This window comes from Pantoea sp. RG18 (assembly GCF_025910075.1).
In the GTDB taxonomy this organism is placed as follows: domain Bacteria; phylum Pseudomonadota; class Gammaproteobacteria; order Enterobacterales; family Enterobacteriaceae; genus Pantoea; species Pantoea agglomerans.
Map to the genome: position 1 here is coordinate 745,791 of NZ_JAPCIL010000002.1, position 57,671 is coordinate 803,461.

Consider the following 57,671-nt stretch of genomic DNA (forward strand, 5'->3'; position numbering starts at 1 on the left):
GCAATCGGGGCAAAGCGCTGAGTCAGCGCATCCGGGGTATAATCAAGACTGAGGGTTTCAACAATCATCGGGCAGAGAAATCAGAGAGCAAAGAGGCGGTCAGACTGCCATATTTTTTCCTGACTGGCACCTGTTAGTTCCGCGTGGGATACTGTCTGCCCCAACGCAGGAGTGAAACATGTTTATAGGAATACCGGCTCTCTCTCATGAGCAGCAGCAGCAGGCCGTCGAACGTATTCAGGAATTGATGGCGGGAGGTTTGTCGAGCGGTGAAGCGATCACCCAGGTGGCGCAGGAGATCCGACAAAATTTCAAGGGCGAACGGATTCGGGCGCTATTCGAAGACGAAGATGAAGAAAACGAAGAGGAATAACGCCCGGCGTTTTTAACGTGCAGCGATAATTTTAATTTCGATTTTGTACTTCGGATTCAACAGCCCGGCCTGTACCGTGCAGCGCACCGGCGCATTACCTGGAGAGACCCATGCGTCCCATGCGCGGTTCATCGCAGGGAAATCGGCCTTATCCACCAGAAACAGCGTCGCATCAAGGATTTTGCTTTTATCGCTACCGAGCCGTGTCAGAATCGCATCAATTACTGCCAGCGCATTGGCTGTCTGCGCTTCTGCGTCGGCATCCAGATTCTCAGGCACACTGGTGTAATAGATCGTGTCGTTGTGGATCACGGCTTCGGACATACGGTGTTCCGGGTCAATGCGGGTAATACTCATCGGTTTCTCCCTGGTTAATTGCGCATTAGCCTGGCACACTCCCGACATCGCTGTCACCCCTTACGCCTTACAGGCAGCGCTCAACAATCGCCTGTCTGTCCGCCATCACCTGAGGTGCCATCCGGAAAGTCGTGAAATATTTCACCTCAGCCCCTTTTCGGCGGGGCGACACATCCGCAAAAATCGAATCTTCCCAGGTAAAAACGCTGATCTCGCTGCCGTTGGGCTGGGTGTGGGTGGTGTTATCTCTGGCAATGACGCTGGTGGTGGACCAGCCGCGGTAAATACAGTCACTAAGCTGAGGGACGGTGCGGGTGCTTTGACCCTGAAAAACAGGCTGCTGCAGACGAGCCTGATCAGGCGTGGGTGCCTGGCAGCCGCAGAGCAGCAGCACGCCAGCCAGAGAGCCGATGCGGAAACAGTTCATACATTCCTCCGCCTGAGTCAGGCAGTCGGGTTAAGGCCATCTGTTTAACACCGCCTGAACGGCAATGTTAAACCAGTCTCAGCACGTCAGCCTACGGGTGCCACATCCCAACGGTAAGCTGATTTAATCATTATAATCCGCGCGTTTGTTTACTCGCTGCGTTCCTCTGCATTTGCTAACTGCATCACACTGTCTGCATCATGATAATTGGCCGCGGACGTTGTCACTGTTGCAGCCCTGCTGCGCTAAAGCAGCATGAAGCGTCGAAAGAGCGGGAGAAGTGAGGGCACGCGCGGCATAAAAATGTTATAAAACAGCAGATAAATCGCGCTACGGATGAGGATTCAGGCATGGCGAATACGCAGTATCTTTTTTGGGTGATGGTCGGCGCACTGACGCTGCTGTTTATTGTGGTTTCGGCGTTTGTTGGATTGTCCCGTGGCACTAAGCAGGGCTTTATTACCTTCGCTATTCTGTTCATCGTTATGCTGGCGGGCGCGTTGTACGTCCGCTTATAAGCAGGTCGCAAGAGCAGCGTCGCCAATAATCGTGATATCAGGTCACCAGCCAGAAACAGATAAACGCCCTGTACCAGAATAAGCCGTATCTGGCTGAGCGGCCTGCTTTATTTGCCGCTTTTTATCGGCCAGTGTTGAATCAACCCTGCTATTGCTGCTCAAAAAACTCACCATGCAAGGGTAGCGCTTACTGCGAAAATCCACCGTGATATTGATGGTGAGATCCTGCGGCGTCCCATCTGAACGTCGTCTGCGTTATGTTCTTCTCTGGATTACCCGCTAACGGCTCGATATGTCTCCCCGCCAGCACGCCCATCTGTCCAGGCGGCGCATATCTGATAAAAAGTATTCGTCCAGCAGGCATAAATAACGTTATTTTTTGCTAGCCGCTGGCCTCTGAAGTGAAAATGTAATAAGCGACATCAGCGGGTACGATTCCTTCAATACGTTTTTGTGCAATACCCTGTTTTACAGATTCTGGAAAACGCAGGTAAATACGGTTGTCTTCACTGAATAGGGCTTTATCTATCTCTTTCCCGTCATCTTTGAAACAGGATGCATAGGTGTCCCTGAATAGTTTACTGACATTATCGATATCTCTGCTGAGTAAAATGACTTCATTTTTTTTCAGATAGTTGCTCTGAATGTTTTGACTCGCTGCAGGATGGATTAAAAATGTCGCGCTGGGTAATGTTTCCCTTTGCGCCCCTGAGCAATAAATCAGGGTAGCCGCCGAACCTGTCATTGCGACATTGATGGTTTTTATCGGAATCCTTGACCCCCTGACGGCCTGGCCGCCCATATAGCCAGCTTCCATGTCGCCGCCAAAGCTGTTTATATAAAGCGATATTTCTTTTACAGCAGGGTAACTTGCATTAATATCATCGATGCCTGCCATCAGTTCTGCCACTTTAGTGCCATTAACCTCGCCAATGTAAACAATTTTTGCCGATTTTATCTCTTGCGCTTTCAGGGTGTTATTTATCACCACTGACGTTTTTGCTATGCAGCAAGCGGAAGTGACGCCCAATAATAGAAAAGTGAAATAACGCACCATAAAAACTCCATTTAAGGGTGTGACGCTGTCAGTTTAAGGATCAGTAATGTTTAAAAAGAAAATAGCCCGTTGTAACTTCCAGGGTGATGATATAGAAGATAAGTACGATGAATATCAATAATAAACTCGCCCTGGCGTAGTTTTTCTTTGAACGTTTAGTCCTTCGGTTTAAGGACCAGTAAAGCAGCATGAAAAGATTTAATACGGGTATGCCGGTTAAAATTAATGTGACAATCCAATCCCATAGGGAGACATCATCTATGATTTGATTACTCTTTTCCAAAATATTTTCACGTTATGTTGTGTGGTGGAGTAACGACGTTAGCCGTTACGACGTGCAGATCATTTCCTGACTGCTGACGAGTTTTTATAGATTCGCTGAGGATAAACGTCAGACCAGTCTGGTTGTTCGCCGGACATAATCGCGCGCCGCTGTGTAGGGCTGATCCCCTGGTTTATATGCGGCATGACAGGTTCACTATGTTGACCAACTGGGTTAAGTTTGACCTCATCGTTGGTAACGCAACCGCTCAGCGTCAGAATCACTAAGCTATACCGGGGTAATTTTGGGAACAATGATATTTCTCCTTATTGATGTAATGGTGTCCTGACTGACAGATGGATGCAACAGGGCAGCAACAGCCAGATTACATCCCACTTAACTTATAATATAAAACCCCACTTCATTTACATTAACGGATATCTTTAGCGAGATAGTCTTAAACGGCCTTTTAAAGAGGACGGATGCCGTGAGGCATGGTTTCTATTGTGATGTGACTCATCCGGCGACAAGTTTTTATTGCCTGTGAGAGATAACAGAATTCCTGAATTTTAATTACCTCTCTACCATCTGTTAAGTCAGCGTGGCTGCATCAGAGGAAATATTCAATCCGCTAATGCTCACAGATTACGTTTAAATTCTGTCTCTTTTATATCAGGGATTTTCTCTTATAACAACAGAACGATGTTTAATGCTATTCCTGTTGAGTTTTTATTTAATGTTACCTTTCTTTGTGCATGATTGTGCTTTGAATCGCATCATTAACTTTTCGTGTCCCTATATTATAGGTAGTTAAGTTCCGGCCTTTTATTCATTAAACGAGTAAGAGGTTTTTTTGAAAGCACAGTTTTTTCAGCGGCGAATTATTAAACCCGCTATCAGACTGACGTCAATGATAACGCGGCTGGGGGAGGCGAATGGGCATCCGATTAACCGGTACGCTATCAGCACCGGCTGTGACGCAAGGCTGTTTCACACAGTGGCGAAGCAGAGTCTGCGGCAGCGCCCGCATTTCTGATCTCTTTTGCGAGCCTTGCAAAACAGATGGCAGGAGTAAGCTACACTCAAAGGGCATAGCAAAATTGCTATCTGACACCGGAGGAAATTATGTCTGAACGCCCTGATTACGATGAGCCGCTGCCCGATGACGCTGAGATTTATCCTGAAGATGAGGAAGAAGATGAAGAAGAGGAACCATTAGAAAAGGATGTCTAGCGTCACCTGCATAATCTTTTATGACGCGTTATCGCGTTGCACCGCAAAACCGCCTGCGTGCAGTTTTGCGGTTTCTTACGTCGCCTTAATTTAGTGCAAAATTTCCCTCCCGGCTCGTTTCGACGATCAAAATGATAAATATAGAAAAATGAAACTCTTTTATTCAGAGAGATTGATATCAACCCTTTCCTGAAGTGCTTAAAAACGTAACATCGTGATGTTTGTTAATTAAATTAACATTGATTGTAATTATAAACTCTTTATTCGTTCTAATTTTGATTTAACGCATTTTGTCACCTTGCTGATTCAGTAGTCAGCGGAATAGTATCCCTGCCGCAAATAAGCTTATAAAGCAGGGATAAAAATGAAATTACCAAAAATGTTAAGTCTGGTTGTGGCGCTTTCTACCCTCAACGTAGCCGGTGCGGCGGAACCGCACTGGACGTACGAAGGCAAAGCTGGCCCGGAACACTGGAGCGAACTGACCAGCGACTTCCACATCTGTCACGAAGGTAAGTCCCAGTCGCCAATCAATATTAAAGATCCGATTGAGGGGCATTTACAGGCACTCGATCTGGCCTACCATACGTCGGCTGAGAAGGTGATCAACAATGGCCACACGATTCAGGTGACCGTTGATGAAGAAGATGATTTTGTACTGGATCGGGAAAAGTTCACGCTGCGTCAGTATCACTTCCATACGCCGAGTGAGAACCAGATCAATGGGCACACCTTTCCCCTTGAAGCCCACTTTGTACACAGCAAAGAGGATGGCGATCTGGCCGTGGTCGCGGTGATGTTTAAGGTCGGTGAAGAGAATCCGGCGCTGGCACCGTTGATCGACGCTATGCCGAAACAGGAAAACCAGCAGGTAACCATTAATCGCCAGGTAAATTTACGCGATCTCTTCCCGGAAGATCTGCACTATTATCGTTTCAGCGGCTCCCTGACGACGCCACCCTGCAGCGAAGGGATTCGCTGGCTGGTGCTGAAACAGCCGGTTTCGCTCTCTCAGGCGCAGCTCGACGCCTTTAAACAGGCGCTGAAAACCACCAATAATCGTCCGTTGCAGCATCTCAATGGGCGCATGATTGTAGAGTAGTCACAGCGATTTCTGCTGCCTTTCGCGGTGCAACTTTTCCATCAGGCATCCCGGTGCTGCGAGCGCTTCTCTTCAGGCGGCCACCTGCCGCCTTTTTCCCATCTTTCAGACGCGATCCTGAGCCACTGGTTGCCACACTCCCAACGGCTAAAAATAGATAAGCTATTGATAATTATCAATTTTGCTTTGTTGATCCAATACTGACATAATTACAGTGTTTTTGCCGTTCTTAGTGAGGGTATGTGGCAGACGATTTTGCAGTGGATGGCGCGCTGGCGCTGGCGATCGCAGGCTTTAAGCCGCGTGAAGCACAGCGTGAGATGGCGCAGGCGGTATCTGAAGCCGTAAAACAGCAGGGTGAACTGGTGGTCGAGGCCGGTACCGGCACCGGAAAAACCTATGCCTACCTGGCTCCCGCTCTGCGGGCCGGTAAAAAAGTCATTGTCTCCACCGGATCCAAGGCGCTGCAGGATCAGCTCTATGGCCGCGATCTGCCTACGATGATCAAGGCGCTGGATTTTAAAGGTAAAACGGCCTTGCTGAAAGGACGCTCCAACTACCTTTGCCTGGAACGCATGGAACAGCAATCGATGGCGGGCGGCGATCTCACCGCGCAGGGGCTGACCGATCTGGTGACGCTGCGCAGCTGGTCATCGCAGACGGAAGATGGCGACATCAGCAGCTGTGCGGGCGTGACCGAAGACAGCCCGGTCTGGCCGCTGGTCACCAGCACCAACGATAACTGCCTCGGCACTGACTGCCCGCGCTATAAAGAGTGCTTTGTGGTCAAAGCGCGTAAGCGCGCGATGGACGCCGATGTGGTGGTCGTGAACCACCATCTCTTTCTTGCCGATCTGGTGGTGAAAGAGGGCGGCTTTGGCGAACTTATTCCCGAAGCTGATGTGATGATCTTCGATGAAGCCCATCAGCTGCCCGATATCGCCAGTCAGTATTTTGGTCAGCAGCTCTCCAGCCGCCAGTTACTCGATCTCGCCAAAGATATTATTACCGCCTACCGCACCGAGGTGCGTGATGCTCAGCAGCTGCAGAAATCCGCTGATCGCCTGGCGCAGTGCGCGCAGGATTTTCGCCTGTCATTAGGCGATCCCGGCTATCGCGGTAACCTGCGTGAACTGCTGAGCGATAACAACATCCTGCGGATGTTTACGCTGCTGGATGATGCGCTTGAGCTCTGTTACGACGTTATCAAACTCTCACTGGGCCGTTCAGCCCTGCTGGATGCCGCCTTCGAGCGAGCCGCGCTCTACCGTGGCCGGTTAAAACGGCTGCGGGCGATTAACGAGCCGGGCTACAGCTACTGGTATGAATGTACCTCACGTCACTTTATCCTGGCGCTGACGCCGCTCTCGGTGGCAGAACGCTTCCGTGAAGTAATGGATAATCGTAAGGCTGCCTGGATCTTCACCTCAGCCACCCTGGCGGTGGATGAGAAAATGGCACACTTCGCCGAACGGCTGGGTGTGAATGCAGCAAAAAGCCTGATTCTGAACAGCCCGTTCGATTTTGCGAAGCAGGCGCTGCTCTGCGTTCCGCGCAATCTGCCTGAGCCTAACCGTCCCGGCGGTGCACGCCAGCTGGCCGCAATGATGAAGCCGCTGATTGATGCCAATAAAGGCCGCTGTTTCTTTCTCTGCACGTCGCATCTGATGATGCGTGAGCTGGCCGCAGAATTTCGCGCCTCAATGACGCTGCCCGTGCTGGTGCAGGGTGAAACCAGCAAGGGTCAGTTGCTGAAACAGTTCATCGATAAGGGCAATGCCCTGCTGGTGGCGACCAGTAGTTTCTGGGAAGGCGTGGATGTGCGGGGTGATGCGCTGTCGCTGGTGATCATCGATAAACTGCCGTTCACCTCACCGGAAGATCCGCTGTTGAAAGCCAGAATGGAAGATTGCCGGATTCGTGGCGGCGATCCCTTTACGGATGTGCAGCTGCCGGATGCGGTGATCACCCTGAAGCAGGGCGTGGGACGTTTAATCCGCGATACCGACGATCGTGGCGTACTGGTCATTTGCGATCAGCGTCTGGTTTCACGTCCTTATGGCGCGCTGTTTCTCAATAGCCTGCCGCCGACGCCGCGCACCCGGGACATTGCCCGCGCCATCGCCTTTATCCGCCAGCAACCCGAACCAGACGCGTAATTTTATGCTAAGATGCGCGCCGTTTTCTTTCTTCTGAGGTAGTCATGTCAGCCCGAATTTTAGCGCTGGATACGGCGACAGAAGCCTGTTCAGCCGCCTTGCTGAATCAGCAACAGATTGATGCCCGATTCGAAATTGCCCCGCGCGATCACACCCAGCGTATTTTACCGCTGATCGAGGAGCTACTGCTGGCACAGCAGCTGGAACTGACCGACCTGGACGCGCTCGCCTTTGGTCGCGGCCCTGGCAGTTTTACCGGCGTGCGGATTGGCATTGGTATTGCGCAGGGACTGGCACTGGGCGCTTCACTGCCGATGATCGCGGTTTCCACGCTGGCCACGCTGGCGGAAGGCGCGTGGCGTCTGCACGGTGCTACCCGCGTATTAACCGCTATTGATGCGCGGATGGGCGAGGTCTACTGGGCCGCATATCAGCGTGATGAACAGGGTGCCTGGCAGGGTGAGGCCAGCGAAAGCGTGCTGTCGCCCGAAGCGGCACTGGCCCGGATGCAGGCGCTCTCTGGCGAATGGATGACCGCGGGCACCGGCTGGCAGGCTTATCCTGCCCTGCAGCAGGGACACGAGCTAACCCTGAACGCCAGTGACGTTACGCTGCCCGCTGCAGAAGATATGCTGCCGCTGGCGACCCTTGCGCTGGCGCAGGGGAAGACGCTGCTGCCGGAAACGGCGGAGCCCACTTATCTGCGTAATGAAGTCGCCTGGAAAAAATTACCTGGCCGGTAAAATGCACGCAACTTATTGTTATGCGTCCAGTCTAACTCTTTACCTAACGGGAGAACGTCTATGTCGTCAATGTGTGGTAAAGGGCTTTCAGGTCTGTTGCTGACCTGTGTACTGGCGTTAACCGGTTGTGTCTCAATTCCTGACACGCTGCAGGGCAGCTCACCTCAGCCGCAGCAGGATCTGTTGCGGGTCATGAGCAATCCTTCGCTCTTTGTCGGGCAGGAATCTCGCTTTGGCGGCAAGGTAGTGAATGTCACTAACCTGAACGGCAAAACCCGGCTTGAGATTGCTGCGCAGCCGCTGGATGATAGCGCCAGACCGCGTCTGGGTGCGGCCTCGGTCGGTCGGATTTATGCCGATATCCGCGGTTTTGTTGATCCGGTGGATGTGAGAAACCAGTATGTGACGGTGCTGGGTACCCTTAAGGGGACAGAGCAGGGCAAAATTGGTGAAGCGGATTATAAATTTGCGGTCATCGATGTGCGCGGTTATCAGCGCTGGCGACTTACCCAGCAGGTGACAGCACCACCCCAGCCGATGGATCCCTGGATCTGGTATGGTCCGACCCGCCATCGCGGCGGATACTGGGGTCCGAATCCCTACTGGGGAATGATGAACAGTGGGCCGGCAGAGGTGCAGACCATTCTGACCGAGTAAGTGCAAAAAACATTTAAGTATCAGCCCGGTCGCGGTGCTCGCTGCCGGGCTTTTTATTTGCCTGTTTTATCAGCACGAAATTTAGTGATGCACTTCGCAACCTCAACATGCCAAAACAGGCAAACTGGTACAATCAGTTAAAATATTGTTAACAAACCAGATTGGCTGAGGCAGCGATGGAAATACAACATAATTATCGGGGTGGATCCTTGAATAAGGTTTGGCTGAAACGCTACCCGGCAGATGTGCCTGCCGAAATAAGTGCAGATCGTTATACCTCGCTGGTGGATCTGTTTGAGCAGGCCGCAAAACGCTACGCCGATCAACCCGCGTTCCTGAACATGGGTCAGAAGATGAGTTATCGTCAGCTGGAAGAGAAGAGCCGCGCTTTTGCCGCCTATCTTCAGCAACAGCTGGGCCTGAAAGCGGGTGACCGTGTGGCGCTGATGATGCCGAATTTACTGCAGTATCCGGTGGCCCTGTTTGGTGTGCTGCGTGCGGGTATGGTGGTGGTCAATGTGAATCCGCTCTATACGCCGCGCGAACTGCAGCATCAGCTCAATGACAGTGGGGCCAGTGCGATTGTCATTGTCTCGAATTTTGCGCACACGCTGGAAAAAGTGGTGGCGAAAACCGCTGTGCGGCACGTCATCCTGACCCGGATGGGCGATCAGCTGGCGCCAATAAAAGCGACGCTGGTTAACTTTGTCGTTAAGTATGTGAAGAAGCTGGTGCCCAAATACCATCTGCCGGGGGCAATCTCATTTCGCCACGTACTGGAAGTCGGCGAAACGCTCAATTATCAACGCCCGACGGTCTCCAATGACGATCTCGCCTTCCTGCAATACACCGGTGGCACCACTGGCGTGGCCAAAGGGGCGATGCTGACCCATCGCAACATGCAGGCGAATCTTGAGCAGACCCGCGCGACCTACGGCAAGGTGCTGCGTGACGGTAAAGAGTGTGTCGTCACCGCGCTGCCGCTTTATCACATCTTCGCCTTAACGGTGAATGGCCTGCTGTTCCTGGAGCTGGGCGGTCAGAATCTGTTGATCACCAATCCGCGCGATATTCCCGGCTTTGTTAAAGAGCTGGGGAAATTTCCGTTTACCGCCATTACCGGCGTGAATACGCTGTTTAACGCGCTACTCAACGATGAGCAATTCAATAAACTCGATTTTTCAACGCTGCGTCTTTCCGCCGGTGGCGGAATGGCGGTGCAGAAAGTGGTGGCCGAGCGCTGGGAAAAACTGACCGGACACTATCTGCTGGAAGGCTATGGCCTGACAGAGTGTTCTCCGCTGGTGTCGGTCAATCCCTATGACATCAGCTGTCATACCGGCAGTATCGGTCTGCCGGTGCCCTCGACCGATGTGCTGATTCTGGATGATGACGGCAATGAAGTTCCTCCGGGTGAGCCGGGCGAACTTTGCATCAGCGGCCCGCAGGTGATGCTGGGCTACTGGCAGCATCCGGAAGCGACAGCGGAAGTGCTGAAAAATGGCTGGCTCCACAGCGGTGATATTGTTACCGTTGACCAGGAAGGCTTTATTCGCATCGTTGACCGCAAAAAAGATATGATTCTGGTATCAGGTTTTAATGTCTATCCGAATGAAATCGAAGACGTGCTGATGCAGCATCCTAAAGTGCGTGAAGCCGCGGCTATCGGTGTGCCCAGCGATCTTTCTGGCGAAGCGGTAAAAGTCTGCATCGTGAAAAAAGATGCATCGCTCACCAAAGAAGAGGTGCTCGATCACTGTCGCCGTCAGCTGACCGGTTACAAAGTGCCGAAAATCATTGAGTTTCGTGATGAGTTGCCTAAAACCAACGTCGGCAAGATCCTGCGGCGTGAGCTGCGCGACGAGGCGAAACCCGGCGCGAGCTGAATCCGGGCAGAAATTGAGGTTGAACGCCGGCATGTCCGGCGTTTTTATTGTTTTTAACATGGAGCGCCGCGCGTTGTTGGCTGCGGTGGAAATCAGACGTGAACTATTCCCTTATCGACCAGGATGATCAACTGGCAGACGTGTGTCAGAAAGCGCGCCAGCACGCGGCGGTGGCCCTGGATACCGAATTTGTCCGCACCCGCACTTACTACCCTCAGCTTGGCCTGATCCAGCTGTTCGACGATCAGCAACTGGTGCTGATTGACCCGCTGAATATCCGTGACTGGTCACCCTTTATTGCCTTGCTGACCGACACCAGCGTCACCAAATTCCTGCATGCCGGGGGTGAAGATCTGGAAGTCTTCCTGCACCGTTTCGGCGTGCTGCCGACACCCATGATCGATACCCAGATTCTGGCGGCATTCTCTGGCCAGCCGCTCTCCTGGGGTTTTGCCTCAATGGTGGCACATTTCACTCAGGTCGAACTCGATAAAAGTGAATCACGCACGGACTGGCTGGCGCGCCCTCTGACCCAGCGTCAGTGCGAGTATGCGGCGGCGGATGTTCACTATCTGCTGCCGATTGCCCGTCAGCTGATGATCAATACGGAAGCGGCCGGCAATATGTCGGCGGCCCTCAGTGAGTGCGATAACCTGTGTCAGCGTCGTCTGGATAGCCTGTCGCCGGATGAAGCCTGGCGGGATATTACCAATGCCTGGCAGTTGCGACCGCGTCAGCTGGCGGCGTTGCAGCGACTGGCGGCCTGGCGTCTGAAGCTGGCGCGTGAAAAAGATATGGCCGTTAACTTTGTGGTGCGCGAAGAGCACCTGTGGAAAGTAGCGCGCTTTATGCCCGGCTCACTGGGCGAGCTGGATCATCTGGGGCTGTCAGGCCACGAAATTCGTTTCCACGGCAAAGCGCTGGTGGCGCTGGTGGCAGAAGCTGAGGCGCTGGATGAGAGCGAACTGCCGGCTCCGCTGGGCAATCTGATTGACCATCCTCACTACAAGCCGGTGTTTAAAGCGATGAAAGCGCTGGTGCAGCAGGTGAGCGAGCAGAGTGGATTCAGTCAGGAGCTACTGGCGTCACGACGTCAGATTAATCAGGTATTAAGTCAGCACTGGGGCCTGAAGCCACAGGGACGTCAGCCGGAGTTACTCACCGGATGGCGGGGCGAACTGCTGAAACCCGGCATTGAGGAGATTCTGGCGGGTTGTTAACCGGTTAAATTTCCCCTGCCAGAGCGCAGGGGAAATTCAGCAAACGGTCAGCGTCATTTAGTCACTTCATCCGTTTCCGGCAGCGTCACGTTCAGCTCCAGAATCGAGATATCATCACCTTTCTGGTCGAGCTGAACCGTTACCATTTCTGGATCGATCTTCACATATCTGCAAATCACTTCCAGAATGTCGCGCTTAAGTTGCGGAAGATAGTGGGGCTCACTGTCGCCCCTTCTCCGTTCTGCCACGATAATCTGCAGCCTTTCCTTGGCTATGTTGGCAGTGTTCTTCTTCCGGGATAAAAAGAAATCAAGTAATGCCATGGTTTATCCCCCGAACAGGCGTTTCAGGAAACCCTTCTTCTCTTCTTCGATAAAGCGGAAGGGGCGTACTTCACCGAGCAACCGTTCAACGGTATCGGCATAGGCTTTGCCAGCATCAGATTCGCCGTCAAGAATCACCGGTTCGCCCTGGTTAGAGGCACGTAACACCGATTGATCTTCAGGGATCACGCCGACCAGAGGAATGCGCAGGATCTCCAGCACATCTTCCATGCTCAGCATATCGCCACGGTTCACCCGGCCAGGGTTATAGCGGGTCAGCAGCAGATGCTCCTTCACCGGGTCCTGACTGTTTTCAGCGCGACGGGATTTGGATGAGATGATGCCGAGGATGCGGTCGGAGTCGCGGACAGAAGAGACTTCCGGGTTGGTGGTAATAATGGCTTCATCGGCAAAGTAGAGCGCCATCAGTGCGCCCGTTTCAATCCCTGCCGGTGAGTCACAGACGATGAAATCGAACTCCATCTTAGCCAAATCGTTCAGAACTTTTTCAACACCCTCACGGGTCAGCGCATCTTTATCACGGGTCTGCGACGCAGGCAGAATGTAGAGCTGCTCCGTGCGTTTGTCGCGAATCAGCGCCTGGTTCAGTGTGGCATCGCCCTGGATTACATTAACAAAGTCGTAGACCACACGGCGCTCACAGCCCATGATCAAATCCAGGTTACGCAGACCGATATCAAAATCGATCACAACTGTCTTTTTGCCTTTCTGCGCTAAACCGGTGGCGATGGCCGCGCTTGACGTGGTCTTACCAACGCCCCCTTTACCGGATGTAACTACAATAATGCGTGCCATAAATGTTGATTTCCTTAACAAAAGAAAAGGGGCCTAATTAAGTGTCTGGATAGTCAGCGCGCCATCCTGCAGGCACAGGCGCGCAGCTTTACCAAAAAATTCTTGCGGGATCTGATCCATGATCCAGTACTCTCCGGCAATCGAGACCAGCTCGGCAGCCAGGTTGGTACAAAAAATCTGGCAGTTGCGGTCACCGCTGGCACCCGCCAGGGCGCGACCGCGCATCATGCCGTAAATGTGAATATTGCCATCGGCGACCAGTTCAGCGCCGGCGCTGACGCTGCTGGTGATGATCAAATCGGCATCACGCGCATAAATCTGCTGGCCCGAGCGCACCGGGGTGTTCACGATGCGGGTTTTCGTTGCTACCGTTTCGGTTACAGCCGGCAGAGGTTCAGGTATCGGCTGCGGCGCGGCGGCTTGCGGTCTGGCCTCTTTACCTTCTGCCAGCACGGGCAGGCCGGCACGGGCGATCATACGTTTCAGCGCTTCGTCTTTGCAGCCGCTTACGCCGACAATGCGTAAACCGGTGGCGAGAACCGCCTGTTGCAACAGTTTCCAGTTAACATCGGCACTTAATGTCGAGACGTTAAGTACCACCGGCGCGTTTTTCAGGAAATCTGGAGCCTGGTCAATCTTGTCCTGGAGTGCCTTGCGAATCACCGCAGGGTCATGGTGATGCAAATGGACGACAGACAGGGTGAAACTGCTACCTTTGAATTCGATTGGCGTTTGCGACATCTGTCCCGACTCAGTCCTGTTTTCACTACCGAAAGCCTGGCGATGATAAAATCATCGTTGAAGCGCTAACGGTGAATATTCGAAGTTCTGCAAGCATGTTATAGTTACAGCTATATTCAGACAAGCCTCAACGCCGGTTAATTCGAGTAAAAAATATGTTTTGTGTGATCTACAGAAGCCCGTTACGTGACCAGACTTATCTCTATGTTGAAAAAAAGGACGATTTCTCGCGCGTTCCGGAAGAATTGCTGAAAGGCTTTGGCAAGCCGCAGCTGGCGATGGTGCTTAAGCTGGCGGGGCGGGACAGGCTGGCTAATGCGGATATCAATAAAGTTAAGCAGGGATTGAGCGAGCAGGGCTATTATTTACAGCTCCCTCCGCCGATTGAAAGTCTCCTCAACATTCATTTACAGACCGATAAAAAACTTTAACTCGGATTCTTCTGTAAATATAAATCCTGTCGGTGCGATCCTGGCAGGATAATATTGCCCTGATACTGCGCAAAATTAACGGCGCAGCTTATCTGTTTCACCCCTTTTTAAATTCCCTGCTCAATTTTTTCTCCTGATTTGTACGATTATTCAGCACTTCAACGCCTGCATTTACGCTTTCTGACAAATTACGCACCCCGGACCGTTAAAAGGATCTTATTATCACGCTATGAGGTTGGCATTTCGATCAACGCATGAGCAAACATCAACCCGCCAGCAGCGCTGGCATCACACCTAACCTGAACAGGGGATGAGCATGTATCAGCATCGTAACTGGCAAGGCGCTCTGTTAGATTTTCCGGTCAGCAAAGTGGTTTGCGTCGGGAGTAATTATGCAAAGCACATTAAAGAGATGGGCAGCGCAACCCCAACCGAACCGGTGATCTTTATTAAGCCGGAAACGGCGCTGTGTGATTTGCGTCAGCCGCTCTCTATTCCCGACGCGTTTGGCGAGGTCCATCATGAAGTTGAACTGGCGGTGCTAATCGGCGCGACACTGAAGCAGGCGACCGATGCGCATGTGGCTAAGGCGATTGCAGGTTATGGCGTGGCGCTGGATCTGACACTGCGTGACCTGCAGGCCGGGCTGAAAAAAGCGGGCCAGCCGTGGGAAAAATCCAAAGGCTTTGATAACGCCTGTCCTGTCTCCGGTTTTATCCCGGTGACGGAATTCAGTGGCGATCCGCAGAACGTCGAGCTTAAATTGCTGGTGAACGGTGAAGTGCGTCAGCACGGCAACACCGAAGACATGATTCATAAAATCCTGCCGCTGATTGCCCATATGAGCCACTACTTTACCCTGCGTGCAGGCGATGTGATTCTGACCGGTACGCCAGAAGGGGTAGGCCCGATGCGCTCGGGTGATCAGCTGGAAGTTTCACTGGCGGGTCACGGCATCAGCACGCGCGTACTCTAAAAACTTGCATCACCGCCGCATAGGCTTTATAAGGTGCGGTTTAGGCACAATCCGGACAAATCATCATGACTGACACCCCTTTCTGGCAACAAAAACGCCTGGCACAAATGAGCGATGAGGAATGGGAATCCTTGTGTGATGGTTGTGGACAGTGTTGCCTGAACAAATTGCAGGACGCCGACACCGATGAGATCTACTTCACCAATGTCGCCTGTGATCAGCTCAATATTAAAACCTGCCAGTGCCGCAACTATGAGCGCCGCTTCGAGCTTGAAGAGGATTGCATCAAGTTAACGCGCGAAAATCTGACGACCTTCAACTGGCTGCCGCGCACCTGCGCCTACCGGCTGCTGGGTGAGGGCAAAGATTTACCCGTATGGCATCCGCTGCGGGCCGGTTCGAAAACAGCGATGCATGCGCAGCGTATTTCGGTGCGGTATATTGCGGTGCGTGAGAGTGAAGTGCGGGACTGGGAAGATCACATCATTGATCGCCCCGATCGCAACGGCTGAGTGCCGCGCTATCAATCGGAACAGAAAAAAGGCTGCCAGTGGCATAATACCAGTCAGTTAAGCGACAGGTGATAACGCAGTCTGGTGCCGGGCAGGGGCTGGCGGTCCTCGCGCCGCTGGGCGGTTCCTTCACTCCATTCCTCTGCCTGACGGACCGCCGGGGATGGCACATCCTGTGCCGCCCCGCCTTTCGCCCGCGTCCTGCGGGCTCTCCTGGCAGACTCATTCTGTTCAGCGCTGCGGATTACCTGCCCCTGCCCGGCCCCAGCCTGCTCTGAAACTTCAGTGTGTATTGTTAAAAAGGGCACGAGAGTGGAGGCCTGAGCGCCTCTGCTGCTGAAAGGGCTATCCGCAGCGCTGAGGCGTGACGGTGGGCCAGAAGTCCACGCCGGGAAGCGTGGACAGTTCGGGGCCGGCCAGGGAGGGCCGATCCCCGAGCGGTTCGTCGGCGCGCCGTCAAAGCCGAAGGTACCGCGTGAGCGGCGCGAGGACGGCCCGGCAGCAGCAGAGGTGCGCTGGCCCGCACTGCGGCTCGCTCGCACAGAAAAAAAGCTGCCACGTCTGACCGTGACAGCCTTTACAACTCTAATCTTAACTGACCAGCATTATGCCAGTGGCAGCCTTTTTTGATCTCAGCGACCAAAGAGATCGCGGCGTTTAGGTTTCAGCGGCTGGGCTATCAGCACCAGCGCCGCGACCAGCAGATAACCGGCGAACACCACAATCATCCACTGCGGCATGCTGAGCGTCAGGAAAGTCCAGCTGCGTTCTGCACAGTCACCGCTGGCAAGAAACACCGACGGCAGCCACTTATCCAGCGGTAAGCCGCTGGGGAAGCGGGCAGCAAAATCACAGGTGGTGAAGGGGTTAGGGTGCAGCTGAATCATGGTATGTTCATAAGAGAGACGAAGACCTTCCCAGGCACTGTAGATCCACAACGCCAGCGCCGCCAGACGCAACGGCGATTTCGGCGCAATCGCACCAACCAGACCCGCGCCCAGCACACCAAACAGCGCATTGCGCTCATAAATACACATCACGCAGGGCTTCAGGCCCATTACGTGCTGAAAAAAGAGTGCTGTTAATTCCAGTGCAAGTGCAGTCAGTGCCAGTAGTAACCAGGCTCCGCGACCACGTGAGCATTGATTCAGATATCGCAACATATTGCATTCCCTGTAAACGTTAATGCCACGCAGTGTAAACCAAAAGCGTTTGCAAACCAGCCAGGGACAGGGAAAAATCGTGTGCAAACATGACCTGATTCTGATCCAGAGCAGGTTAAATGAGGATAAGCCAGACCTTATCTGCAGAACGCCGATCAGTGAAGAGCGGGGAGATCCGCAGCGGCGACAGAGGCGATCGCATGCGGCAGGAGGCGAAACGGCAGGCGCGGGTTATATGCTGTCAAAGTCCTGCGCTTTCAGGGTGGCTGAACGCTGACACTCAGCGGTGCTGTGGCACGCGCCATTTCAGCGCAGAAAGCCATTCAGCCCGCCCGTGATCCCGAAGCCGCTGATACTGCGGTCAGCCATGCTGAAATATGCGCCTGCGCCCGGTTTTAATGGTTACGCAGGCTATATCCGCTATAGGGCGTCTGGTATGATGAGTGCCCATCATGATTAGAAAAGCAACGAGAACACATTGCTATGGTTATAAAGGCTCAGAGTCCAGCGGGATTTGCTGAAGAGTATATTATTGAAAGCATCTGGAACAGTCGCTTTCCGCCAGGGTCGATTCTTCCTGCTGAGCGTGAGCTTTCTGAATTGATTGGGGTGACGCGCACCACCTTGCGTGAAGTGCTGCAGCGCCTGGCGCGCGATGGCTGGCTGACTATTCAGCACGGTAAACCAACGCGGGTGAACGATTTCTGGGAGACGTCCGGCCTGAATATTCTGGAAACGCTGGCCCGTCTCGATCACGACAGCGTTCCGGTGCTGATCGACAACCTGCTGTCGGTACGCAGCAACATTTCATCGATCTTTATCAGCCGGGCGCTGCGCCATCATCCGGACAAAGCACGCGAAGTGCTGGAAACGGTCAGCGCGGCTGCCGATCAGGCTGATGCCTATACCGAGCTCGACTACCGGGTGTTCCGCGGTCTGGCGTTTGCGTCAGGTAACCCGATTTACGGTCTGATCCTGAATGGCCTGAAAGGGCTCTATACCCGCGTTGGCCGCCACTACTTCTCTAATCCGGAAGCCCGTCAGGTCGCGCGCGATTTCTATCTTAAACTGCTGGAACTGTGCGACAAAGAGCCCGGACAGGATGAGATTGTGGACGTGGTGCGCAACTACGGCCGCCGCAGCGGTGAAATCTGGCACAGTATGCAGAAGAATCTGCCCGACGATCTCGGCAGTAAGCGTTGAAAAAAAACCGGACATCGCGTCCGGTTTTTTGTTTTTATCCCATCAGAGTGATGAACCGCGTGGTGGATTACGATCCAGCAGCTCTACGCTGCCATCCTCGTTCTGCTGTTCCAGAATCACATCAAATCCCCACAGACGATGCACATGCTTCAGCACCTCGCGACGGCTCTTATCCAGTGGCGTGCGGCTCTGCGGCACATAGCGCAGGGTCAGGGAACGGTCACCGCGCAGATCGACGTTATAGACCTGAATATTCGGTTCGAGATTACTCAGGTTGTACTGCGCAGAGAGCTGCTGGCGAATTGCCCGGTAGCCCGCCTCATCGTGGATCGCGGCGATTTCGAGATAGTTGTTGCGGTCATCATCCAGTACGGTAAACAGACGGAAATCGCGCATGACTTTCGGCGACAGGAACTGGCTGATAAAACTCTCATCCTTGAACTCGCGCATCGCAAAATGCAGCGTTTCCAGCCAGTCGGAACCGGCGATATCCGGGAACCAGTAGCGATCCTCCTCGGTCGGCGACTGACAGATACGCTTGATATCCTGCATCATCGCGAACCCTAAAGCATAGGGGTTGATGCCGTTATACCACTGACTGTTATAGGGCGGCTGAAACACAACGTTGGTGTGGCTGTGCAGGAACTCCATCATAAAGCGTTCCGACACTTTGCCTTCATCATAGAGGTGATTGAGGATGGTGTAGTGCCAGAATGTCGCCCAGCCTTCATTCATTACCTGGGTCTGTTTCTGCGGATAGAAATACTGGCTCACCTTGCGCACAATGCGCAGGATCTCACGCTGCCATGACTCGAGCAACGGGGCGTTTTTCTCCATAAAATAGAGCAGGTTTTCCTGCGGCTCAGAAGGGTAGCGCGCGGCTTCAAAGGTCACGGCCTCTTTCTCACGCCGTGGCAACGTTCGCCACAGGGTGTTCACCTGACTTTGCAGATACTCCTCACGGCTTTTCTGCCGCGCCTTCTCCTCCTGCAGAGAGATCTTCTGCGGGCGTTTATAGCGATCGACGCCATAATTCATTAAGGCATGGCAGGAGTCGAGCAGCCGCTCTACCTCTTCGACGCCATAGCGCTCTTCGCAGTCACTGATATAGTTTTTGGCGAACAACAGGTAATCGACAATCGACCCGGCATCCGTCCAGCTGCGGAACAGATAGTTATTTTTAAAGAAAGAGTTGTGGCCATAGCAGGCATGCGCCATCACCAGCGCCTGCATGGTCATGGTGTTCTCTTCCATCAGGTAGGCGATGCAGGGATTAGAGTTGATGACAATCTCATAGGCCAGACCCTGCTGACCATGCTTATAGCGCTGCTCGGTCTCGATAAACTTTTTGCCGAATGACCAGTGTGAATAGTTGATTGGCATGCCGACGCTGGAGTAGGCATCCATCATCTGTTCAGAGGTAATCACTTCGATTTGGTGCGGGTAGGTATCAAGCCGGTAGAGTTTAGCCACCCGGTCGATCTCGGCTAAGTAGACATCAAGCAGTTCGAATGTCCAGTCTGGTCCGTCATTGAGTCGTTTGCTGTCTCTGATGGCTTCGTCAAAGATTGTCGTCATAGCGCACCTCTTTTTTGCAAACCGGCTGACCCGAAAGACAACCCGTTCTGGTTATTTAAGGCTTCATCCTGAAAAAGGGAACCCGAAAAAAACTGAGCGAACACAACAATGATAGCCCACTGTCGCTTATCCGAAATGCGAACTCAAACGAATTCTTTGGCACAAAATCATTAAGAGTGGTGCGGCAGAGAATTTAACAGCCTTTAATACTGGTATTATTATAAATTGCGGAATCAAATCCTGTTTATAAGCGGAATGTATGGGGTTGAATGAATCTCCTGCAACAGGCAGATTTAACTGCCTTCGTTGTCATTTATTTCTGTGTTTAAGGATTAAGACGCATAAAGCGCTGAAATTGGCCGCGCGACAAGATTTTAGTTACCTGAAAAGTAAAAAAGATGTGAAATGGATGGTGAAATTCTGTGGTGGTGTCCGCTATGTAAATCCGCTGACTATCATCAGTTGAACAGTGAATTATGCTTTTACAGGCCGGGTGGGGGAGCTATGCACGTTGTAATTCTTGGAAGTGGTGTGGTCGGGGTGGCAAGTGCCTGGTATCTGGCGCGTGCCGGACATCAGGTGACGGTCATTGATCGTCAGCCCGCCGCAGCGATGGAGACCAGTGCAGGGAATGCCGGTCAGATCTCTCCGGGTTATGCCGCACCCTGGGCGGCACCCGGCGTGCCATTGAAAGCGGTGAAGTGGATGTTTCAGCGTCACGCGCCGCTGGCTATCCGGCTGGATGGCAGTAGTTTTCAGCTGGAGTGGATGTGGCACATGCTGCGCAACTGCGACATCAATCACTATCAGCAGAACAAAAGCCGCATGGTGCGGATTGCCGAATATAGCCGTGACTGTCTGAAAGCGCTGCGCAGTGAAACCGGCATCGCCTATGAGGGCCGTCAGGGCGGGACGCTGCAACTGTTCCGTACCCAGCAGCAGTTCGACAGCGCCAGCAAAGATATTGCGGTGCTGCGCGACGCGGGCGTGCCCTATGAGCTGTTGCAGGCGCATGAACTGTCTCGCGTTGAACCGGCACTGGCGGCAACCCAGCATAAACTCACCGGCGGATTACGCCTGCCCAATGATGAAACCGGCGACTGTCAGCTCTTTACTCAGCGGCTGGCAAAAATGGCCGAAGAGGCGGGCGTGGTCTTCCGCTTTAATACTCCGGTCGACCACCTGCTGCGCGATGGCAATCGCATCTATGGCGTGAAGTGCGGTGATGAGATCATCAAGGCGGACAGCTATGTGGTGGCGTTTGGTTCCTACTCGACCGCGCTGTTAAAAAATGTCATCGATATTCCGGTCTATCCGCTGAAAGGCTATTCACTCACTATTCCGATTAAAAATCCTGACGCCGCACCGGTTTCAACTATCCTGGATGAGACCTACAAAGTGGCGGTGACGCGGTTTGACGATCGTATTCGTGTCGGCGGCATGGCGGAAATTGTTGGTTTTAACACCAAACTCACCGAAGCGCGGCGGGAAACGCTGGAGATGGTGGTCAGTGATCTCTATCCTGAAGGCGGTCATCTCGCGCAGGCGAGTTTCTGGACCGGTCTGCGTCCGATGACGCCAGACGGTACGCCGATTGTGGGTGCCACACCGATCTCTAATCTCTGGCTCAATACCGGTCACGGTACGCTGGGCTGGACGATGGCGTGTGGTTCTGGTCAGTTGCTGGCCGATCTCATCTCCGGTAAAAAGCCGGCCATTGCGGCGGATGACTTAGCGGTGTTCCGCTACTTACCCGGTTTCGCGGCGACCTCATCGCCGCTGCGTAACGCCAACGCAACTCGTTAAGTATTCAGGGAGAGAGAGGATGTCACGTCCGATTGTCGCTACCATCAACCAGCAGGCGTTACGTCATAACCTGACTGTTGTTCGCCAGGCGGCACCCGCCTCCCGCGTCTGGTCAGTGGTGAAAGCTAATGCTTATGGCCATGGCATTGATCGCGTGCGCGAGGCGTTATCTGCCACTGACGGCTTCGCGCTTCTTAATATGGAAGAGGCGATCCAGCTGCGCGAACAGGGCTGGAAAAAGCCGATTCTGCTGCTGGAAGGTTTCTTCCAGCCAGAGGATCTGCAGCTGATTGACCGTTATCGTCTCACCACCAGCGTACACAGTAACTGGCAAATCAACGCGCTGGCCAGTGCCAGACTTGCAGCACCGGTTGATATCTATCTCAAAATGAACAGCGGGATGAACCGGCTGGGTTTTCGCCCGGAACAGGTCAACGGTGCATGGCAAAAGCTGCGGGCGCTCAGTACGGTAGGTGAGATGACGCTGATGGCCCATTTTGCCGATGCGGAAAATCCGCAGGGTCTGATTGCGCCACTGCAGCGCGTAGAGCAGGCGGCTGAGGGGCTGAACTGTCCGCGATCGCTCTCCAACTCCGCCTGCACCCTGTGGCATCCTGAAGCGCACTTTGACTGGGTCCGTCCCGGCATCATTCTGTATGGCGCGTCGCCCAGCGGTGACTGGCAGGACATTGCAGGCAGTGGCCTTAAGCCGGTGATGACCTTAAGCAGTGAGATTATTGCGGTCCAGCAGCTACAGGCGGGCGATGGAGTGGGTTACGGCTACCGCTATCAAGCCAGTGCAGCGCAGCGAATTGGCGTGGTGGCCTGTGGCTACGCGGATGGCTATCCACGGCATGCCCCGACGGGTACGCCCGTCTGTGTCGATGGTGTGATGACTCAGGTGGTTGGTGCGGTTTCGATGGATATGATCACCGTCGACTTGACCCCCTGTCCCCAGGCCGGTATTGGCTCAGCCGTGGAGCTGTGGGGTGAGCAGGTGAAAATCGATCAGGTGGCAAAAGCGGCCGGAACGGTAGGGTACGAGCTGATGTGTGCGCTGGCACCCCGCGTTCCGGTAACCGTTATTTAAGCGCGGTCAGGCTGCCGCGCATCTTTCTGCTGCAGCGCCAGGCGATAAAGGCCAGCGCTGCACCCAGCAGCATCATCAGACTCAGCGACAGCTTCTCCGCCACCGGCAGCGCCACAATGACCAGGCTGCCTGACGCGCCACCGGCCATCTGAATGAATCCCTGCAAGGCGGACGCCACGCCCGCCTGTTGCTGATAGGGCTCCAGCGCATAGCTGGTGGCCGGTCCTACCGTAAAGGCCAGCCCGGCAACTGAAACGGCCACCGGGAACATGTAAAGCGCCCAGTGCGTCTGCATCTCCGCCGGGAAGATCTGCATCCCCGCTACCAGCAGCACGGCGCCCAGCAGCATAGTGAAGAATCCCATCGCCAGGCAGAAAGGGCGACCCGCTTTGCGAATCGCTTTATTCACGAACATGCTGACAAACATGATCCAGAAACCGTTGGCGCCAAAAGCAAAAGAGAACTGGATTGGCGTCAGCCCGCCTTCGGTCATTAATACCTGCGGTGCCAGCGACACGTAGGTCAGCACCATGCCCAGCGCACCGGCATTGGCGAACGCGAACGCCAGAAAGCGCGGCTGACGCAGGATCGCGGCATACTGTTTAATCGGTAATCCTTTCACCCGCAGGGTATCCGCCGGGCGCGTCTCTGGCAGCCAGATAATCACCAGCAGCGTAATCAGCACGCCGTAGGCGCAGAGAAACCAGAAGGGTGCGCGCCAGTCAAAGGCGCTGGCCAGCAAACCGCCCAGCAGCGGAGCCAGGGCCGGGACGATGTTTAATGCGCCATTCAGGAAGCCATATGCACGGGCGGCATCATCACCGCTCAGGCGGTCACGCACGCCGCTAAAGGCCACGACCGCGCTGCAGCAGACGCCACAGCCCTGCACCAGGCGGGCAAGGACGAACAGCGGGAATGAGGTAGCGGTGGCGGCGATGGCACTCCCCGTGATGTAAAGCGCCAGGCCCAGCAGGGCGATCGGCTTACGGCCATAGTTGTCCACCAGCGGGCCGGTCACCAGCTGTCCCAGCCCCATGACCAGCAGAAACAGGGGAATGGTGGTCTGCACCAGATTAACCGGCGTATCCAGCCCTTCTGCGATTTGTGGCAGCGTGGGCAAATAGAGATCGATGCCTAAGGGTGCCAGCAGCACCAGGCTTAATAACAGCAGAGTAAATTTTTGCATAACAACCAGAGGGTAAGCGTTCTGTTAAAAAACGATCGCAGAGGGTAATGATTCAGCGGCAAAAAAGATAGAGGAAGTCGTGCGGAAAATGCGATGCCTGCTGTAAACAGGCATCGCAGAGGTCTGATTAGTAAGCGCCGTCGCGTCGTAACACCACGCCTGCGGTTTTGAACAGGATCGCGATATCGGTCCAGAGCGCCCAGTTTTTGACATACCAGGAGTCAAAATAGACGCGGGTGTCGTAGTCGATATCGTTACGTCCGCTGACCTGCCACAGACCGGTCATACCCGGCTTGGCCATCAGGTAGTAGTCGACATCACCGGCATAACGCTCCAGCTCAGCTTCAATCACCGGACGCGGACCAACCAGGCTCATCTCGCCACGAATCACGTTCCACAGCTGCGGCAACTCGTCCAGGCTGGTTTTACGCAGGAAACTACCAATCCGGGTCACGCGTGGGTCATTCTTCAGTTTGAAATCTTTGTCCCACTCAATTCGTGCCTCTTCGCTGGTTGCCAGTAATTTCTCCAGCACCTCTTTGGAATTGGTCACCATGGAACGGAATTTCAGACATTTGAATTTTTTGCCATTCTGGCCCACACGCTCGTGACCATAAATGGCATTGCCGCCATCACGTTTTACCATATAACAGAGCAGGGCGAAGATTGGGCCGAGGAACAGCAGCAGCATCGACGCCACCACGATATCAAAGGCGCGCTTCATGAAACGGGAGGAGTGTTTCGCCAGGTTGTTGCTGACACGCAGAATCATCACTTCATGGCTGAAGATAAAGGACATGTCGGTGCCGTAAAGCGGCACGCCGCGCAGCGTCGGGATCACTGAAACTGAACGGCAGTTCATCTTGGACAGGAATTTCAGCCAGCGATCGCGCATCGGCTGCTGCTCATACTCCATCGCCACAATAAACTGCACGTTGTCACGGTCAATAGTCTGCCAGTTGATATCTTTCCAGGTGATCACCGGCACGCCATTCACGCTCTGCTGAGCCGGGACATCATCGACCGAGATAAAGGCCTGTACGTTGTAGCCCAGAATCTCTTCACTCTGCAGCGCCGCGTAAGCTTCGGTGGCGTTTCTGCCGGAGCCGATAATGATGGTCTCTTTCTGCCACTGACCCGCCTTGTGAATGGCACGTTTAACCAGAGCACGCATCAGCGGCAGCAGCAGCAGGGCATATGTCCAGCTGAAGACCCACACCATGCGGGAGAAATCCCATTTAGAGAAGGCGATCAACGCGAGGTCGAGCAGCGAGAAAACAAATAATGTTTTAATGATCTCTTTCAGCTCAAACCAGAAGGGTTTGCGATAGGTATAGTGACGCAGGCGTACCCAGAACCAGCCGGTACACATGACTGACATAATAAACTGTGCCACAAAACGATATTCAATTTGATGAGGTGGAATAAAGGTATCCAGCTCGCCCCAAATACCCTGTATCGTCGCGGCAGATAAAAACAGTGCGAGGTTAAGTGCAATCAGATCGGAAAAGCTCAGGGCGAATTTCACGATGATATTTTTACGCGTGCCGCTCCACGAGCGGCTCGGGCTATTCATTATCAATGTACTTGCCATAAAACCTGCTCTCTTTCTCAAGTAAAAGATGGCCTGACCAGAATCATGTACGCGCTCAGGGGTGGGCTTCTGAAAAATTAAAAAATAATTTTCAGTCTGTTGCAGTCAGTAAAGCCAGTGCAGCTGCAAAAAAGATAACGGCTAAAGCGTGATAGTACTCACGAAATGTTGCAGCATTGAGAATGAGTATGCAGGAGTTATTTGACAGAGTTAATACGGAAAAAATCTGAAAACATCAAAAGTGATTAAAGTTTTAAATGGCTAAGTTTTGGTTTTTACTGGATAAAATAAGGTGGGCGTTGGTTATAACCAAACTGTTTAAGACGCTTTTTAGGAATTACCGCCAAATCTTACGACTGGCGGTAGTGATAACGGACTCAGGCAGGTTTTTTTAAAATCCAGCGGTCCTGCTGTTTATCGTAATGACCAATCTGCAGATCCACCGGTTCTCCGTCAATCCATGCCGGGACGCTGGTATCGCGATCCCAGCCATCAAGTTGGGTAATTAAGCCGGGATTGGTATGACAGGGGATGCTGACCGTGTCGAGGTTCTCACTGTCAAGATCGGCATCAACAATCTCATAACGACCAATTTTAACCACGTGTCCCATTCATTTCTCCCGTTTTTGCTGGCATAGACTTTTAAGCTTAGCGTATCGACAGAAAATAACGTGGCTGAATGATTAGGATTATTCCTTCTCTTCAGCCGGACGGACACCAATCTTCACAATACGGTTATCCTCTTTCTCCGCGACGGTCCACGTCAGCTGATTCCACTCAACCTGATCGCCAACCACCGGCGCGCCGCCCAGCATACTCAGCACCAGTTGTCCCAGCGACTGCTGATCGTTGGTGTTCTCATCCAGTTCCAGTCCGTAAATCTGCGCAATATCGCGCAGGCGAGCTTCAGCATCCAGAATAAAGTCACCAAAGAAACGCTGGTCGAGGGAAACGGGCGGCGACTGGCTGAACATCTTACCCAGCGCCGGCAGATCGCGTTCACGGCCAATCACGCAGATGACGTCGTTCTCCCTGAGCCGCGTCCCATCATTCGGATGCATCAGCACATTGTCACGGAACAGGGCGGCGATGCGGGTCTCACGCGGCATCTGCAGGTCACGCAGTGCGGCACCGATGCACCACTTGTCAGCGCTGAGCTGGTAGACAAACTGCTCCCATGGATTTTCGGGGTGGATATCCAGACCGATACGGCTGATAGGCGATGCGGTAGGCGGCACCACCACTTTGGCTTTTTTCGCTGCAAAGCCCAGCGAGGTGCCCTGCAACATCAGGGAGACCAGCACCACAAAGAAGGCGATATTAAAATAGAGCGACGCGTTTTCTAATCCGGCCATCATCGGGAAGACCGCAAGGATAATCGGCACCGCGCCGCGTAAACCGACCCAGCTGATAAAGACGCGTTCGCGTGTAGTAAAACTGCGAAACGGCAGCAGACCAATAAAGACCGACAGTGGGCGCGCCACCAGAATCAGCCATAGCGAGAGAATCATCGCCGGAACCGCGATATGCCACAAATCAGACGGGGTTACCAGCAGTCCCAGCACGATGAACATGCCAATCTGACTCAGCCACGCCATGCCGTCAAAGGTCTGCAGAATGCCGTGACGGTTGCGAATCGGCCTGTTGCCCAGTAAAAAGCCGCACAGATAGACCGCCAGGATGCCGCTGCCCTCTAATACCGTGGTCAGGGCGAACACCAGAATGCCGCCACTCAACGCCAGCAGCGGATAGAGCCCACCGGCCAGACTGATACGGTTAATCAGCTGCTGCAGCGCCCAGCCGCCGCCCAGGCCCAGCACGATACCCAGACCAAACTGCTGCACCAGATGCACCAGGAACATCCAGTCAAGGCCGCTGCGGCCCTGTTCGATCATCTCAATCAGCGTAATGGTCAGGAACACCGCCATCGGATCGTTACTGCCCGATTCAATCTCCAGCGTGGAGCTGACGCGCTCATTCAGGCCTTTGTCACCCAGCAGTGAGAAGACGGCGGCGGCATCCGTGGAGCCGATAATCGCGCCAATCAGGAAGCCCTGCATCATATCCAGGTTAAACAACCAGGCGGCGACCACACCGGTTAAGCCTGCGGTAATCATGACCCCGACGGTCGCCAGCGACAGCGCTGGCCCCAGAGCAACTTTAAATGAGCTGGCTTTGGTCCGCATGCCGCCATCCAGCAGGATAATCGCCAGCGCCAGGTTCGAGATTAAGTAAGCCGCCGGATAGTTATCAAAGGCGATGCCGCCGATACCATCAACTCCGGTCAGCATGCCCAGGGCAAGGAAGATCACCAGAATGGGGATACCCAGTCTGGATGAGAAAGAGCTGAGCAGAATGCTCGATGCGACCAGCACGGAACCGATGATAAACAGACTGTAGACAATAGTGTGGTTCAAACCCGATCTCCTGAGATATGACAGTGCGGTGCAGCGACTGGTGACAAATATCCATGCTATCTCTGAAAGATAATGTTTTATCAAGGAGTTGTCATTGTGAAAATGATCATTATACGAATTGCTTAACAGCGTATGGAATCAGATTAATGTGAAGAATGAGGGGGTTGGCAGGCAAGCGGCAGAAAACAGACTGTTTTAGCAGGTTATTCGGAAGATAAAAAAAGCCGGCGATTGGCCGGCTTAGTGCATCAGGCTTCCGTTGCCTGTTTATGGAACAGCGATCGGAACACCGGGTAGATATCTTCCGGCTCACGAATGTGTTCGATAGCAAAGTTATCGAACGTCGACTGCAGATGCTCATACTCGCGCCACAGCGTCTGATGCGCACGGCGGGTAATTTCGATATAACTGTAATAACGCACCACCGGCAGAATATGCTTCGCCAGGATCTCGTGACAGAGCGGTGAATCGTCGGCCCAGTTATCGCCATCCGACGCCTGCGCAGCATAGATGTTCCACTGCGCCGGGTCATAGCGCTCTTTCACCACCTCATCCATGAGTTTCAGTGCACTCGAAACGATGGTGCCACCGGTCTCCTGGGAGTAGAAGAACTCCTGTTCATCCACCTCTTTGGCCTGCGTGTGATGACGAATATAAACCACATCAACATTCTTATAGGTGCGGCTCAGGAACAGGTAGAGCAGGATATAGAAGCGTTTCGCCATATCCTTGGTGGCCTGATCCATGGATCCGGATACATCCATCAGACAGAACATCACCGCCTGGCTGGAAGGCTCCGGCCGTTTCTCAAAGTTTTTGTAGCGCAGGTCGAAGGTGTCGATAAAAGGCACCCGTTCGATACGCGCCCGCAACTCGGCGATCTCTTTGCGCAGCCGCTCCTCCTCCAGAAGCTGAGCCGGTTCAGAGTTCTCAATCTCCAGCAGCGTTTCTTCCAGTTCGTGCAGCATCCGGCGTTTACCCGCCGTCATCGCCGTACGACGCGCCAGCGAGTTCTGCAGCGAACGTACGACGCTGATATTGGCAGGCACACCGTTGGAGGTGAAGCCGGCACGGTGGGTCTTATACTCATTCAACTGGCGATGCTGGTTCCGGCGCAGGTTAGGCAGGGCGAGATCTTCAAACAGCAGGTCCAGATACTCATCTTTCGATATCTGAAAGACAAACTCATCCTGACCTTCACCATCCTGACTGGCATTGCCCTGGCCACTGCCGCCACCGCCGCCACCCTGCGGTCGCTCGACCCGGTCATTCTGCACAAAATGGTCGTTGCCCGGATGGACCCGATGGCGGTTGCCGCCGCGTCCCTGATGGAAAATTGGCTCATTGATGTCGTCAATCGGGATAGAGACAGACTCACCGCTGCTTACATCGGTCACCGAGCGTTTATTGATGGCCTCGGAGATCGACTGCTTAATTTGCGACTTATAACGGCGCAAGAAGCGCTGGCGGTTTACCGCGCTCTTGTTTTTGCCGTTGAGTCGGCGATCGATGAAATAGGCCATGGTATTCCCCCAAACTACATTGTAAGCAGGCCGGGCGAACCCGACCTTGTCAGACCGGTATCACTTACCGGCAAGCTTACAGACTCTTATCAGGACGATTTACGCACACGCAAATACCATTCACACAGCAGGCGAACCTGTTTGCGGGTATAGCCTTTTTCCATCATGCGATCGACAAAATCATCATGTTTTTTCTGCTCATCGGTAGAGGTCTTGGTATTAAACGAGATCACCGGCAGCAACTCTTCCGTATTCGAGAACATTTTCTTCTCGATCACGGTGCGTAATTTCTCGTAACTGGTCCAGTTCGGGTTGCGACCGTTATTGTGTGCCCTGGCGCGCAGCACGAAGTTGACGATCTCATTACGGAAATCTTTCGGGTTACTGATGCCAGCGGGCTTCTCGATTTTCTCCAGTTCCGCGTTGAGCGATTCACGATCAAACAGCTGTCCGGTATCGGGATCGCGATACTCCTGATCCTGAATCCAGAAGTCGGCATAGGTCACATAGCGGTCAAAGATGTTCTGACCATACTCAGAGTAAGACTCCAGATAGGCGGTCTGAATCTCTTTGCCGATAAACTCAGCATATTTGGGGATCAGATAGCCTTTGAGGTGCTCAAGGTATTTCTCAGCCTGATCCTGTGGGAACTGTTCGCGCTCAATCTGCTGCTCCAGTACATAGAACAGGTGCACCGGGTTGGCCGCCACTTCGGCGTGGTCAAAGTTAAATACCCGCGACAGAATCTTAAAGGCAAAGCGGGTTGAAAGGCCGTTCATCCCCTCATCCACACCGGCGTAATCATGATACTCCTGCCAGGACTTCGCCTTAGGGTCGGTATCTTTCAGGCTTTCACCATCGTAGACCCGCATTTTGGAATAGATGCTGGAGTTATCCGGATCCTTGAGACGTGACAGGATAGAGAAGCGTGCCAGCGTTTCCAGCGTACCCGGTGCACAGGGCGAGGTCGCCAGCTCACTGTGATTAAGTAACTTGTCGTAGATTTTGATCTCTTCAGAGACCCGCAGGCAGTAGGGCACCTTGACGATATAGACACGGTCAAGGAACGCCTCATTATTCTTGTTATTACGGAACGTCACCCACTCTGATTCGTTGGAGTGCGCCAGAATAATGCCGTTAAACGGCAGCGCCGAAATCCCCTCGGTGCCGTTGTAGTTCCCTTCCTGCGTCGCCGTCAGTAACGGGTGCAGCACCTTGATAGGCGCTTTGAACATCTCAACGAATTCCATGATCCCCTGGTTGGCACGGCAGAGTGCGCCGGAGTAACCGTAAGCATCAGGATCGTTTTGCGCGTGGTTTTCCAGTTTACGGATATCCACTTTACCGACCAGCGCGGAGATATCCTGGTTGTTCTCATCACCCGGTTCAGTTTTGGCAATCGCCAGTTGTTCCAGGATTGACGGCCAGACTTTCACCACTTTGAAACGCGAGATATCGCCGCCAAAGTCGTGCAGTCGTTTAGCGGCCCACGGCGACATAATCGTGCCGAGATAACGGCGCGGCACGCCATACTCTTTTTCGAGAATATGCGCATCTTCCTGCGGATTAAACAGGCAGAGAGGGTGGTCATTAACCGGGCTGCGTTCCCCGTCGGCGCTCAGTACATAGATGGGTACCCGCTGCATCAGCGACTTAAGCCGTTCCGCCAGTGAGGATTTACCGCCACCTACCGGCCCCAGTAAATAGAGGATCTGTTTCTTCTCTTCCAGTCCCTGAGCGGCATGTTTCAGGTAGGAGACGATCTGTTCAATCGCTTCCTCCATGCCGTAAAACTCCTCGAACGCCGGATAGCGTCCCATCACACGGTTGGAGAATATTCTGGAAAGGCGTGGCTCCTGAGCAGTATCGACCATTACCGGCTCTCCGATAGCCATTAACAGTCGCTCTGCAGCGTTGGCGTATGCACTGCGATCCTGCTTACAGATAGCAAGAAATTCCTGCAGTGTGAACTCTTCGTCCTTGGCAGCTTCATAACGCTGACGATAGTGATCGAATATATTCATAGCGATGCCCGTCCTTTCGTTTTTAGCACAGGTAAGGAGCGTAATTAGAGGCTTATAGCAGCTCCCGGAAGATATTCTCTGTTGAGTACAGCAACCCTTATGCCAACCTGATCTTTCTTATCGGGATACACAACTTTTATGGTTACTCTGCTCGTACAAAATGTCTGCTGTTACTTCTAACTGTAGATGGCTTCTAGGAAATTTCCTCCACGGGTTTGGGTTAATGAGGGGAAGATCAACTGTACAGCGGGTCTGTTGTGAGATGCGTTCTTATGGGTGATGCTTTAACTTAACGTGTTTTTAACCTTTAATGCCACTTTCATCGATCAGTCACTTAAAGGATTTCGATATAAGTTAATCCAGCCGTGAAAAAACGTTAGACTTCCTGTTTGATTGTTATATTTATGGAATGAATAAATTGTGAACCAATTCAAATTTAAGACGCTTGTTGCACTTCTGCCCTGTTATTTACTGGCCACGCACGCGAATGCCGCACCGCTTTCCATTGGCGCATCGGTCATCTATGCCGATTCACCTTATCGCGGCGGCCAGGACCGGTATATCCCCGTTCCGGTTATCAATTACGAGGGTGAAGACTTCTGGTTCCGCAGCCTGCAGGGCGGCTACTACCTGTGGAAAGATCCTCAGAACCAGCTGTCACTGACGCTGCTGGGTTCACCGCAGGAGTACAAACCCAGCGACAACGACCTGGGCGACATGAAAGGGCTGGATAAACGCCGCATGACGCTGATGGGGGGTGCAACCTATCGTCACACCGCTGACTGGGGGATTGTCCGTACCTCATTACTGGGGGATGTGCTCAATAACAGCAACGGGATGATCTGGGACCTGACGTACCTCTATCGCTTCCAGATGGGTGACTTCAGCCTGACGCCGGGCATCGGGGCCACGTGGAACAGCGCCAATCAAAACCGTTACTACTATGGGGTATCCGGGCATGAAAGCGCCCGTACCGGCATCAGCCGTTACAATCCGGATGACAGCTGGTCACCTTATGTTGAACTGAGCGCCAGCTATCAGATTGCGCCACAGTGGAATGCCAGCGTCATGGGACGTTACGTCCGCTTCGACAGCGAAATCAAAGACAGCCCGATGATTGATAAAAGCGGGCAGGCGTTAATCTGGACGGGTGTCAGCTATACCTTCTGATAACGCACCAAAAGAGGGCATTTAATGCCCTCTGTTCTTTTACAGGGCCTCAGAATGGGGCGGGAGAGCAGAATGCGTAACACGATTAACTTTGCCGGTTTTAGCGATCTGCCGGTGATCGGTCAGGGCACCTGGTATATGGGTGAAAACCCGGCGCAGCGGGCTGATGAAGTCGCTGCATTGCAGGCGGGTCTTGAGTGCGGCTTACAGCTTATCGATACTGCAGAAATGTATGCAGATGGCGGAGCTGAAGAGGTGGTCGGACAGGCACTGCTGGGCCGTCGCGACCGGGCGCTGCTGGTCTCCAAAGTTTATCCGTGGAATGCGGGCGAAGTGGATGCCATTGCAGCCTGTGAGCGCAGCCTGCGCCGTCTGCAAACCGATTATCTCGATCTCTACCTGTTGCACTGGCGCGGCAATATTCCGCTGGAAGAGACACTGCGCGCCATGGAACGCCTGCAGCAGCAGGGCAAAATTCGTTACTGGGGCGTATCGAATTTCGATACCGACGATATGGCTGAACTGTGGGATGAAGAGAAGGGCGAGGCCTGCGCGACCAATCAGGTGCTCTATCATCTGGCTTCACGCGGCATTGAATTTGATCTGCTGCCGGCATGTCAGCAGCGTGGCGTACCGGTAATGGCCTACTGTCCGCTGGCCCAGGCCGGGCGGCTACGTGACTCACTCTTCACCGATCCGCAGCTGACTCAGATTGCACAGCAGAAGGGCATCAGCGTGGCGCAATTACTGCTGGCCTGGGTGATTCGTCAGCCAGGGGTGATTGCCATTCCTAAAGCCAGTTCAGTGGCCCACGTTCAGGAAAATGCGGCGGCGCTGGAGGTGGAACTGACCGATGAGGATTTGCAGCTCATCGATCGCGCCTGGCCAGCGCCACAGCATAAGTTGCCGCTGGATATTGTTTAGCCGTTAACGTTATCGCTGGCTGCGGCTCTCTTTTTGAGGCGGAACGTCGTGGCCAGCCGTGCTGGCTTTTCACCCGCGCTGCGTAACGGTTTACTGATACGCGCCGTCTCCACACAGACCATGGTCTTATAGCCCTCATTCGCCATATCCGTCATGCTGCAGGAGAGTTCCACACCCGGATTCCACGTGACAACGTCACTATGATGATGGTGGTACACCTCGATCTGCCGCTCGCCCGCAGTATCATTAATCACTGAGCAATCTTCTGCTGCGGTAAAGATACGGTCGATGCGTCCAGGATAACGCTGTTTGCCGTCGCTGCTGGCCACCTCGCCGTTATTCACTTTGTCGATATAGCTATTGCCCAGACCCGAGACTTCCACACCGTTGATGTCGCTGACGGTAAAGTAGCTGTGCAGAGCCGCCGTCGCTTCAAAGTCACCATAGGCTTCCAGCTCAATCTCACAATGCTGGCCCAGACGGAAGCGGGCAATCAGGGTGAATTCATGCGGCCAGAGCTTCAGCGTCTGAGGGTTGCTCTCCAGCACCAGCGTCAGCATGACGCCCTCTTCATTTTCATCATGCGCCGTGAGCTTCCACGGCTGAACCCGCGCAAAGCCGTGTGCCGGTTCGCCCGCCGGGCCGAACCACGGCCAGCAGATCGGAACGCCGCCACGAATCGCCTTACCCGGTGCAAAGAGACTCTTATCACTCAGCCAGAGTACCGGCTTTTCGCCGCTGGGTTGCCAGGCGATGAGGTGCGCGCCCTGAAGCGTAATGGCTGCCCGCACTTTAGGGTGACTCACAACAATGGCGGGGAGTTCACCTATCTGGCGCTGGGTGAGGTAAGGGGAGATCTGCGTGACCACCGGCAGAGAAAACAGTTTATCTTGCATGTTCGATTCCTTCCTGAGCGGATCAAAAAAAGGGCGACCGAAGTCGCCCTTATTCTCAATGATGTCTGGCTGCCTTATTTAGCAGAAACCAGTGCAATCAGGTCGAGAACTTTGTTTGAGTAGCCAGTTTCGTTGTCGTACCAGGAAACCAGTTTCACAAAGTTGTCGTTCAGCGCGATACCGGCTTTAGCGTCAAACACTGAAGTCAGGATTTCGCCGTTGAAGTCGGTAGAAACCACGTCATCTTCAACGTAGCCCAGAACGTCTTTCATCTCACCTTCTGCAGCCGCTTTAATTGCAGCACAGATTTCTTTGTAAGAAGCCGCTTTTTCCAGACGCACGGTCAGGTCAACAACGGAAACGTTAGGGGTTGGTACGCGGAATGCCATACCGGTCAGTTTGCCGTTCAGCTCTGGCAGAACTTTACCAACGGCTTTAGCTGCGCCAGTTGATGAAGGAATGATGTTCTGCGATGCGCCGCGGCCGCCGCGCCAGTCTTTATGAGACGGGCCATCAACGGTTTTCTGAGTAGCAGTGGTGGCGTGAACGGTCGTCATCAGACCTTCAACGATGCCAAATTTGTCGTTGATCACTTTTGCCAGCGGTGCCAGGCAGTTAGTGGTACAGGATGCGTTAGACACGATATCCTGGCCATCATATTTGTCGAAGTTTGCACCACGAACAAACATTGGGGTGTCATCTTTAGATGGACCGGTCAGAACGACTTTCTTAGCACCTGCGGTGATGTGTTTACGCGCGGTTTCGTCGGTCAGGAAGATACCGGTTGCTTCAGCAACAACGTCAACGCCTACTTCATCCCACTTCAGGTTGGCCGGATCACGTTCAGCGGTAACACGGATTTTTTTACCGTTAACCACCAGTGCGCCATCCTGAACTTCTACTGTGCCGTCGAAACGACCGTGAGTAGAGTCATACTTCAGCATGTACGCCATGTAATCCGCGTCCAGCAGGTCGTTGATAGCAACGATTTCGATGTCAGAACGCTTTTGAGCAGCACGGAAAACGATGCGACCGATACGGCCGAAACCGTTGATACCTACTTTGATAGTCATATATTCCACCAGCTATTGGTTAGTGAATAAAAGGTTGCCTGTAAAATTACAAAAACCTTACCAGGCGTCAAGCGGAATCGTGTCAATTGTTGCGACAAATCAATTCGCCTGAAAGGAATTATTCGATGCGCAACCGCTTGCGCGCCGCCAATGATATCGCGCTTCGTTGAATCAATCGCCGAATATATAGGGGTGCTCCGGATAAAAGGTGATCGATGTCACAAATCCGCTTAGCAGAGAGCAGGCTGAAAGGGTGAGCACAAAAAAAGACCCGGGTTATGTTGATCATTTGTTAGAATAATAGTCGAATTTTTCAGAATGGCACTGCCCGGAATCCTAAAATGGCTAAAGACACCGCACCCGAAGCAAAAATTGCACAGTTGACTGAAATGCAACGCTACGTCACTCAGCAACGCGGAACGGAACCGCCTTACAGCGGCGCACTGCTGCACAACAAGCAGGAAGGGATCTACCACTGTCTGATCTGTGAGGCGCCACTTTTTCTCTCTGAGACGAAGTATGACTCGGGCTGTGGCTGGCCCAGTTTCTACCAGCCGGTTAGTGATGATGCGATTCGCTATATTGAAGATGATTCACACGGCATGCAGCGTATTGAGATCCGCTGTGGCAGCTGCGATGCGCACCTGGGACATGTCTTCCCTGACGGCCCGCAGCCGACCGGCGAACGCTATTGTGTTAACTCCGCCTCGCTGAATTTCACCGACGAGCAGGGCGAACAGACCAAAGGGTAAAGGCGATGAAGGAACAGCTTGAAGCAATGCTTGCATCGATGACGCCTGAAGTCTATCAGCGTCTTGCCACGGCGGTTGAGATTGGTAAGTGGCCGGATGGCGTGGCACTGACTCAGGAGCAGCGCGACAATTGCCTGCAGCTGGTCATGATGTGGCAGGCGCGGCACAACGACGCGCCGCAGCACATGACCATCGGCAAAGGTGGCGAAATGGTGATGAAGTCGAAAAAAGAGCTCAAAGAAGAGTTTGGAATTGACCCTGACGTGACCCGCATCCATCTGCATTAAAAAGAGCTGGCGTCATGCCAGCTCCATTTTAAATCAGAATCGCGCCCTGAGCGGTCATCTGGGCAAAGGCAATTTCGCTGTCTTCGGGATTCAGATTGACGCCCCGGCAGCCCTCTTTAACCACCTCAACGTGATAACCCAGCTCCAGCGCATCCAGCACGCTATATTTTACGCAGTAATCCGTCGCCAGTCCCAGCATCACCAGATGGGTGATCCCACGCTCACGCAGCCAGCTGTCCAGCTCGGTCTGACGGCGATGGCCATTGTCAAAAAAGGCGCTATAGCTATCGACATCCTGATCCTGGCCCTTATGGAACGTCGCATCGAACAGTGAGCGATCGAGACCCGGATGAAAATCAGCGCCAGTTGAGCCCTGAATGCCGTGATCGGGCCACCAGATCTGGGCCAGACCATTTAACTCGCCCAGCGTGTAGACCGGCTCGCCGGAAACCGAGGCAAAGCTGCCGTGATCGGCCGGATGCCAGTCCTGCAGCGCCAGTACGCATTCACCGTTTTCACGGAACAGTCGCGCATAACGATTTGCCACCTCGACCGTATGGTCACCCTCATGGACTGCCATCGGGCCGCCGGGGCAAAAATCGTTCTGAATATCAATAATGATGAGTGCCCGCTTCATTACATATCGCTCCGTTTCAGTCTTCAGTCAGTTCGCCGCGCAAATTCTGCTGCATTCTGGCACGGATTTGATCGGCCGAAAGATCCTGGCTGAGTAAAAAGTGTAGCTTTGTCAGCGCCGCTTCCACGGTGAGGTCAAATCCGCTGATGACACCAGCATGTTCCAGCGCATTGCCGGTAGCGTATCCGCCCATATTCACTTTGCCGGAAATACACTGGGTAAGATTTACCACCACGATGCCACGCTCGCTGGCCTGCTGCAATTCTGCCAGAAATTCCTTGTTCTGCGGTGCATTACCCACACCATAGGAGCGCAGGATCAATGCTTTGACTGGCTGACGCAGAAAGTTACGCACAACGTCGGCTGAAATGCCGGGATAGATGGTGACCACACCGATGGGCTGAGGCGTAATGGTGTGAACCTTCAGTTCGCCCTGACCGGCTGGGGCTGGCGGTGTATTGAGGCGACGAATATGAATGCCCGCTTCCAGCAGCGCAGAGAGGTTGGGCGAAGCAAAGGCGTTGAAGCCGTCTGCATGTGCCTTGGTGGTCCGGTTACCGCGATAGAGCGTGTTATTGAAAAACAGCGACACTTCGCTGATCGGATAGTTGGCCGCCACATAGAGCGAATTTAAGAGATTCTGCTGACCATCTGAACGTAACTCCGCTAACGGAATCTGCGAGCCCGTGACGATAACCGGCTTGGCCAGATTTTCCAGCATAAAGGAGAGTGCTGAGGCGGTAAATGCCATGGTGTCGGTGCCATGCAGGATCACAAAACCATCATAGCGATCGTAGTTCTGACGGATATCTTCTGCGATAGACTGCCAGTCCTGCGGGGTCATGTCGGAAGAGTCGATCAGCGGCTGATACTCATGAATAGTGAAATCAGGCATTTCAGGGCGGTGGAACTCCGGCATGTTAGCCAGCTGTTGCTGCAGGTGTCCGGAGACCGGAATATAACCCTGCGCCGAACGCTGCATACCGATCGTCCCGCCAGTGTAGGCTACGTAGATGTTTTTCTTTTGCATTAGAGAACTCAGACTCGCCATAAAACGCGCAGTATAAGGGGAATAGCGGGGAAAAGCAGCCCGACCAGCGGCCGGGCTGCGAGGTTTATCGCACTTCGCCGCAGTTCAGGCAGAATGCATAACGGTTCTGAGGATCGTTCTGCTTGTCGAACAGACCAGGCTGGGCTTTCATAGCACTCATCACATCCAGCATCGGTGCTGGCAGCCAGGCTTTCAGCGTATCAGGCAGGACAGCCTGCACCGACGCGTTCATCTGGCTCAGCATCATATCCAGGAAGCTTGGGTCATCCTGATACCAGCTCAGCTGCGGATTACTGACTTTCGCCAGCTCGCCCGCCTTCTTCACGGCATCATCGAAGTCACCCAGTGCATCAACCAGACCATTGGCTTTCGCATCGCTGCCGGTCCAGACGTGGCCCTGTGCAATGGCATCAATCTGCTCTGGCGTTTTATGACGTGACTTCGCCACCAGACCGACAAAGTTGCGGTAGCCATTTTCGATGGTCAGCTGCATCAGTTGCTGAACTTCCGTTGGCAGCGCTTTGGTGGTTGAGATATCCGCCAGCGGTGAGGTCGCAACACCGTCGGTGTGCACGCCAATACTGTCCAGGCTGTTCTCCAGCGTATTGATCACGCCGAAGATGCCAATCGAGCCAGTCAGCGTGCTGGGGTTCGCCACAATGTAGCTGGCAGGCGTTGAGATCCAGTAACCGCCAGACGCCGCCATGCCTCCCATCGAGACCACAATCGGCTTACCGGCCGCCTGCGCTGCCGCCAGCTCTTCACGAATCGCTTCCGAGGCGGTGACGCTGCCACCCGGGCTATTCACCCGCAGAATAATCGCTTTGATTTTCGGATCGAGACGCGCATCGCGGATCTGTGCCGCCGTCGTGTCGCCACCGACGTTGCCCGGCGTCTCTTCACCATCCATGATGGCACCGCTGGCCATGACTACCGCGATGTTGCCATCCTGCTGCGTGGAGGTGGTTTTCACGCTGTAGTCATAGATGCTGACGCTACGGTAATCGTTGCTCTGCTTATCCAGACCAAAGGTTTTTACCAGCTCCTGATCGGCTGCCGCACGTGAACCCAGGGCATCGACCAGCTTGTTATCCAGCGCATATTGCGCGGTATCGCCTTTCACGGCGTTTAATCCGGCAATAATCGCAGCAGCACCGGGGAAGAGTTGCTCCGGCGTAATCTGGCGGTTCGCTGCCACGGTGTTCAGGTAGTTCTGCCACAGCTGACCGACCCAGCGGCTGTCAGCATCCCGTGCGGCAGGGGACATGTCGTCACGTAGGAACGGCTCAACCGCTGATTTGTAGGTCCCAACACGGAAGACGTGTGAGGTGACTTTCAGCTTCTCGAGCAGGGTTTTGTAATAGAGTCCGTTGGTGGCGAAACCATGCAGATCTACGGTGCCCTGTGGTGACAGATAGATTTTGGTGGCGTAGCTGGCAAGGTAATACTGCGCCTGGCTGTAGCTGTCGCCGAGTGCATAAATCGGCTTGCCGCTGTCGCGGAATTCGCGCAGCGCTTTACCCACATATTGCAGTGAAGGCTGATCGCCACCGGCAAATTCGCGTAAATCGAGCACCATGCCTTTAATGTTGCTGTCATCTTTTGCCTGACGAATAGCGTCGACCACATCAAACAGCGAATTTTCCTGTAAACGGTCACTGCTGGCACCCAGCAGCTGGCGGCCAATTTTGCTCAGACGGTTGCTTACCGACGGTTTATCCACCAGCACGCCGCTGATATCCACTTTCAGTGCGCCTTGCTGAATCGGCGCTGAACTGCCGCCCGACCCGCTGACCTGCAGCCAGATCCCTACACCCACCACAATCAACAAAATCAGGAAAATATTCAGAATAAATTCCCTGATAAAATTCAGTACCCGCCAGCTCCAGCGGAACAGACCTGCAATTATTCGCCACAATGTGCGCATCAGACTCTCCATAAATATGTAGCAGGAAGTGGCCGCCGCGCGGACCAGACTTCCCCGACGAGCTCATCCTAAAGAGCGGCGTGTTAAAAGTCAGCAGGAAATCACTGCGCACTGTTACAAAAAATCTGCCTGTGCCAGGATAACTGCAACATTACAGAGATCGGGAGAGAAACATGGACGCACTGGAATTACTGGTCAACCGACGTTCGGCCTCACGCCTGACTGAGCCGGCACCTGCGGGTGACGCACTGGAAAATATCCTGCGGGCTGGCATGCGCGCCCCGGATCACGGCACGCTGCAACCCTGGCGCTTTATCATTGTGGAAAATGAGGGGCGCGACCGTCTGAGCCAGCTGCTGGAGCAGGCAGCACGCGATAAACAGCTGGATGAAAAGGCGATTAACAAAGCGAGCCAGTCACCGTTTCGCGCACCGATGATCATTACGGTGGTGGCACATTGTGAAGAGCACCACAAAGTGCCGCGCTGGGAGCAGATCGCCTCGGCAAGCTGTGCAGTGATGGCCATGCAGATGGCGGCCGTCGCTCAGGGTTACAACGGTATCTGGCGCAGTGGTCCCTGGACCGATGACGAGCAGGTACGCCAGGGGTTTGGCTGCCGCGAACAGGATGCCATCGTCGGCTTTCTCTATCTGGGCACCCCGCAACTGAAATCCAGCACCACGGTGCTCCCACCTGACACGGCGCCTTTCGTCCGTTACTTCTGACTACAATGCTTGTCCGGTTCCGGCAGGGTGCATTTCAGCCCTGCTTTTTGCACGGTTCCTGTGCGAACGATCGCTAACGCCGCGCATCACACTTACGCCAGCGGGCCTGCCAGGCTAACATAGACCCAGTATTCAAACCGACAGCGGACAACCGGTTATCACTGCGTTCCCCCTGATGTTAAGGATTACCTGATTCAATGCGTTTGTTTATTGCGGAAAAACCGAGCCTGGGGCGTGCTATCGCAGATGTGCTGCCGAAACCGCATCGACGCGGTGATGGATTCATTGCCTGCGGCAACGATCAGATCGTCACCTGGTGTGTAGGCCATCTTCTGGAGCAGGCGCAACCCGACAGTTATGACAGCCGTTATGCGCGCTGGTCGCTGGCGGATTTACCTATCATTCCGGATAAATGGCAGCTAAAGCCGCGTCCCTCGGTCGCTAAGCAGCTGAAAGTGGTTGAGGGCTTGCTGGCGCAGGCGAATGAAGTGGTGCACGCCGGTGACCCGGATCGGGAAGGGCAGTTGCTGGTGGATGAGGTGCTCGACTACCTGAACCTGCCGGCTGAAAAACGCAGCAAGGTGCAGCGCTGTCTGATTAACGACCTCAATCCTCAGGCGGTGGATCGGGCAGTGAACCGCCTGCGTGAAAATCGCGAGTTTATTCCGTTGTGCGTCTCGGCGCTGGCCCGCGCCCGGGCGGACTGGCTCTATGGCATTAACATGACCCGCGCCTGGACGCTGCTGGGACGCAATGCAGGCTATGATGGCGTACTGTCGGTGGGCCGGGTGCAGACGCCGGTGCTTGGGCTGGTGGTCCGGCGCGATGAAGAGATCGAGAACTTCGTGCCGAAAGATTACTTCGAAGTGAAAGCGCACATCCTTACGCCCGACGGCGCCCGATTTATCGCCAGCTGGATCCCCAGTGAAGCCTGTGAACCGTGGCAGGATGAAGAGGGCCGCCTGCTCAAACGCGCACTGGCCGAGCATGTGGTGGCGCGTATCACGGGCCAGCCGGCGATCGTCACTGCTTACAGCGATAAGCGCGAAAATGAGGTGGCGCCGCTGCCCTTTTCCTTATCCAGCCTGCAGATCGAGGCCGCTAAACGTTACGGGCTGAGTGCGCAGACGGTGCTGGATACCTGCCAACGGCTTTATGAAACCCATAAACTGATTACCTATCCCCGTTCGGACAGCCGCTATCTGCCTGAAGAGCATTTTGCCGGTCGTCATGCGGTGTTAAAGGCGATACAGGCGCATCAGTCACAGCTGACCCCACCGGCAGATTTCGATGCCGATCGCAGAAATCGCTGCTGGGATGATAAAAAAGTGGATGCCCACCACGCAATTATTCCAACGGCCCGTTCCAGCGCGGTGAAGCTCAGTGAAAACGAGCAGCATATCTATGAACTGGTGGCGCGCCAGTATCTGATGCAGTTCTGCCCGGATGCGGTATTCCGCAAATGTGTCATCGATCTCGATATTGCCGGCGGAAAATTCGTGGCGAAAGCGCGCTTCCTGGCGGAAGCGGGCTGGCGTGCGCTGCTGGGCAACAAAGAGCGGGATGAAGAGAACGACGGCATGCCGTTGCCGGTGGTAGCGAAAGGGGATGAGCTGCTGTGTGAGCGCGGAGAGGTGCTGGCGAAGCAAACCCAGCCGCCACGCCCGTTTACCGATGCCACCATTCTTTCTGCAATGACCGGCATTGCCCGTTTCGTTCAGGATAAAGAATTAAAGAAAGTACTGCGTGCGACCGATGGTTTAGGAACGGAAGCCACACGCGCCGGCATTATCGAATTACTGTTTCGTCGTGGCTTCCTGGTGAAGAAGGGCCGCTATATCAATTCTACAGATGCCGGACGCGCCCTGATCCACTCCCTGCCCGATCTGGCAGCACGCCCGGATATGACGGCGCAGTGGGAATCGACACTGACGCGTATCAGCGAAAAGGCCTGCCGCTATGATGAATTCATGCAGCCGCTGGTGCAGACCTTAACCGGTCTGATCCAGCAGGCGCGACAGCAGCCTGCGGCGCATGCATTTCGGGGATTACCGTCCACCGGACAGAAACGTCCGGTGCGCAAAACCAGGCGTAAAGTGAAGGAGACGGAATGAGGCGTTATTCAGTATTACTGGTCGTGGCCCTGTCGCTGGCGACCAGCGTGGCGCAGGCCAACAGTCGTTATCAGTCGATGCCACAGCAGGGCAGCAACGGTGGCAACACCGATGTCGTGGTGGATATGCCACCCGAGGTATGGACACAGGCAGAGAGACGTCAGCCAGACTGTCTCCGCTGCTGTATCTTTGAGAACCGTAACTACACGGAAGGCGCGGTGGTGAAATCAGAGGGGGTGTTGCTGCAATGTACCCGTGATGAACACTCCATCGGCACCAATAACCTGATCTGGAAAATAGTGAAATAGCCGTCGCGTGGCGCTCTGCCACGCGACCGTCAGTTAAAAGCGGAAGGTTGACCAGATGGGCGCGTGGTCAGACGGTTTTTCCATGCCCCGGATCTCATAATCAATGCCGGTCTCAACGCAGTGCGACGCCAGGGTTTTGCTCGCCAGCACCAGATCGATGCGTAACCCGCGATTATCATCAAACCCTTTCGAACGGTAATCGAACCAGGAAAAGCGATCCGCCACCTCCGGATTGTGCTCACGCCAGGTATCAACCAGTCCCCAGCCCAGCAGGCGGTCCATCCACTCGCGCTCTTCCGGCAGGAAGGAGCATTTGCCGGTGCGCAGCCAGCGCTTGCGGCTCTCCTCACCAATACCAATATCCCGATCGGTGCTGCTGATATTCATGTCGCCCATAATCAGAACCGGCTTATCAGCAGGCAGATCCTCGGTCAGCAGACGTTGCAGATCGCGATAGAATTTCTCTTTAGCCGGAAACTTGGTGGGATGGTCGCGGCTCTCGCCCTGCGGAAAATAGCCGTTAATTACCGTGATGTCGCCAATCGGGCTGGGAAGTTCCGCGATGATCAGGCGGCGCTGGGATTCTTCGTCATCACCCGGGAAACCCCGGCTCACTGACACTGGCTCAGCTTTGGTTAACAGGGCAACACCGTAGTGACCTTTCTGTCCATGATAGAAGACGTGATAGCCGAGCTTTGACACCTCTTCCAGCGGGAACATGTCGTCATGGACCTTGGTTTCCTGCAGACCGATAACATCGGGCTGATGCTGTTCGACAAGTGCCTGAAGCTGATGCGGGCGGGCACGCAACCCATTGATGTTAAATGAAACAAATTTCATGAGATCGACCGTTGTTCAGAAATGTCAGGCGGAGATGGTAGCGATTTTTGCTGAAAAAGTCATGGCGGAACAGGCTGAGATTGTGTGAAAGCGGGCAGGAATGTGGGGGCGAACAGGAAGCTTAGGTATTATTTTGGGGATGGTGTGCAACATACGAGATGGTGGTGGGAGAAGGATTATTCGGCGCGTTGCGCCTCACCCTGCGGGCCGCGCTGAAGCGCGTTGTCTCGCGATGCTCGACCCGAACCTTAATCGAAGGTTCTCATCCCTCTCCCCGCAGAACAGGAAGCTTAGGTATTATTTTGGGGATGATGTGCAGCATACGAGATGGTGGTGGGAGAAGGATTATTCGGCGCGTTGCGCCTCACCCTGCGGGCCGCGCTGAAGCGCGTTGTCTCGCGATGCTCGACCCGAACCTTGATCGAAGGTTCTCATCCCTCTCCCCGCAGAACAGGAAGCTTAGGTATTATTTTGGGGATGGTGTGCAACATGCGAGATGGTGGTGGGAGAAGGATTCGAACCTTCGAAGTCTGTGACGGCAGATTTACAGTCTGCTCCCTTTGGCCGCTCGGGAATCCCACCTGGGATAGTGATGTGGCTTAAGATGATTCAGATTCAGATGGTGGTGGGAGAAGGATTCGAACCTTCGAAGTCTGTGACGGCAGATTTACAGTCTGCTCCCTTTGGCCGCTCGGGAATCCCACCATGGCCTGAATCTTTCTCTCTTAAAGCGGGGCGCATCATACCAAATGCGATAAGGGTGTAAAGCGCCCACTGGCAAAACCGCAACTGTTTGCCCACTTTTTACGCGTAGCGCTGAATCTGCAGACAATTCAGCGCACTGGCTGATTAAAGAATAATCGTGCGGTTGCCGTAAACGAACACGCGCTGCCCCAGCACTTTATACAGTGCGTTGCTCAGGACATTCTTTTCTACGTCGCGACCGGCGCGCATCATCTCATCGGCGGTGTAGCTGTGATCAACGTTTATCACATCCTGCATGATGATTGGGCCTTCATCGAGATTGTCGTTCACATAGTGCGCGGTGGCACCGATGATCTTCACGCCACGTTCATAAGCCTGATGATAGGGACGGGCACCGATAAAGGCGGGCAGGAAGGAGTGGTGAATATTGATAATCTGGTTCGGATAACGCTGCACAAAGGCGGGCGTCAGGACGCGCATATATTTCGCCAGCACCACGTAATCGGGCTGATAGCGGTCAATCTCTTCCACCATGCGGTTATCGTGCTCTTCCCGCGTCAGTCCCTCATGGCTCACCAGCACAAAGGGAATGTCAAAACGCTCAACCAGCGAACGCAGGGTGTCGTGGTTACCCACTACCGCCGCAATTTCCATATCCAGGCCGCCAAACGCGCTCTTCATTAACAGATCGCCCAGGCAATGCGCCTCTTTAGTGACCAGAATCACCACGCGGCGACGACCGGCGCTGTGCAGTTCCCGGACTGAACCCTGGGGCAGGGCGCTGTCGAGGTCGGCGAGCAGGGTGTTGTCGTTGAAGATCCCTTCCAGTTCGGTACGCATGAAAAAACGCCCGGTGCGATGATCAACAAACTCATTGTTCTGCACGATATTAAGTTCGTGCTTGTAACAAATATTGGTGATTTTGGCGATCAGACCTTTTGCATCGGGACAAATGGTTCGTAAAACTTTTCTTTGCATGGTTTGCGCTTGCATCTCAATCAGAGTCCTGTCAAAGCATTAGGGGTAAAACCGCTGGGGTAGCCGTCAGCTTAACCACAACATTTTTTGTATTTTTTTTCACTGCCGCACGGGCAGCGATCGTTACGCCCCACGGGCGGTGCTGTACCGTCAACATAGTACCAGCGTTGATCCTCGCGAAGAAAGCGTGAACATTCATGAATGGCCTGAATGTTGGTTTTCTCGCGGTATCGCGCAAAAAAGGTAACGAAAGCTTCGTTCTCATGGCTTCCATGATTACAACGGGTTACATTCAGGCTGAGCCAGTCGGTTCCTGGAAAACTTTCAGATAAAAGCCCTGACAGCGCCGGATGACGCTTCTCAGGATGCCAGGTCGCAACCAGATAGTCCGCATTATGCTGAACATAAGCGCAATAACGGGATCGCATAAGTTGTTCAGCTGTAACAGGAATCTGGTTACCCTGAAGAAAGGGCTCGCAACATACGCTATACTGCTCTCCGCTACAACATGGGCAGGTTTCTGACACATTATCTCCCGGGAATGATGGGTCGGTTTTACAAGCGCGCTATGTTAGCTGACCCCGTGTTGTGATGCTACGTATTGACGGCAGGACCAGATAGAAATGAGAAAGGTAAAAATTGGATTGGCTCTGGGTTCTGGAGCGGCCAAAGGATGGGCGCATATCGGCGTGATCAACGCGCTGGAGCGTGCAGGTATTGAGATCGACGTCGTTGCGGGCTGCTCTGTCGGGGCATTAGTGGGATCTGCCTATGTGAATAACCGCCTGCCGCTGATGGAAAAATGGGTCAGTGCATTTCGCTACTGGGATGTTATTCGCCTGATGGATGTCTCCTGGCAGCGTGGCGGACTGCTGCGCGGTGAGCGGGTCTTTAGCCATGTTCGTCAGCTGATCCCCAATGACACGATAGAGCACTGTCATAAACCCTTTGGCGTGGTGGCGACCAACCTCAGTACCGGTCGTGAACTCTGGCTGACAGAGGGCGATCTGCATCAGGCAGTACGCGCTTCATGCAGTATGCCAGGTTTATTACCGCCGGTGGGCTACAATGGGTATTGGCTGGTGGATGGTGCCGTAGTCAACCCGGTGCCGATTTCACTTACCCGTGCCCTGGGGGCAGACATTGTTATCGCCGTTGACTTGCAGCATGACGCGCATTTAATGCAGCAGGATCTCTTTTCCGTGACACCACAGAATAGCGAAGAAGAAGCCGCCGCAGCGGCATTGAGTTGGGGTGGGAAGCTGCGTCAGCGTCTGGTGAATTTCAGCCAGCGCCGTGCGTCTCAGTCACCTGGCGCGATGGAGATTATGTCCACCTCTATCCAGGTGCTGGAAAATCGCCTGAAGCGGAATCGCATGGCAGGCGATCCGCCCGATGTTTTGATTCAGCCGGTCTGTCCGCAAATTTCGACGCTGGACTTTCATCGTGCTGAGGAAGCCATTGAAGCTGGCAAGGCCGCCGTAGAGAAGAAAATGGATGAACTATTACCACTGGTCCGTGGCAGATAATCAGGTTGTTCATTCAAAGCGGTGACTTCAGCCAATTCTTAAAGGCGCAACTGCGTTTTATGAACCACTATTGAAATATCTGGTACGCAGGGGGAAAGAATGGAAAAACCACTACTCGGCAAAAAGATACTCATTGTCGAAGATGAGGCTGTTTTCCGTTCGTTGCTGGACCAATTTTTGTTATCGATGGGTGCTGTGACGTTACAAGCGGAAGATGGTCTGGAAGCAATTGCACAACTACAACAGCATACTGTCGACCTGATTATCTGCGATCTGGAAATGCCCCGCATGAGCGGCATCCAGTTCGTTGAGCACATTCGTACCCGCGGCAACATCGTGCCGATTTTAATCATCTCAGCTACCGAGAACATGTCGGATATTGCGCATGTATTGCGTCTTGGGGTGCAGGATGTGCTGCTTAAACCACTTAAAAACTTTGAGCGCTTCCGTGAAGCGGTCTATGAGTGTCTCTATCCCTCTATGTTCACTTCGAAAGTGGAAGAGGATGAACAACTGTTCCAGGACTGGGATGCGCTGGTTCGTGATCCTAAAGCGGCTGCCAAGCTGCTCAAGCAACTCCAGCCACCGGTGCAGCAGACTATTGCCAACTGCCGGGTTAACTATCGTCAGCTGACGATGGCCGAGCAGCCTGGGCTGGTGCTTGATATCGCGGCGCTCTCCGATAAAGATCTGGCGTTCTACTGTCTGGACGTGACCCGTGCCGGTGATAATGGCGTGCTGGCAGCGCTGCTGCTGCGGGCGCTGTTCAATGGCCTGCTGCAGGAGCAACTGACCGGGCAGAAACAGCGTCTGCCCGAGCTCAATGGGCTGCTCAGACAGGTCAATCTGTTACTGCGCCAGGCGAACCTGAGCGGCCAGTTCCCGTTACTGGTTGGGTACTATCATCGCGGATTAAAGAACTTAATTCTGGTTTCGGCCGGATTGAACGCCACACTTCATGTTCATGCCCATCAGATTCAGCTCAGCAATGGTGTCCCCCTTGGCACTATGGGCAGCACCCATCTTAACCAGATCAGTCAGCGCGCAGAAAACTGGCAATGCCACGTCTGGGGCGCGGGCGGGCGCATTCGGCTGATGCTATCGACGGAAGAATAAGCCGTAAAAACAGAGGAATTCTGGCGCTGAGGACAGGGCCAGAGTTTAGCTTTACAGTTGGGTAATAGTCTTAATTTCGACGGTTTGGTGCCTTCCAGGATAAATCCGTTCGATACTAACTGATATACTCATTTCCGATTTTAAACCGACATATCAAGTATTAACTTGAACGGCCTATAAGAGAGGTATCTTAATGTCTGCCAATAATACCAAAGTAAAAAAAGCGGTAATCCCGGTAGCGGGTTTGGGTACGCGTATGCTCCCGGCTACCAAAGCGATTCCTAAAGAAATGTTACCGCTGGTTGATAAGCCGTTAATCCAGTATGTCGTTAACGAGTGTATCGCTGCTGGCATCAACGAAATTGTGCTGGTAACGCATTCATCAAAAAATGCCATCGAAAACCACTTTGATACCAGCTTCGAACTGGAATCAATGCTGGAAAAACGCGTTAAGCGTCAGCTGCTGGATGAAATCCAGTCAATCTGCCCGCCACACGTCACCATCATGCAGGTTCGTCAGGGCATCGCTAAAGGTCTGGGTCACGCTGTAATGTGTGCACACCCACTGATCGGTGATGAGCCGTTTGCGGTTATCCTGCCAGACGTCATCATCGACGAATATGAATCTAACCCAACCAAAGATAACCTGGCAGAGATGCTGAGCCGTTATGAAGAGTCTGGCCGCAGCCAGATCATGGTTGAGCCGGTTGCCGATGTGACTGCATACGGTGTTGTCGATTGCCAGGGCGCAGAACTGAACCCAGGCGACAGCGCACCGATGGTCGGTGTGGTTGAGAAGCCTAAAGCGTCAGAATCCCCATCAAACCTGGCCGTTGTAGGTCGTTATGTTCTCTCTTCAGAGATCTGGCCACTGCTGGCTAAAACGCCTCCAGGTGCAGGCGGCGAAGTTCAGCTGACTGACTCCATTGCGATGCTGATGGAAAAAGAGACAGTTGAAGCATATCACCTGAAAGGCGTCAGCCATGACTGTGGTAACAAACTGGGCTACATGCAGGCTTTCGTTGAGTACGGTGTTCGTCATCCGGTATTGGGCAAAGATTTTTCTGAATGGCTCGATGGCGCAGTTGGCAACAAAAAGTAATTCATAAACACAGGATAACTCGATGAAAGTCACTGTATTTGGTATCGGCTATGTCGGTCTGGTTCAGGCTGCGGTGTTAGCCGAAGTCGGACATGACGTTCTCTGCATTGATGTCGACGAAAACAAAGTCGAAAATCTGAAAAAAGGCATCATTCCTATTTTCGAACCAGGTTTAACGCCGCTGGTAATGTCCAATTACGAAGCGGGTCGTCTGAAGTTCAGCACTGATGCTGAGCTGGGCGTAAACCATGGTGTTATGCAGTTTATTGCAGTTGGTACTCCACCAGATGAAGACGGCTCTGCCGATCTGAAATATGTGACCGCCGTAGCGCGCACCATTGCGCAGCATATGAACGATCACAAAGTGGTTATCGACAAATCAACCGTTCCGGTTGGCACAGCAGACAAAGTTCGTGCGGTAATGACGGAAGCGCTGAAAGCGCGTGACGCCAACATCACCTTTGATGTGGTCTCTAACCCGGAATTCCTCAAAGAAGGTGCTGCAGTCAATGACTGTATGCGTCCAGAACGTATCGTTGTCGGTACTGACAACGACGACGTGGTAGAACTGTTACGCGAGCTCTATGAGCCGTTTAACCGTAACCACGATCGTATGATCATGATGGATATCCGCAGCGCAGAGCTGACCAAGTATGCAGCAAACTGCATGCTGGCCACCAAAATCAGCTTTATGAATGAGATGTCTAACCTGGCTGAACGTTTAGGCGCGGATATTGAAAAAGTACGCCAGGGCATCGGTTCCGACCCTCGCATTGGCTACCACTTTATCTATCCTGGCTGTGGTTACGGCGGCTCCTGCTTCCCGAAAGATGTGCAGGCGTTAATCCGTACCGCTGAGTCAATTGGCTATCAGCCACGTCTGTTGCAGGCCGTGGAAGATGTGAATGACAACCAGAAAAACAAACTGCCAACCTTTATCAAACGTCATTTTGGTGACGATCTTAAAGGTAAAACGTTTGCGCTCTGGGGCCTGTCATTTAAGCCGAACACTGACGACATGCGTGAAGCCTCCAGCCGTGTGCTGATGGAAACGCTGTGGCAAGCTGGCGCATCTGTTCAGGCGTTTGACCCTGAAGCGATGGATGAAGCACAGCGTATCTACGGTCACCGCAGCGATCTTAAGCTGATGGGTACCAAAGAAGCCGCACTGCAGGGCGCTGACGGTCTGGTCATCTGTACGGAGTGGCAAAACTTCCGTGCACCTGACTTCGACATCATCAAAAATGCACTGAAAGAAGCCGTGATTTTTGATGGTCGTAACCTGTATGATCCAGAGCGTATCAGCAAACGCGGTTTCGTTTATTATGCAATCGGCCGCGGAGCGTCTATTCAAACTGCATAATTAACGAGGGATTTATGAACTTTCTGGTCACCGGCGCCGCAGGTTTTATTGGTTTTCATGTCAGCCAGCGTCTGCTGGCCGCCGGTCACCAGGTTGTCGGTATCGACAACCTGAATGATTATTACGACGTAAATCTCAAGCATGCCCGTCTCAATTTAATTAAGGCCGATCCTGGTTTTACTTTTATTGAGATGGACCTGGCGGACCGTGACGCAATGGCGTCACTGTTCGATCAGCAAAAATTCCAGCGCGTTATCCATCTTGGCGCTCAGGCTGGTGTCCGGTATTCCATTGAAAATCCTCATGCCTACGCAGACTCCAATCTGACGGGTCACCTCAATATCCTTGAAGGTTGCCGTCATCATAAAATTGAACATCTGCTCTACGCCTCATCCAGTTCAGTCTATGGTCTGAATCGCAAGATGCCGTTCTCAACCGAAGATAGAGTTGATCATCCGGTTTCTTTATATGCAGCGACCAAAAAAGCTAACGAGCTAATGTCACACACTTACTCGCATCTCTATCAGCTGCCGACCACTGGATTGCGCTTCTTTACGGTCTATGGCCCGTGGGGCCGTCCGGATATGGCGTTATTCAAATTCACCCGTGCAATGATTGCCGGTGAGGCGATTGACGTTTATAACCAGGGCCAGATGAAACGCGACTTTACCTATATTGACGATATTGCTGAAGCCATTGTTCGCCTGCAGGATGTTATTCCACAACAGGACGACAACTGGACAGTTGAAACCGGATCGCCGGCAACCAGTTCAGCGCCTTATCGTGTTTATAATATTGGAAACAGTCAGCCTGTCACGTTGATGAACTATATCGAAGCGATTGAAAAAGCCCTGGGCATTACTGCGAAGAAAAATCTGATGCCAATGCAGCCTGGAGATGTACTGGAAACCAGTGCGGATACCGAAGCCTTGTTTAAGGCAATTGGATTCAAACCACAGACCGGGGTGGAAGAGGGCGTTAAAAACTTTGTGGACTGGTACCGCGACTTTTACCGCGTCTGAGTATCTGATTAAAAGAAAAAAGGAAGCTCCGGCTTCCTTTTTTATTGCGCATCAGGCTGCCAGGAAGGCAGTCACCCTGCGGGTCTTTACAGTAAAAAATCGTCCAGCTTTTTACCCTGTTCTTCCAGCGCTTTTTTAATCACGGCCGGTGTGCGGCCCTGACCGGTCCAGGTTCTGGACTCGCCTTTTTCATCGGTGTAACCATATTTAGCCGGACGTACTGAGCGTTTACCTTTTGCCGCAGTCCGTGTGTCGGTCAGCGTGTTAATCAGTTCATTCGGGTCAATACCATCAGCCAGTAGCATTTCACGATACTGATTAAGTTTACGCGTGCGTTCTTCATTTTCTGCCTGAAAATGAGACTCTTCTTCGCGGCGCTCTTTTACTACTACGTCCAGCTTTTCCAGCATCTCTTCCAGTATTTCAACGGAATACTCTCTGGCCTGGGCGCGCAGCGTACGGATATTATTAAGAACTTTTAGTGCTTCGCTCATTGTCCTGGTCTCTGAATAAGGGAAAAGTTGTGTTGCCCGCTAATAGTAGTGGCGACATAAAATAACTGCAATCATAAAAATATGTATATCACTAATTACCCACATGACTAAAAATAATTTTCACCAGAAAATTGCACAGTTGTGCAGAATAAAAATATTTTCCTTTAGTCCGATATCAAATAAATTTAATGTATTCAGGTCAGCAACAAAAATGTCATTGCTTTTGTTGCGGGTAAAATAAGCAAAACTTATCCCGTTCGGCACTGCACTTAACAGGCGCTGGAAACGGCATGCAGAGGAATAAACGGCCAGCCGTTACACTTTATTCATTCATCAACCGCAACGTATTGCCGCCGCTTTGTGGTAATATGCGCGCCATTCCATTCAGTCCTGATGAAGATACGCGCCGATGGCTCAACTCTATTTCTATTACTCTGCCATGAATGCAGGGAAATCAACCGCACTGCTACAATCCTCATATAACTATCATGAGCGCGGCATGCGTTCACTGGTTTACACCGCTGAAATCGATAATCGCTTTGGTGCCGGGCAGGTGAGTTCCCGTATCGGACTATCGTCACCGGCCTTGCTATACAACGCAGAGACATCACTCTACAGCGACATCGCTGCTGAACATGCCGTTCAGCCTGTCCATTGCGTGCTGGTTGATGAGAGTCAGTTCCTGACCCGTGAGCAGGTTAAAGCGCTGTCAGATGTCGTAGACGACCTTGACATCCCGGTGCTCTGTTATGGTCTGCGCACGGATTTTCGCGGTGAACTGTTTGTTGGCAGTCAGTATCTGCTGGCGTGGGCAGATAAGCTGGTTGAACTCAAAACTATTTGTCACTGTGGGCGCAAGGCCAGTATGGTTCTGCGACTGGATAGCGAGGGCAAACCTTTCAGTGAGGGTGAGCAGGTGGTGATTGGCGGTAACGAACGTTATATCTCAGTCTGCCGTAAGCATTATAAACAGGCGATAGAGCAGGGATCGTTGCAGGCGATCCATGGCGCTCAGACTCCGCTGAATTAACCCTATTATTCAGGCAATAAAAAACCCGCCGAAGCGGGTTTTTTTATCAGACAGTCAGAACGGCACTATCAGACTTTTTTGGCTTTCTTCTCAAGCTTAATACCTTTTACCGGCTGCTCAGCAATGGCTTCGGCTACGCTTGAGAACGGTTCGACAAATTCACGACCGTAGTAGGTATCAAGCATAATCTGTTTCAGTTCAGCAATCAGCGGATAACGTGGGTTAGCGCCGGTACACTGGTCATCAAACGCATCATCGGCCAGTTTATCGACTTTCGCCAGGAAGTCCGCTTCCTGCACACCCGCCTCACGGATAGAGGTTGGAATACCAAGTTCAGTTTTAATCTCATCCAGCCAGGCGAGCAGCTTCTCAATTTTCTGCGCGGTGCGGTCGCCTGGTGCGCTCAGACCCAGATGGTCAGCAATCTCGGCGTAGCGACGGCGCGCCTGAGGGCGATCGTACTGGCTGAAAGCGGTCTGTTTAGTCGGGTTGTCATTCGCGTTGTAGCGAATAACGTTAGAGATTAACAGGGCGTTGGCCAGGCCGTGTGGGATATGGAACTCTGAACCCAGCTTATGCGCCATTGAGTGACAAACCCCGAGGAAGGCGTTGGCAAACGCAATACCGGCGATAGTGGCGGCATTGTGTACGCGCTCACGCGCCACCGGATTTTTGGCGCCTTCGGCATAGCTGGCTGGCAGATTCTCTTTCAGCAGTTTCAGCGCCTGCAGCGCCTGTCCGTCAGAGTATTCATTCGCCAGTACTGAAACATAAGCTTCCAGCGCGTGTGTCACGGCATCCAGACCGCCGAAGGCGCAGAGTGAACGCGGCATATCCATCACCAGGTTGGCATCGACAATCGCCATATCAGGCGTCAGTGCGTAGTCAGCGAGCGGATATTTCTGACCCGTCGCATCATCGGTCACTACAGCAAACGGTGTGACTTCAGAACCGGTACCGGACGTGGTGGTGATGGCAATCATGCGCGCTTTGACACCCATTTTCGGGAACTTGTAGATACGTTTACGGATATCCATGAAACGTAACGCCAGCTCCTCGAAGTGAGTTTCCGGATGTTCGTACATCACCCACATGATTTTCGCGGCATCCATCGGTGAGCCACCGCCCAGCGCGATGATGACATCCGGTTTGAAGCTGTTCATCTGCTCAGCACCTTTACGCACGATGCTCAGCGTCGGGTCAGCTTCAACTTCGAAGAACACTTCCGTTTCAATGCCGTGTGATTTCAGCACGCGGGTAACCTGGTCGGCATAGCCGTTATTGAACAGGAAGCGGTCAGTGACGATAAAGGCACGTTTCGCGCCATCCGTTGCCACTTCTTCCAGCGCAATTGGCAGTGAACCCCGACGGAAGTAGATGGATTTAGGAAGTTTATGCCACAACATATTCTCAGCTCGCTTGGCGACAGTTTTGGTATTGATCAGATGTTTTGGACCGACGTTCTCTGAAATAGAGTTTCCGCCCCACGAACCACAACCCAGCGTCAGAGACGGCGCCAGTTTAAAGTTATAGAGGTCGCCGATACCACCCTGCGAGGCGGGGGTGTTGATCAGAATACGCGCGGTTTTCATTTTGTCGCCGAAGTAGTGAACGCGTTCGGTCTGATTGTCCTGATCGGTATAGAGACAGGAGGTGTGGCCGATACCGCCCATGGCGACCAGTTTTTCTGCTTTCGCGACCGCATCCTGGAAATCTTTCGCCCGATACATCGCAAGGGTTGGTGAGAGTTTTTCATGAGCGAACGGCTCAGACTCATCCACCAGCTTCACTTCGCCAATCAGAATCTTAGTGCTCGGTGGCACGCTGATACCGGCCATCTCCGCAATTTTGAACGCTGGCTGGCCTACGATAGCCGCATTCAGGCCGCCGTTTTTCAGAATAATATTCTGCACCGCACTCAGTTCGGCACCCTGCAGCATATAACCGCCGTGGCTGGCGAAACGTTCACGCACCGCGTCATAGACTGAATCGACCACAATCACCGATTGTTCAGAGGCGCAGATAACCCCGTTATCAAAGGTTTTCGACATCAGAATCGACGCAACCGCACGTTTCAGATCGGCGGTTTCATCAATCACGACCGGCGTATTACCGGCACCGACACCAATCGCAGGTTTACCGGAGCTGTAAGCCGCTTTCACCATGCCCGGACCGCCAGTGGCGAGAATCAGGTTGATGTCAGGGTGGTGCATCAGTTGATTGGACAGCTCAACGGAAGGTGCGTCGATCCAGCCGATAATATCTTTTGGCGCACCGGCAGCCACCGCCGCCTGCAGCACGATATCTGCAGCTCTGTTGGTCGCATCTTTGGCGCGTGGATGAGGAGAGAAGATGATGCCGTTACGGGTTTTAAGACTGATTAATGCTTTGAAGATGGCGGTTGAAGTGGGGTTGGTCGTCGGGACGATACCGCAAATCAGGCCAATAGGTTCGGCGATGGTAATGGTGCCGAAAGTATCATCCGTGGCTAACACACCACAGGTTTTTTCATCTTTATAAGCGTTGTAGATATATTCTGAAGCAAAATGGTTTTTGATCACTTTGTCTTCGACGATGCCCATACCGGATTCGGCAACGGCCATCTTGGCAAGCGGGATTCGGGCGTCTGCGGCGGCGAGGGCGGCGGCACGGAAGATAGCGTCGACCTGTTGTTGAGAAAAGTTGGCATATTCACGCTGGGCTTTTTTTACACGTTCAACCAGTGCATTAAGTTCGGCGACATTGGTTACGGCCATGGTGTTCTCCTGAAGGAAGTTAAACTTTTTTAGTAAACAATCCTGCGCCCTGAGTATAGTCACGTTGCCATAAGGCGCTGGACTGGATTAGAACGCCCGGATTTTCAACTGTTTACTGAACTAGTCTTCTGTTGCAGTCAGTGAGGTTTTCTTCGCTGACGCTAATACTTCCGTTGCGAAAAGATTACCTGGTTTGGGGTAGGGCAATTTTGATGCAGATCAATTTAACCGCAAGCTGACACCTTTCAGCTCCCCTTTGCGCCCTTTGTTTATCAAATTGGTTACCTCTTCACGTCATCAGCCTGGTAGCGGCTAAATCCAGTCACTTTTTAATCTCTGGGGTAAAGCGCTGGATGCTCCGTCATTCAACAGTATAAATAGCTGAGTCAGCATCTGGCGTCCGTGCCTGTTTTCACATACATTAGGCGCGTTTTCCCCCCCTGTAGTACGGAGTAAAGTCGTGAACCCTGCGCTGTTAGATTTATCAGGCTATATAAAATTTTTTGTCGGGCTTTTTGCGCTGGTCAATCCGGTGGGAATTATTCCGGTCTTCATCAGCATGACCCGTTATCAGGGGGTGGCTGAGCGTAACAAAACCAACCTCACTGCCAATCTGGCGGTTGCTATTATTCTCTGGACGTCACTGTTCCTTGGGGATGCGATTCTGCATGTGTTTGGCATCTCGATTGACTCCTTCCGCATCGCGGGTGGGATCCTGGTCGTCACCATTGCGATGTCGATGATCAGCGGCAAGCTGGGCGAAGATAAGCAGAATAAGCAGGAGAAGTCAGAAACGGCGATTCGTGAAAGTGTGGGGGTTGTGCCGCTGGCGTTGCCGCTGATGGCGGGGCCGGGTGCTATCAGCTCGACCATTGTCTGGAGCACCCGCTACCACAGCTGGATAAATCTGCTGGGGTTCACTCTGGCGATTGCGATCTTTGCATTCTGCTGCTGGTTACTCTTCCGGGCCGCGCCATTAATGGTGCGTATTCTTGGCCAGACCGGTATCAACGTCATTACGCGTATTATGGGTCTGTTACTGATGGCACTGGGCATCGAATTTGTTGTCACCGGCATGAAGTCCATTTTTCCCGGCTTACTCAATTAAACGCTCACTTATTTCAGAGAGTGAAGTGAAATAATGATCCGTAATGGTGCAGGAGGGGCATTTTATGCACCATTACGATGCAATTATTCGTTGTGCTTAACAGAATCAGGCAATTATAAATTTCATTACTGCGCGCTGGCTCACAGACTTTTTTCTGCGAAATAATGTCACTATTTTCACACGATATTCTGCTCTCTATTTTCGTGTAAGCCTCACAAACTGCCAGAATAATCACGCTATCTTAAATTTCATCACGCTGAAGCCAGATTCCCCAATATAAGTGCCAAAAAAGAGGCTGTTTGTCGCTGCTTTCCGCTCCTGAGAGGGGTTTCCAGCTAAATAGTCTATTTTTCATATCGATATGATATTTTCAGGACGAAAATTAAC

Annotated in this window: 53 protein-coding genes, 2 tRNA genes and 2 other RNA genes (1 of these 57 only partly in view); 28 read left to right on the forward strand and 29 right to left on the reverse strand. The window is 53.1% G+C overall.

Annotated features, from left to right (window positions below):
• Positions 1-68: the start of an aminodeoxychorismate synthase component 1 gene (gene pabB / locus OK409_RS03890; protein ID WP_264366783.1), read on the reverse strand. Its footprint begins 1,312 nt before the window's first position; only the first 68 of its 1,380 coding nucleotides appear in the window; the start codon lies at positions 66-68; its stop codon lies beyond the left edge, outside the window.
• Positions 69-178: 110 nt separating this feature from the next.
• On the opposite strand from pabB, the gene OK409_RS03895 reads away from it, so the two are divergent.
• Positions 179-373 (forward strand): YoaH family protein, encoded by a 195-nt coding sequence (locus OK409_RS03895; RefSeq protein ID WP_010260545.1) that lies wholly within the window; start codon positions 179-181, stop codon positions 371-373.
• Positions 374-385: 12 nt separating this feature from the next.
• Here the strand turns inward: OK409_RS03895 and OK409_RS03900 are convergent, their stop codons facing one another.
• Together OK409_RS03900 and OK409_RS03905 are read right to left on the reverse strand one after the other, a co-directional pair.
• A complete protein-coding gene (locus OK409_RS03900) occupies positions 386-730 on the reverse strand; it encodes a RidA family protein (protein WP_003852699.1) in 345 nt (114 codons plus the stop codon).
• 67 nt (positions 731-797) lie between these two features.
• Positions 798-1,157, reverse strand: coding sequence for a hypothetical protein (locus OK409_RS03905; RefSeq protein WP_010260549.1), 360 nt, complete (start codon positions 1,155-1,157; stop codon positions 798-800).
• A 350-nt stretch (positions 1,158-1,507) separates the two neighbouring features.
• Here OK409_RS03905 and OK409_RS03910 point away from each other — a divergent pair, with 350 nt between their 5' ends.
• The gene (locus OK409_RS03910; RefSeq protein ID WP_167432858.1) at positions 1,508-1,675 is read left to right on the forward strand and encodes a hypothetical protein; all 168 of its coding nucleotides are present in this window, start codon (positions 1,508-1,510) and stop codon (positions 1,673-1,675) included.
• A 382-nt stretch (positions 1,676-2,057) separates the two neighbouring features.
• Here OK409_RS03910 and OK409_RS03915 read toward each other — a convergent pair whose 3' ends face one another.
• Positions 2,058-2,732 carry an ATP-dependent Clp protease proteolytic subunit gene (locus OK409_RS03915; protein ID WP_264366784.1) on the reverse strand — a complete coding sequence of 225 codons (675 nt, stop codon included), beginning with the start codon at positions 2,730-2,732 and terminating at the stop codon, positions 2,058-2,060.
• 1,859 nt (positions 2,733-4,591) lie between these two features.
• Here OK409_RS03915 and OK409_RS03920 point away from each other — a divergent pair.
• From OK409_RS03920 to rnd, 6 genes are all read left to right on the forward strand, one after another.
• Positions 4,592-5,329 (forward strand): carbonic anhydrase, encoded by a 738-nt coding sequence (locus OK409_RS03920; RefSeq protein WP_033771955.1) that lies wholly within the window; start codon positions 4,592-4,594, stop codon positions 5,327-5,329.
• Positions 5,330-5,571: 242 nt separating this feature from the next.
• Positions 5,572-7,488 (forward strand): ATP-dependent DNA helicase, encoded by a 1,917-nt coding sequence (locus OK409_RS03925; protein WP_010260556.1) that lies wholly within the window; start codon positions 5,572-5,574, stop codon positions 7,486-7,488.
• A 44-nt stretch (positions 7,489-7,532) separates the two neighbouring features.
• On the forward strand, positions 7,533-8,231 hold the full coding sequence (gene tsaB / locus OK409_RS03930) for a tRNA (adenosine(37)-N6)-threonylcarbamoyltransferase complex dimerization subunit type 1 TsaB (protein ID WP_264366785.1): 699 nt from the start codon (positions 7,533-7,535) through the stop codon (positions 8,229-8,231).
• 60 nt (positions 8,232-8,291) lie between these two features.
• Positions 8,292-8,888, forward strand: a complete 597-nt coding sequence (locus OK409_RS03935) for a Slp family lipoprotein (protein WP_010260563.1) — start codon at positions 8,292-8,294, stop codon at positions 8,886-8,888.
• Between the two features lie 209 nt (positions 8,889-9,097).
• Complete coding sequence (fadD, locus tag OK409_RS03940; protein WP_010260565.1) at positions 9,098-10,774, forward strand: long-chain-fatty-acid--CoA ligase FadD; 1,677 nt, start codon at positions 9,098-9,100, stop codon at positions 10,772-10,774.
• Positions 10,775-10,872: 98 nt separating this feature from the next.
• Entirely contained in the window at positions 10,873-11,994 is a 1,122-nt protein-coding gene (rnd, locus tag OK409_RS03945; RefSeq protein ID WP_245116485.1) for a ribonuclease D, read from the forward strand.
• A 53-nt stretch (positions 11,995-12,047) separates the two neighbouring features.
• On the opposite strand, the gene minE is transcribed toward rnd, so the two are convergent.
• From minE to minC, 3 genes are read right to left on the reverse strand one after another with little or no spacing between them, the layout of a single operon-like run.
• Entirely contained in the window at positions 12,048-12,317 is a 270-nt protein-coding gene (gene minE, locus OK409_RS03950; RefSeq protein ID WP_008925314.1) for a cell division topological specificity factor MinE, read from the reverse strand.
• A 3-nt stretch (positions 12,318-12,320) separates the two neighbouring features.
• Positions 12,321-13,133 (reverse strand): septum site-determining protein MinD, encoded by an 813-nt coding sequence (gene minD / locus OK409_RS03955; protein WP_010260569.1) that lies wholly within the window; start codon positions 13,131-13,133, stop codon positions 12,321-12,323.
• Positions 13,134-13,166: 33 nt separating this feature from the next.
• Positions 13,167-13,874, reverse strand: a complete 708-nt coding sequence (gene minC, locus OK409_RS03960) for a septum site-determining protein MinC (protein WP_010260571.1) — start codon at positions 13,872-13,874, stop codon at positions 13,167-13,169.
• A 155-nt stretch (positions 13,875-14,029) separates the two neighbouring features.
• Here minC and OK409_RS03965 point away from each other — a divergent pair, with 155 nt between their 5' ends.
• The 3 genes from OK409_RS03965 (at position 14,030) to OK409_RS03975 (ending at position 15,793) form a co-directional block, all read left to right on the forward strand.
• Complete coding sequence (locus OK409_RS03965; protein ID WP_033757879.1) at positions 14,030-14,305, forward strand: YcgL domain-containing protein; 276 nt, start codon at positions 14,030-14,032, stop codon at positions 14,303-14,305.
• A 316-nt stretch (positions 14,306-14,621) separates the two neighbouring features.
• Positions 14,622-15,281 carry a fumarylacetoacetate hydrolase family protein gene (locus OK409_RS03970; RefSeq protein ID WP_010260576.1) on the forward strand — a complete coding sequence of 220 codons (660 nt, stop codon included), beginning with the start codon at positions 14,622-14,624 and terminating at the stop codon, positions 15,279-15,281.
• Between the two features lie 65 nt (positions 15,282-15,346).
• Entirely contained in the window at positions 15,347-15,793 is a 447-nt protein-coding gene (locus tag OK409_RS03975; RefSeq protein WP_010260578.1) for a YcgN family cysteine cluster protein, read from the forward strand.
• Between the two features lie 632 nt (positions 15,794-16,425).
• Here the strand turns inward: OK409_RS03975 and dsbB are convergent.
• Complete coding sequence (dsbB, locus tag OK409_RS03980) at positions 16,426-16,956, reverse strand: disulfide bond formation protein DsbB (RefSeq protein WP_010260580.1); 531 nt, start codon at positions 16,954-16,956, stop codon at positions 16,426-16,428.
• Between the two features lie 483 nt (positions 16,957-17,439).
• Between dsbB and fadR the strand changes: the two genes are divergently transcribed.
• Positions 17,440-18,159 (forward strand): fatty acid metabolism transcriptional regulator FadR, encoded by a 720-nt coding sequence (gene fadR / locus OK409_RS03985; protein ID WP_010670276.1) that lies wholly within the window; start codon positions 17,440-17,442, stop codon positions 18,157-18,159.
• Positions 18,160-18,201: 42 nt separating this feature from the next.
• Here fadR and OK409_RS03990 read toward each other — a convergent pair whose 3' ends face one another.
• Positions 18,202-19,737, reverse strand: coding sequence for a SpoVR family protein (locus OK409_RS03990; protein WP_022625556.1), 1,536 nt, complete (start codon positions 19,735-19,737; stop codon positions 18,202-18,204).
• Between the two features lie 504 nt (positions 19,738-20,241).
• On the opposite strand from OK409_RS03990, the gene OK409_RS03995 reads away from it, so the two are divergent.
• Complete coding sequence (locus tag OK409_RS03995; RefSeq protein ID WP_010260588.1) at positions 20,242-21,543, forward strand: D-amino acid dehydrogenase; 1,302 nt, start codon at positions 20,242-20,244, stop codon at positions 21,541-21,543.
• A 19-nt stretch (positions 21,544-21,562) separates the two neighbouring features.
• The gene (gene dadX / locus OK409_RS04000) at positions 21,563-22,633 is read left to right on the forward strand and encodes a catabolic alanine racemase DadX (RefSeq protein ID WP_033787673.1); all 1,071 of its coding nucleotides are present in this window, start codon (positions 21,563-21,565) and stop codon (positions 22,631-22,633) included.
• On the opposite strand, the gene OK409_RS04005 is transcribed toward dadX, so the two are convergent.
• The 6 genes from OK409_RS04005 to yeaG form a co-directional block, all read right to left on the reverse strand.
• Positions 22,626-23,819, reverse strand: coding sequence for a multidrug effflux MFS transporter (locus tag OK409_RS04005; protein WP_010260592.1), 1,194 nt, complete (start codon positions 23,817-23,819; stop codon positions 22,626-22,628). The two genes, dadX and OK409_RS04005, sit on opposite strands and share 8 nt — an antisense overlap.
• Before the next feature lie 127 nt (positions 23,820-23,946).
• Complete coding sequence (gene wbaP / locus OK409_RS04010) at positions 23,947-25,413, reverse strand: undecaprenyl-phosphate galactose phosphotransferase WbaP (protein WP_029519111.1); 1,467 nt, start codon at positions 25,411-25,413, stop codon at positions 23,947-23,949.
• A 377-nt stretch (positions 25,414-25,790) separates the two neighbouring features.
• Complete coding sequence (locus tag OK409_RS04015; protein ID WP_010260598.1) at positions 25,791-26,024, reverse strand: DUF1480 family protein; 234 nt, start codon at positions 26,022-26,024, stop codon at positions 25,791-25,793.
• Positions 26,025-26,102: 78 nt separating this feature from the next.
• A complete protein-coding gene (locus OK409_RS04020; protein ID WP_010670274.1) occupies positions 26,103-27,830 on the reverse strand; it encodes a potassium/proton antiporter in 1,728 nt (575 codons plus the stop codon).
• 248 nt (positions 27,831-28,078) lie between these two features.
• Positions 28,079-29,353 carry a YeaH/YhbH family protein gene (locus tag OK409_RS04025; RefSeq protein ID WP_010260603.1) on the reverse strand — a complete coding sequence of 425 codons (1,275 nt, stop codon included), beginning with the start codon at positions 29,351-29,353 and terminating at the stop codon, positions 28,079-28,081.
• An 89-nt stretch (positions 29,354-29,442) separates the two neighbouring features.
• The gene (gene yeaG, locus OK409_RS04030; protein WP_010260606.1) at positions 29,443-31,377 is read right to left on the reverse strand and encodes a protein kinase YeaG; all 1,935 of its coding nucleotides are present in this window, start codon (positions 31,375-31,377) and stop codon (positions 29,443-29,445) included.
• Positions 31,378-31,797: 420 nt separating this feature from the next.
• Between yeaG and OK409_RS04035 the strand changes: the two genes are divergently transcribed.
• Both OK409_RS04035 and OK409_RS04040 read left to right on the forward strand, forming a co-directional pair.
• On the forward strand, positions 31,798-32,547 hold the full coding sequence (locus OK409_RS04035) for a MipA/OmpV family protein (protein ID WP_264366786.1): 750 nt from the start codon (positions 31,798-31,800) through the stop codon (positions 32,545-32,547).
• A gap of 72 nt (positions 32,548-32,619) precedes the next feature.
• Positions 32,620-33,471 carry an aldo/keto reductase gene (locus OK409_RS04040; RefSeq protein WP_264366787.1) on the forward strand — a complete coding sequence of 284 codons (852 nt, stop codon included), beginning with the start codon at positions 32,620-32,622 and terminating at the stop codon, positions 33,469-33,471.
• On the opposite strand, the gene OK409_RS04045 is transcribed toward OK409_RS04040, so the two are convergent.
• Positions 33,468-34,367 (reverse strand): D-hexose-6-phosphate mutarotase, encoded by a 900-nt coding sequence (locus OK409_RS04045; protein ID WP_223565400.1) that lies wholly within the window; start codon positions 34,365-34,367, stop codon positions 33,468-33,470. The genes OK409_RS04040 and OK409_RS04045 overlap by 4 nt on opposite strands.
• A gap of 74 nt (positions 34,368-34,441) precedes the next feature.
• Positions 34,442-35,440 carry a glyceraldehyde-3-phosphate dehydrogenase gene (gene gapA, locus OK409_RS04050; RefSeq protein WP_003852747.1) on the reverse strand — a complete coding sequence of 333 codons (999 nt, stop codon included), beginning with the start codon at positions 35,438-35,440 and terminating at the stop codon, positions 34,442-34,444.
• 341 nt (positions 35,441-35,781) lie between these two features.
• Here gapA and msrB point away from each other — a divergent pair, with 341 nt between their 5' ends.
• Together msrB and OK409_RS04060 are read left to right on the forward strand one after the other, a co-directional pair.
• Positions 35,782-36,192 (forward strand): peptide-methionine (R)-S-oxide reductase MsrB, encoded by a 411-nt coding sequence (gene msrB / locus OK409_RS04055; RefSeq protein WP_010670269.1) that lies wholly within the window; start codon positions 35,782-35,784, stop codon positions 36,190-36,192.
• Between the two features lie 5 nt (positions 36,193-36,197).
• Positions 36,198-36,479, forward strand: a complete 282-nt coding sequence (locus OK409_RS04060) for a YeaC family protein (protein ID WP_003852750.1) — start codon at positions 36,198-36,200, stop codon at positions 36,477-36,479.
• Positions 36,480-36,507: 28 nt separating this feature from the next.
• Here the strand turns inward: OK409_RS04060 and pncA are convergent, their stop codons facing one another.
• The 3 genes from pncA to sppA form a co-directional block, all read right to left on the reverse strand.
• On the reverse strand, positions 36,508-37,116 hold the full coding sequence (gene pncA / locus OK409_RS04065) for a bifunctional nicotinamidase/pyrazinamidase (protein WP_122458357.1): 609 nt from the start codon (positions 37,114-37,116) through the stop codon (positions 36,508-36,510).
• A 16-nt stretch (positions 37,117-37,132) separates the two neighbouring features.
• Complete coding sequence (ansA, locus tag OK409_RS04070; protein ID WP_010260629.1) at positions 37,133-38,146, reverse strand: asparaginase; 1,014 nt, start codon at positions 38,144-38,146, stop codon at positions 37,133-37,135.
• Between the two features lie 85 nt (positions 38,147-38,231).
• Complete coding sequence (sppA, locus tag OK409_RS04075; protein ID WP_264366788.1) at positions 38,232-40,094, reverse strand: signal peptide peptidase SppA; 1,863 nt, start codon at positions 40,092-40,094, stop codon at positions 38,232-38,234.
• Positions 40,095-40,267: 173 nt separating this feature from the next.
• Here sppA and OK409_RS04080 point away from each other — a divergent pair, with 173 nt between their 5' ends.
• The 3 genes from OK409_RS04080 (at position 40,268) to OK409_RS04090 (ending at position 43,241) form a co-directional block, all read left to right on the forward strand.
• Positions 40,268-40,819, forward strand: a complete 552-nt coding sequence (locus OK409_RS04080) for an NAD(P)H nitroreductase (protein WP_031592757.1) — start codon at positions 40,268-40,270, stop codon at positions 40,817-40,819.
• Between the two features lie 197 nt (positions 40,820-41,016).
• Complete coding sequence (locus OK409_RS04085) at positions 41,017-42,933, forward strand: DNA topoisomerase III (RefSeq protein ID WP_264366789.1); 1,917 nt, start codon at positions 41,017-41,019, stop codon at positions 42,931-42,933.
• Entirely contained in the window at positions 42,930-43,241 is a 312-nt protein-coding gene (locus OK409_RS04090; protein WP_089414137.1) for a DUF1496 domain-containing protein, read from the forward strand. The genes OK409_RS04085 and OK409_RS04090 overlap by 4 nt, the downstream gene beginning before the upstream one ends.
• 33 nt (positions 43,242-43,274) lie before the next feature.
• Here OK409_RS04090 and xthA read toward each other — a convergent pair whose 3' ends face one another.
• The 7 genes from xthA to OK409_RS04125 all read right to left on the reverse strand — a co-directional run bounded on the left by xthA (position 43,275) and on the right by OK409_RS04125 (position 46,291).
• Positions 43,275-44,081: an exodeoxyribonuclease III gene (gene xthA, locus OK409_RS04095; protein WP_010260640.1), complete on the reverse strand. Its 807-nt coding sequence runs from the start codon at positions 44,079-44,081 to the stop codon at positions 43,275-43,277.
• A gap of 159 nt (positions 44,082-44,240) precedes the next feature.
• A non-coding RNA gene (locus tag OK409_RS04100) (RtT sRNA) lies at positions 44,241-44,368 on the reverse strand.
• Positions 44,369-44,409: 41 nt separating this feature from the next.
• Positions 44,410-44,537, reverse strand: a non-coding RNA gene (locus OK409_RS04105) — RtT sRNA.
• Positions 44,538-44,578: 41 nt separating this feature from the next.
• Positions 44,579-44,663: transfer RNA gene (locus tag OK409_RS04110), tRNA-Tyr, on the reverse strand.
• 38 nt (positions 44,664-44,701) lie between these two features.
• Positions 44,702-44,786: transfer RNA gene (locus OK409_RS04115), tRNA-Tyr, on the reverse strand.
• Between the two features lie 144 nt (positions 44,787-44,930).
• Positions 44,931-45,779, reverse strand: a complete 849-nt coding sequence (purU, locus tag OK409_RS04120) for a formyltetrahydrofolate deformylase (protein ID WP_003852258.1) — start codon at positions 45,777-45,779, stop codon at positions 44,931-44,933.
• A gap of 56 nt (positions 45,780-45,835) precedes the next feature.
• On the reverse strand, positions 45,836-46,291 hold the full coding sequence (locus OK409_RS04125) for a YchJ family protein (protein WP_029519106.1): 456 nt from the start codon (positions 46,289-46,291) through the stop codon (positions 45,836-45,838).
• Positions 46,292-46,387: 96 nt separating this feature from the next.
• Here OK409_RS04125 and rssA point away from each other — a divergent pair, with 96 nt between their 5' ends.
• The 5 genes from rssA to OK409_RS04150 all read left to right on the forward strand — a co-directional run bounded on the left by rssA (position 46,388) and on the right by OK409_RS04150 (position 51,896).
• On the forward strand, positions 46,388-47,293 hold the full coding sequence (gene rssA / locus OK409_RS04130; protein ID WP_010244341.1) for a patatin-like phospholipase RssA: 906 nt from the start codon (positions 46,388-46,390) through the stop codon (positions 47,291-47,293).
• Between the two features lie 99 nt (positions 47,294-47,392).
• Positions 47,393-48,409 carry a two-component system response regulator RssB gene (gene rssB, locus OK409_RS04135; RefSeq protein WP_010244345.1) on the forward strand — a complete coding sequence of 339 codons (1,017 nt, stop codon included), beginning with the start codon at positions 47,393-47,395 and terminating at the stop codon, positions 48,407-48,409.
• A gap of 193 nt (positions 48,410-48,602) precedes the next feature.
• Positions 48,603-49,511, forward strand: a complete 909-nt coding sequence (galU, locus tag OK409_RS04140; protein WP_008925296.1) for a UTP--glucose-1-phosphate uridylyltransferase GalU — start codon at positions 48,603-48,605, stop codon at positions 49,509-49,511.
• Between the two features lie 22 nt (positions 49,512-49,533).
• Positions 49,534-50,874, forward strand: coding sequence for a UDP-glucose dehydrogenase family protein (locus OK409_RS04145; RefSeq protein ID WP_264366790.1), 1,341 nt, complete (start codon positions 49,534-49,536; stop codon positions 50,872-50,874).
• A gap of 14 nt (positions 50,875-50,888) precedes the next feature.
• Positions 50,889-51,896 (forward strand): NAD-dependent epimerase, encoded by a 1,008-nt coding sequence (locus tag OK409_RS04150; RefSeq protein WP_264366791.1) that lies wholly within the window; start codon positions 50,889-50,891, stop codon positions 51,894-51,896.
• 86 nt (positions 51,897-51,982) lie between these two features.
• Here the strand turns inward: OK409_RS04150 and hns are convergent, their stop codons facing one another.
• Positions 51,983-52,390, reverse strand: coding sequence for a histone-like nucleoid-structuring protein H-NS (gene hns / locus OK409_RS04155; protein ID WP_010244359.1), 408 nt, complete (start codon positions 52,388-52,390; stop codon positions 51,983-51,985).
• A 409-nt stretch (positions 52,391-52,799) separates the two neighbouring features.
• Here hns and tdk point away from each other — a divergent pair, with 409 nt between their 5' ends.
• Complete coding sequence (gene tdk / locus OK409_RS04160) at positions 52,800-53,420, forward strand: thymidine kinase (protein ID WP_010244362.1); 621 nt, start codon at positions 52,800-52,802, stop codon at positions 53,418-53,420.
• Positions 53,421-53,488: 68 nt separating this feature from the next.
• On the opposite strand, the gene adhE is transcribed toward tdk, so the two are convergent.
• On the reverse strand, positions 53,489-56,176 hold the full coding sequence (adhE, locus tag OK409_RS04165) for a bifunctional acetaldehyde-CoA/alcohol dehydrogenase (RefSeq protein WP_010670264.1): 2,688 nt from the start codon (positions 56,174-56,176) through the stop codon (positions 53,489-53,491).
• 460 nt (positions 56,177-56,636) lie between these two features.
• Between adhE and OK409_RS04170 the strand changes: the two genes are divergently transcribed.
• Positions 56,637-57,284 (forward strand): YchE family NAAT transporter, encoded by a 648-nt coding sequence (locus tag OK409_RS04170; protein WP_010244367.1) that lies wholly within the window; start codon positions 56,637-56,639, stop codon positions 57,282-57,284.
• Positions 57,285-57,671 lie beyond the last annotated feature (387 nt).

Coding starts and splice junctions, on each gene's coding strand:
- OK409_RS03895 (WP_010260545.1), top strand. CDS start 179: ATGTTTATAGGAATACCGGCTCTCTCTCATGAGCAGCAGCAGCAGGCC.
- OK409_RS03900 (WP_003852699.1), bottom strand. CDS start 730: ATGAGTATTACCCGCATTGACCCGGAACACCGTATGTCCGAAGCCGTG.
- OK409_RS03905 (WP_010260549.1), bottom strand. CDS start 1,157: ATGAACTGTTTCCGCATCGGCTCTCTGGCTGGCGTGCTGCTGCTCTGC.
- OK409_RS03910 (WP_167432858.1), top strand. CDS start 1,508: ATGGCGAATACGCAGTATCTTTTTTGGGTGATGGTCGGCGCACTGACG.
- OK409_RS03915 (WP_264366784.1), bottom strand. CDS start 2,732: ATGGTGCGTTATTTCACTTTTCTATTATTGGGCGTCACTTCCGCTTGC.
- OK409_RS03920 (WP_033771955.1), top strand. CDS start 4,592: ATGAAATTACCAAAAATGTTAAGTCTGGTTGTGGCGCTTTCTACCCTC.
- tsaB (WP_264366785.1), top strand. CDS start 7,533: ATGTCAGCCCGAATTTTAGCGCTGGATACGGCGACAGAAGCCTGTTCA.
- OK409_RS03935 (WP_010260563.1), top strand. CDS start 8,292: ATGTCGTCAATGTGTGGTAAAGGGCTTTCAGGTCTGTTGCTGACCTGT.
- minE (WP_008925314.1), bottom strand. CDS start 12,317: ATGGCATTACTTGATTTCTTTTTATCCCGGAAGAAGAACACTGCCAAC.
- minD (WP_010260569.1), bottom strand. CDS start 13,133: ATGGCACGCATTATTGTAGTTACATCCGGTAAAGGGGGCGTTGGTAAG.
- minC (WP_010260571.1), bottom strand. CDS start 13,874: ATGTCGCAAACGCCAATCGAATTCAAAGGTAGCAGTTTCACCCTGTCT.
- OK409_RS03965 (WP_033757879.1), top strand. CDS start 14,030: ATGTTTTGTGTGATCTACAGAAGCCCGTTACGTGACCAGACTTATCTC.
- OK409_RS03970 (WP_010260576.1), top strand. CDS start 14,622: ATGTATCAGCATCGTAACTGGCAAGGCGCTCTGTTAGATTTTCCGGTC.
- OK409_RS03975 (WP_010260578.1), top strand. CDS start 15,347: ATGACTGACACCCCTTTCTGGCAACAAAAACGCCTGGCACAAATGAGC.
- dsbB (WP_010260580.1), bottom strand. CDS start 16,956: ATGTTGCGATATCTGAATCAATGCTCACGTGGTCGCGGAGCCTGGTTA.
- fadR (WP_010670276.1), top strand. CDS start 17,440: ATGGTTATAAAGGCTCAGAGTCCAGCGGGATTTGCTGAAGAGTATATT.
- OK409_RS03990 (WP_022625556.1), bottom strand. CDS start 19,737: ATGACGACAATCTTTGACGAAGCCATCAGAGACAGCAAACGACTCAAT.
- OK409_RS03995 (WP_010260588.1), top strand. CDS start 20,242: ATGCACGTTGTAATTCTTGGAAGTGGTGTGGTCGGGGTGGCAAGTGCC.
- dadX (WP_033787673.1), top strand. CDS start 21,563: ATGTCACGTCCGATTGTCGCTACCATCAACCAGCAGGCGTTACGTCAT.
- OK409_RS04005 (WP_010260592.1), bottom strand. CDS start 23,819: ATGCAAAAATTTACTCTGCTGTTATTAAGCCTGGTGCTGCTGGCACCC.
- wbaP (WP_029519111.1), bottom strand. CDS start 25,413: ATGGCAAGTACATTGATAATGAATAGCCCGAGCCGCTCGTGGAGCGGC.
- OK409_RS04015 (WP_010260598.1), bottom strand. CDS start 26,024: ATGGGACACGTGGTTAAAATTGGTCGTTATGAGATTGTTGATGCCGAT.
- OK409_RS04025 (WP_010260603.1), bottom strand. CDS start 29,353: ATGGCCTATTTCATCGATCGCCGACTCAACGGCAAAAACAAGAGCGCG.
- yeaG (WP_010260606.1), bottom strand. CDS start 31,377: ATGAATATATTCGATCACTATCGTCAGCGTTATGAAGCTGCCAAGGAC.
- OK409_RS04040 (WP_264366787.1), top strand. CDS start 32,620: ATGCGTAACACGATTAACTTTGCCGGTTTTAGCGATCTGCCGGTGATC.
- OK409_RS04045 (WP_223565400.1), bottom strand. CDS start 34,367: ATGCAAGATAAACTGTTTTCTCTGCCGGTGGTCACGCAGATCTCCCCT.
- gapA (WP_003852747.1), bottom strand. CDS start 35,440: ATGACTATCAAAGTAGGTATCAACGGTTTCGGCCGTATCGGTCGCATC.
- msrB (WP_010670269.1), top strand. CDS start 35,782: ATGGCTAAAGACACCGCACCCGAAGCAAAAATTGCACAGTTGACTGAA.
- OK409_RS04060 (WP_003852750.1), top strand. CDS start 36,198: ATGAAGGAACAGCTTGAAGCAATGCTTGCATCGATGACGCCTGAAGTC.
- pncA (WP_122458357.1), bottom strand. CDS start 37,116: ATGAAGCGGGCACTCATCATTATTGATATTCAGAACGATTTTTGCCCC.
- ansA (WP_010260629.1), bottom strand. CDS start 38,146: ATGCAAAAGAAAAACATCTACGTAGCCTACACTGGCGGGACGATCGGT.
- sppA (WP_264366788.1), bottom strand. CDS start 40,094: ATGCGCACATTGTGGCGAATAATTGCAGGTCTGTTCCGCTGGAGCTGG.
- OK409_RS04080 (WP_031592757.1), top strand. CDS start 40,268: ATGGACGCACTGGAATTACTGGTCAACCGACGTTCGGCCTCACGCCTG.
- OK409_RS04085 (WP_264366789.1), top strand. CDS start 41,017: ATGCGTTTGTTTATTGCGGAAAAACCGAGCCTGGGGCGTGCTATCGCA.
- OK409_RS04090 (WP_089414137.1), top strand. CDS start 42,930: ATGAGGCGTTATTCAGTATTACTGGTCGTGGCCCTGTCGCTGGCGACC.
- xthA (WP_010260640.1), bottom strand. CDS start 44,081: ATGAAATTTGTTTCATTTAACATCAATGGGTTGCGTGCCCGCCCGCAT.
- purU (WP_003852258.1), bottom strand. CDS start 45,779: ATGCAAGCGCAAACCATGCAAAGAAAAGTTTTACGAACCATTTGTCCC.
- rssA (WP_010244341.1), top strand. CDS start 46,388: ATGAGAAAGGTAAAAATTGGATTGGCTCTGGGTTCTGGAGCGGCCAAA.
- rssB (WP_010244345.1), top strand. CDS start 47,393: ATGGAAAAACCACTACTCGGCAAAAAGATACTCATTGTCGAAGATGAG.
- galU (WP_008925296.1), top strand. CDS start 48,603: ATGTCTGCCAATAATACCAAAGTAAAAAAAGCGGTAATCCCGGTAGCG.
- OK409_RS04145 (WP_264366790.1), top strand. CDS start 49,534: ATGAAAGTCACTGTATTTGGTATCGGCTATGTCGGTCTGGTTCAGGCT.
- OK409_RS04150 (WP_264366791.1), top strand. CDS start 50,889: ATGAACTTTCTGGTCACCGGCGCCGCAGGTTTTATTGGTTTTCATGTC.
- hns (WP_010244359.1), bottom strand. CDS start 52,390: ATGAGCGAAGCACTAAAAGTTCTTAATAATATCCGTACGCTGCGCGCC.
- tdk (WP_010244362.1), top strand. CDS start 52,800: ATGGCTCAACTCTATTTCTATTACTCTGCCATGAATGCAGGGAAATCA.
- adhE (WP_010670264.1), bottom strand. CDS start 56,176: ATGGCCGTAACCAATGTCGCCGAACTTAATGCACTGGTTGAACGTGTA.